The sequence below is a fragment of the Sphingomonas parva (ex Maeng et al. 2020) genome, from assembly GCF_004564275.1.
Taxonomy (GTDB): domain Bacteria; phylum Pseudomonadota; class Alphaproteobacteria; order Sphingomonadales; family Sphingomonadaceae; genus Allosphingosinicella; species Allosphingosinicella parva.
Genome location: NZ_SPDV01000009.1, coordinates 54,728 through 107,278, shown reverse-complemented (window position 1 = coordinate 107,278; position 52,551 = coordinate 54,728). Strand labels below are relative to the sequence as shown.

Below are 52,551 nucleotides of genomic sequence, written 5' to 3'. Positions count from 1 at the left end.
GCCCGATTGGCCCCTGTCCTGCCGGTGATCCGCGGTGCAACGCGCATGCAGCCGGTTTATGCGGCCGACGTAGGTCGTGCGGTCGCGGCCGCGGCGAACGTGCCGGGTGAGCATTCGGGCAAGACCTACGAGCTCGGCGGTCCGCAGGTGATGACCATGCGCGAGCTGATGGAGCTGGTCTGCAAGGCCACCGGCCACAACAGGAGCCTCGTCGAGATACCTGATGCGGCCGCAGCGGCGGCCGCACGGCTCACCGGGTGGCTTCCTGGTGCGCCGCTCACCTGGGAACAGTGGCTGATGCTGCAGAAGGACATCGTCGCCGAGGGTGGCGCTGGGCTCGAGGCCTTCGGTATCTCGGGAACGCCGCTGGCGGCGGTTTCCGAAGGCTGGCTTACCGCCTACCGCCGTCACGGCCGCTTCGCCGCCAAATCTCCTTACTGATCGCTGCGGCGCGATTCTGCCGCACCGCCCTTTCTCCACGCCGGCGAGAGCCGTTCACCGATAGCGGGTAATCATGGACGCATCCCTTCTGACCATCATCCTGCTCGGCATCGTCGAAGGCGTGACCGAATTCATTCCCGTCTCTTCGACGGGCCATCTGGTGCTCGCCGCCGAATTGCTCGGCTTCGAGAGCGAGGCCCAGGGCACGTTCGAGATCGTCATCCAGCTCGGCGCCATCCTCGCCGTGCTGGTTCTCTACTGGAGGCGATTCTTCGACGTTGCCATGGGGCTGTTCCGGCTCGATCCGGGCGCCCTCGCCTTCACGCGCAACATCCTGCTCGGCTTTCTGCCCTCGGCGGTCATCGGATTGATCGTCTACGACGGGGTAAAGGCGCTGCTCGACAGCCCCATGACGGTTGCCGTGGCGCTGGTTCTCGGCGGTATCGCCATCCTCGTCCTCGAGCGGCTGCTGAAGAACCCGCGGATCGACAGCGTCGAAGCCATGAGCTGGCGCGTCGCGCTTGGCATCGGCTTCATCCAGTGCCTCTCGATGATACCGGGCGTAAGCCGGTCGGGCGCGACGATCCTCGGCGCCCTTTCACTCGGCGTGGAGCGCAAGACGGCAGCGGAGTTCAGCTTCTTCCTCGCAGTCCCGACGATGCTCGCAGCTTCGGGCTATGACCTCTACAAGACCGGTGCGACGCTCGACAGCGGCGCCTGGGGAACGATCGCGCTCGGCTTCGTCGTCTCGTTCGTGGTCGCGCTGGTCGTCATCCGCTGGTTCATCAACATCGTGACCCGCTATGGCTTCGCGCCGTTCGCCTGGTATCGCATCGTTGCCGGCACGCTCGCGGCCGGGTGGCTGCTCGCCCGCTAGCGTCACCGCCTGGCTCGGCAGCGGCGCTGCCGGTCCTCATTCAGGCGCGGCTCATCGTTCTTCGGGCAGGACGAGCAACCGATTCGCACGAGGACGCGTTTTCCCCGTGCCGCCAAGGACTTGAGGAGGCCTGTCCGATGCGTAAACTGGTACTCGCCGCGAGCGCGCTCGCCTTCGCCGCTCCCCTCGCCGCTCAAACCTATCCGGATCCGCGTGACGAAGAGATCGTCCGCAGCCTGCCGGCGCCCGGCGAAGTCGAAGAACTGGGCGATCGGGTCGGCGCGGTCGCGGAAGCGATCCTCGACACGCCTGTTGGGCCGCTCCGTGAAGCCGTGGAAGGACGCCGGCTTGATCGGCGCGAGCGCGAAGAAACGCTCGGCGACGTGGCCAGTCGCGACGATCCCTATGCGCGCGAACGTGTCCGCGATGAGGTTGCGGCCGCCACGGCGGGTCTCGGTGCCGCCGTCGAGCAATTCGCCGTCGTCGCGCCCGTGCTGCGTCGTTCGATCGAGGACGCTGCGCGCCGAATGGAGGACGCGATCGAGCACCGCCGCGGCCGCCGCTACGACGATCGGTACGATCCGCGCGACTGAGCCTTTCGCGGGCCGCTGAATCCCGCTGATCGGCCGGATCGCACACGAGCTCCGAAAAGAGCGGAGCGGTCTCCCCGCCCGCTAGTCTTCCCGTGCGGCCGTCGCTAAGACGGCCGCCATGTGGCAGCTCTACCAATTTCCGCTTTGCCCGTTTTCGCGCAAGGTGCGGCTGATGCTCGGCGAAAAGGGCATTGCCCATGAGCTCGTGCGCGAAAATCCATGGGCCAATCGTGACGAGTTCCTCGACCTCAACCCGGCCGGGCAGACCCCGGTCCTGGTCGAGGAATCAAAAGGTCTCGTGCTGATCGATTCGAACGCGATCTGCGAATATTTCGAGGAGACGGTCGATCGGGCGCCCATGCTGGCGGGCGGCGCGGCGGCGCGCGCCGAGGTCCGCAGGCTGGTCGCCTGGTTCGACGAGCGGCTGTATGGCGACGTCGTCAAGCCGATGATGGACGAGCGGATGAAGAAGCGTCTCGTCAGTCGCGATGCGCCCGACACGCGCATCCTTCGCGAGGCGATGAAGACCGCCAACGCTCACCTCGACTATATCGATTACCTGCTCGACCATCGCCGCTGGCTCGGCGGGCCCGTGCTGAGCCTGGCCGATCTCACCGCAGCAGCGCATCTCTCCGTTGCCGATTATCTCGGCGGGATCGACTGGCGCGGCCACAAGCAGACGACCGACTGGTATTCAGTAATGAAATCCCGCCCCAGCTTCCGCACCCTGCTCGGCGAGCGGATGGAAGTGATCGTTCCGCCGACGCATTACGACAAGGTCGACTTCTTCTGATTGTCTGGGACGCAGCCCCGCCGCCGCGATTACCGACGGCGCAGCACCCTATCGGGCGCGCCTGGCGGTCACGAAATAATCGAGCGACTTGTTCTCGGAGATGTGGAATCCCCGTGCCGGTCCCCATGCCAGGCCGGAGCAGTCGACCGGCTCCAGGCCTGCATCGCGGACGAGCGCGAGCAACTCGTCCGGCGTCAGGAACTTGTTCCAGTCGTGCGTGCCGCGGGGAATCTGCCCCGTCCCTTCGGCGACGGTGATCAGCGCCAGCCGCGAAAGCCCCGTGCGGTTCGGCGTCGAGAGGATCAGGAGCCCCTCCGGGGCGAGCGCATCGGCCAGCCCCTGCAGATACGCCCGCACGTCGGCGACATGCTCGACAACTTCGAGGGACGTAATCAGGTCGTACGGCCCGGTGAGCGCCTCGACACTGCCGACCCGGTAATCGATCGTCAGTCCTTGACCGAGGGCGTGGTCGCGCGCGGCTGCGATGTTCTCGGGCGCCGGGTCTACCCCGGTGACCTCGGCACCAAGCCGGGCAAGCGGCTCCGCCAGCAGCCCGGCGCCGCAGCCGACGTCCGCAGCCTTGCGGCCGCTGAGAGGCCGCAGGTCGCATTCGTCAAGGCTCCAGTCCTGGTCCAGGCGGTCGCGAATATAGGCGAGCCGCACCGGATTGAGCTGATGAAGCATCGCCGAAGAGCCCTTGGGATCCCACCAATCGGCGGCCATCCGTCCGAAATGCGCCGCTTCGCGCGGGTCGATCGTGGTGGTGCCGGTGGGATCGCTTGCCATGCTCATGCCTGCTCCCTATCAGGACGCCGCCCGCTTTCCCAAGGCCAAACGGGCCCAGGCTGAAATCCGAGAGGCGCAGCCTCGTTCCCCTCCTCGCAGGCGAAGGCTCGATGGATCATTTTTCCCACCGCGACGGCGTCCTTCATTGCGAGGATCTGCCTCTGCCCGAGATCGCGGAGCGCGTCGGCACGCCCGTCTACGTCTATTCGAGCGCCACGATGGTGCGCCACGCTGAGGTGCTGAAGGACGCACTGGCGCCGCTCGGCAATCCGCTGATCGCTTATGCGGTAAAGGCCAATCCGAATGCGGCGGTTCTCGCCACACTCGCCGCGCAGGGTCTGGGAGCGGACGTCGTCTCGGGCGGCGAGTACCGCCGTGCGGTGGCGGCCGGAGTCTTGCCGGAGAAGATCGTATTCTCGGGCGTCGGGAAGACTGCGGAAGAGATGGCGCTGGCGCTCGAGGGTGGCCTGTTCCAGTTCAACCTGGAATCGGTCGAGGAAGCGGAAATGCTGTCCGAGGTTGCATCCCGCCTCGGCCGCACCGCGCCGATCGGCTTCCGCGTCAATCCCGACGTGGCCGCCGGCACGCATGCGAAGATCTCGACCGGATCCGCCGAGAACAAGTTCGGCGTGCCGGCAGGCGACGTGATGGCCGCTTACGCCCGCGCGGCCGAGCTTCCCGGCCTTCGTGTACAGGGCGTTGCCGTGCACATCGGCAGCCAGCTCACCAGCCTCGCGCCCCTGGAGAGCGCGTTCCGCAAGGTCGGTGCCCTGATCGGCGAGCTTCGCGCCGCCGGCCACGTGATCGAAGTGGCGGATCTCGGCGGTGGTCTTGGCATCACCTACGATCCCGCCCTGCCGCCGCCTCCCTCTCCCGAGGACTATGGCGACATGGTCTGCCGCGTCGCCAAGCACTGGGGAGTGCGCCTTGTGTTCGAACCGGGCCGGCTGATCGTCGGCAATGCCGGCGTGCTCCTGGCGCGCGTGATCCGCGTCAAGCCGGGCGTGGCGCACCCGTTCGTCGTCCTGGACGCGGCGATGAACGATCTGATGCGTCCCACCCTCTACGACGCCTGGCATGCAATCGAGGCGGTGGCGCCGCACGGCGGCCGCAGCACATTGAACGTGGTCGGGCCGGTGTGCGAGACCGGCGACACCTTCGCGACCGGCCGGGAAATGGACACTGTTCAAGCCGGAGACCTCGTCATCTTCCGCACCGCCGGTGCCTATGCCGCGGCGATGTCCAGCACCTACAATTCACGACCCCTGACGCCGGAGGTTCTCGTTCGTGGATCCGAAATGGCGGTGGTGCGCGAACGGATCGACATCGACCGGTTGATCGCCGCAGACAGAATCCCCAGCTGGCTCGCAGGCAGCGAGCGCAGCGCGTGAGCTCGCCTCCTTGCATGTGCGGCGGCAGCCGCTAAGAGCCGGCCCGATGGCGCGCATCGTGATGAAATTCGGCGGCACCTCGATGGCGGGCATCGAGCGCATCCGTCATGTCGCCAGCCTTGTGAAACGCGAAGTCGAGGCGGGCAACGAGCTCGCGGTCGTCGTCTCGGCGATGGCGGGCGAGACTGACCGCCTGGTCCAGCTCTGCCGCGAGGCCGCCTCGCTCTACGATCCGCGCGAATATGACGTCGTTGTCGCCTCCGGAGAGCAGGTGACGAGTGGACTCCTCGCGATCACTCTCCAGGGCATGGGACTGAACGCCCGCTCCTACATGGGCTGGCAGCTGCCGATCCTCACCAGCGGCCATACCGCCGGTTTGATCGAGGGCATCGACGCCGCCGTGCTCGACCGGGTCTTCTCGGAAGGCGGAATCGCGGTGATCCCGGGCTTCCAGGGCGTCACCGAGGCCGGTGACGTCTCGACCTTGGGGCGCGGTGGTTCGGACACCTCGGCGGTCGCGCTCGCCGCCGCCATGAAGGCCGACCGCTGCGACATCTATACCGATGTCGACGGTGTCTACACGACCGATCCGCGCATCGTGCCGCGCGCGCGCAAGCTGCCGGTTATCACCTACGAAGAGATGCTGGAGCTCGCGTCGGTCGGCGCCAAGGTGCTGCAGACCCGCTCGGTCGGTTTGGCGATGCGGGAGAACATGCCGTTGCGTGTCCTGTCCTCGTTCGACGATCGGCCCGGCACGATGGTGGTCGCCGACGAGGCTCTCGAGGAATACAATATGGAACGCCAACTGATCACCGGCATCGCCTACGACAAGAACGAGGCGATGGTCACGCTCACCGGCCTGCCCGACAAGCCCGGTACCGTCGCCGGCATCTTCGGGCCGCTCGCTGAGGCGAGCATCAACGTCGACATGATCGTGCAGAGCGTGCCTCAGCCCGGCTCGAAGAGCGATCTCACCTTCACCGTGCCGGCGGCCTCGCTGCCGCAGACCCGTGCGGTGCTGGAGCAGGTTCGCGAGAAGATCGGGTTCGACAATTTCGTCACCGACACCAATGTCGTGAAGGTGAGCGCGGTCGGCGTCGGCATGCGGTCGAATGCGGGCGTCGCCGCCCAGATGTTCGAGGCGCTGGCGCAGAGGAACATCAACATCCTCGCCATCACGACATCGGAGATCAAGGTGTCGGTCCTCATTGCGGAGGAATATACCGAATTGGCCGTGCGCGTCCTTCACAGCACCTACGGCCTCGATCAGGAGGCGGAAGCGTGAACCAGGCAGTCGATCTGTCCACAGCCGCCGACATCGGCCACGACCGCCTGCGCCGGCTGATGAAACGCGGCACCGACTTCCTCGGCTGCGAGGTTGCGGTGCTCGGCGGCGCGATGAGCTGGATTTCCGAGCGCAATCTCGTCTCCGCTCTGTCCAATGCGGGCGCCTTCGGGGTGATCGCCTGCGGAGCGATGACGCCCGCACTTCTCGACACCGAGATCGCCGAGACGAAGAAGCGAACCGACCGGCCCTTCGGCGTCAACCTCATCACCATGCACCCGCAGCTCTCGGAGCTGATCGACGTATGCGCGAAGCATGGAGTGAGCCATGTTGTGCTTGCCGGCGGGCTGCCGCCGCCCGGCTCGATCGAGCGGATCAAGGGCAATGGCGCGAAGCTGATCTGCTTCGCACCCGCCCTTGCGCTCGCGAAGAAGCTCGTCCGGTCCGGCGTCGATGCGCTCGTCATCGAGGGCATGGAGGCGGGCGGTCACATCGGCCCGGTCTCCACGTCGGTGCTTGCCCAGGAGATCCTGCCGCCGCTGGCTGCCGAGGTGCCGATCTTCGTCGCCGGCGGTATCGGCCATGGCGGGCTGATCGCGGGCTATCTCGAAATGGGCGCGGTCGGTGTCCAGCTCGGCACCCGCTTCGTCTGCGCGCACGAGTGCATCGCGCATCCGAATTTCAAGAAGGCGTTCATCCGCGCTTCGGCCCGCGATGCGGTGACTAGCGTCCAGATCGATCCGCGCCTGCCGGTGATTCCCGTCCGCGCCCTGAAGAACCGCGAGATGGAGAGCTTCGCCGCCAAGCAGCGCGAAGTTGCCGATCTCCTCGATAAAGGCGGGGTCGAGATGGCCGAGGCGCAGCTCCAGATCGAGCATTATTGGGCGGGCGCGCTCCGCCGCGCTGTGATCGACGGCGACGTCGAGAGCGGATCGGTAATGGCGGGCCAGTCGGTCGGGATGGTCCGGGAAGAAGCGCCGGCCGCGGAGATCCTCCGGCAGCTCGTCGATCAGGCAGCGCACGCTCTGGAGCGGCGTTCCGTCTGACGGCCCGGAACGAGCTCCGAAAGGGTCATATCTTCACCCTATCGGCCTTGGCTTCCGGCGACGCATTCTGTTAGCGCTGCTGCGACATGCCCGCTTCCGCCGCTTCCGCCCGCGAGATCCTGACCGGACTTCACGATGTCATGGCCTCGCGCTCCGGCGCGCAGGCGAAGCTCAACAAGGTCGTGAAGATCATCGCCGAGGCGATGGCGAGCGAGGTCTGCTCGATCTACCTGCTGCGCGACGGCGTGCTCGAGCTGTTCGCGACGGTCGGCCTCAACCAGAGCGCCGTACATGTCACCAAGCTCGGCCTGGGCGAGGGTCTGGTCGGCACGATCGCCAAGCAGGTCTCCGTCCTCAACCTGGCGGAAGCCGCCAGCCATCCAGAATTCGCCTATCGGCCCGAGACCGGGGAGGAACTGTTTCACAGCTTCGCCGGCGTGCCGATCGTCCGGCGCGAGCGCGCCATCGGCGTGCTCTGCGTTCAGCATGCGGATCCGCGCGCCTATGACGAGCTGGAAATCGAGGCGCTGCAGACCGTGGCGATGGTTCTCTCGGAACTGATCGCTAACGCGGGCCTTGCCGATCGCGCCTCCTCGGCCTCGGCAAACGCACGCGATCAGGGCTCGGTTCGACTCTCCGGGCTGCGGCTCGTCACCGGGATGGCCGTGGGCGTCGCCGTCTTCCACCAGCCGCGCGTCACGATCGAGCATACCGTTGCCGAGGACATCGAAGCGGAGCGCCACCGCGTCTATTCCGCGTTTCGCAAGATGCGCGAGCAGATCGACAGCATGACCAGCCTCGCCGAGTTCGGCACCGCGGGCGAGCATCACGACATCCTCGAGACGTACAAGATGTTCGCCTATGACGAGGGATGGTCGCGCCGGATCAACGAGGCGATCGACAGCGGCCTGACCGCGGAAGCGGCGATCGAGCGCGTCCGCCAACGCATGCAGACGCGGATGCGGGACATCGACGATCCTCTGCTTCAGGAGCGGATGCACGATCTCGATGACCTTTCGAACCGGCTGCTGCGCATCGTCTCCGGCCAGCTCGGCACGGCCGCGCAGATGGGGCTGCGCGGCGACGCGATCCTGGTCGCACGCAACCTCGGCCCCGCCGAGCTGCTGGAATACGATCGCCGCCGGTTGAAGGGCGTCATTCTCGAGGAAGGCTCGCTCACCGCCCATGTGACGATCGTCGCCCGGGCCATGGGCATTCCGATGCTCGGCCGCCTTCGCAATGTCCGCCAGGCGGTCTACGAGGGCGATCACATCCTCCTCGACGGGACTGAGGGCGCCGCGTTCGTGCGGCCGTCCGGCCCGGTCGAGGAAGCTTTCAAGGCCAAGCTTGCGGCGACCCAGAAGAAGCGCGCCGAGTTCGCCGCATTGCGCGACGTGCCGCCGGTGACCCGGGACGGCACCCGCGTCACGCTGATGGTCAATGCCGGGCTGCGCGACGACGCCGAAGCGATCCACATGGTGGGCGCCGACGGGATCGGCCTGTTCCGCACGGAATTTCAGTTCCTCGTCTCCGCCGCATTGCCGCGCCGCGAGAGCCAGCAGCGTCTGTATCGCTCGGTGTTGGAGGCCGCCGGGGACAAGCCCGTGATCTTTCGGACGCTCGACGTCGGCGGGGACAAGGCCCTTCCCTATCTCCAGACCGGTGACGGGGACGAACAGGAGGAAAACCCCGCGATGGGCTGGCGCGCGCTGCGCCTCGCCCTCGACCGCGACGGCCTGCTGAAGGCGCAGGCGCGAGCGCTGCTCGAAGCCGCCGCGGGCCGCGACCTCAACATCATGTTCCCGATGGTTTCGGAGCCATGGGAATTTGACGCCGCGCGCGACATCGTCGAGCAGCAGCGCAGCTGGCTGGCCGAGCGCCGGAAGCTGCTGCCGGCGAAGATCTCCTACGGGGCGATGCTGGAAGTCCCGGCGCTCGCCGAGACATTGGACATCCTTCTGCCGAAGATCGACTTTCTGTCTATCGGCACCAACGATCTCACCCAGTTCCTGTTCGCCGCCGATCGGGCCCATCCGAAACTCGCAGAACGCTACGACTGGCTGTCTCCTGCGATCCTGCGCTTCCTTCGCCGCATCGTGCGGGAGGCTTCCGCCGCCGGCGTCCCGGTCGGCGTGTGCGGTGAAATGGGGGGCCGGACTCTCGAGGCGATGGCGTTGATGGGGATCGGAGTGGAGCGCTTCTCTATCACGCCGGTCGCAGTCGGGCCGATCAAGGCGATGATCCGCTCCGTCGATCGCGGCGCGCTGATCCAAGCGTTGGAACAAATCCTCGCCCAGCCGCCTTCGGACATCCGTGGGGCGCTCAGCCGCTGGGCGGAGGAGAACGATGTCTTCGTCGGCTGAACGACTTGGGCGGTCGGCGTTGACATCAAACCTCCGCTCGGCTGTCATTGGCCGCGCCGGATGACTTGTAGCGAGGAGTAATGGCATTGGTGGCGGATACGCTCGAGGGAAAGACTCACGGCCGGACCGTCGGCGATCGCCTCCGCGTCGCACGCGAGGGCAAGGGCCTGACCCTGCAGGAGCTGGCGCTCCAGACGCGCATTCCGATCCGCCATCTCGAGCATATCGAACGAGGCGAGTGGGATTCGCTCCCGGCGGCGACCTATAGCGTCGGTTTCGCCCGCTCCTACGCCCAGGCCGTTGGACTTGACCCTTCTGACGTCGGCGGCGAGGTCCGTCAGCAGCTCGGCATGTCTCGGTCGGCGACCGGCCCGGTCACCGCTCAGTACGAGCCGGCCGATCCCGCCCGGGTGCCGCCTCGCTCGATCGCGCTGATCGCTGCCGGAATTGCGGTCGTGCTGATCATCGCCTTCATCATCTGGCGGAGCAACGCAGTGGACGATCCGACGCCGGAGCCTCAGATCTTGGAGGCACCCGCGCCCGCTCCGAAGGCGGCGGCTCCGCGCGCCCAGCAGCCTCAGGCGCCGATCGCGGCCAATGGCCCCGTTGTGCTCACCGCGACCGAGGACGTGTGGATGCGCATCGACAATGCGAATGGCGGTCCCGCGCTCTACCAGGGCACTCTCAAGGCGGGCGAGCGATACGAGGTTCCGGCGGCTGCGCCGGCACCGCAGATCCGTACCGGCCGTCCGCAATCCCTGCGGGTGACGGTCGGCCAGACGATCATACCGCCGCTTGGTGATCCCGATCGGACGATCTCCAGGGTCAGCCTCCGCGCCGCGGATCTCATCGCGCGCGCGCAGGGAAGCGCGCCGGCCGGTGGTGCCATGGCTCCGGCCGCCGGGCCGGTGGCGGCGGCGCCGGGACAGGTGCCGGCACGCTAGCCCGCGCTGCGCTTAATGCTGGCGACATCCTCGCCTGCTTAGTAAAAGCGGGAAGAGTGGAGTAGCGGGGAAAGATCATGCGTTTTCATCTTCTTGGGCTGGTCCTGCTGGCCTCCGTCGCCATGCCGGCCGGCGCGCAGCAGGCCGATCGCCTCGATCGTCGCGTCGATCGTCTCGAGCAGGAGATGCGCGCGGTACAGCGCAAGGTCTTCCCTGGCGCGAACGTTCCGATCGTCGGCGCCGAGATCCAGGAGACGAGGCCGACCATCGAGCAGCAGGGCGTCCCCGCGGGCAACGCGGTCGCTGACCTCACCGCGCGCGTCGATGCGGTGGAAGCACAGCTGAGGGCGCTGACCGGCCAGATCGAGCAGAACGGCAACCGGCTGCGGCAGCTCGAGTCGGCCTTCGCTACCCTTCGCGACAGCACGGGCACGCGGCTCGATGCCCTTGAGAAGCCCGCCGGCGCTGCGTCCTCCGCGCCGGCCGACGATGGAGCGGTGGAACCGCAGACGAGCAGCCGCGACGACAGCCCGGCGGCACAACCAGCCGCAGTTGCGGCGGCCAGCGATGCCGAGGCCGCCTACAATGCCGGCTATCGCCTGTGGGAACAGAAAAAATACGCCGAGGCGCAGCAGGCGCTCGAGGCCGTGTCGAAGAAATGGCCGAAGCATCGCTACGCGAGCTGGGCGGCGAACCTGGCCGGGCGGGCCTATCTGGACGACGGCAAGCCCGCGGCCGCGGCCAAGGTTCTCCTTGCCAACTACCAGGGCAATCCCAAAGGCGAGCGGGCCGCAGACAGCCTGTTCTTCCTTGGCCAGGCGCTGGTTGCACTCGGCAAGCCGACTCACGCGTGCAAGGCCTATGACGAGCTTCGCGAGGTCTATGGCGACTCGATCCGCGACTATCTGAAGCAGCGCCTGCCCCGCGCCCGCGCCGACGCCAAGTGCGCCTGATCGCCGTCGAGGCGCCAGAGGAGCATCGCTTCCGGCCGCGCCTCACGACCTGTTGACGGACGACGTTTTCGTCGCGCGTCCTGCTGCCTTCCTCGATCCCGGTTTGCCGCTCGGCGCCGATTCCCTTATTCTGCGCGGGAGGGGACCAACGGGGAAATTGCTATGAAGACGACGCGTTACCTGCTGCTCGCGGCCTGCACGGCGGCGGGCGCCCTGAGCTTCGGCACGGCGCACGGACAGCAGAAGGCCGGGACGACAGCGACCTACTGGATGAGCGCGGAAACCGCCTCTGGAATGGGCGCGATGAGCGCCGGCGGGACCAGGGGAATGGCGGCCGCCATGATGGGCGGCCGCGGACCGGGCTATGCCCACAATCTCACCCTTCAGCTCGGCACCGGTCAGCGTCCGCAGGGTGAGCCTAGCGCCGAACATCTCCCGCCGGCGGGCTTGAAGGCCGGCGCGAGCCTGCCCCTGGTGACGCCCCGCAGCCAGCCGGCGACCGGTTCGGTTCAGCCCTGGCAGAACATGGGCAAGCCCAAGGGCCGAATGCTGATCTATTGGGGCTGCGGCGAGCGCGCGCGGCCCGGCCAGCCTTTGATCGTCGATTTCGCCGCCATGGCGGCGGGCAAGGTTCCGCCGGCCTTCGCCAACACCGTGTTCAAGATGATGAACCCGCCGTCGGCATCGAGCAGCACGACCTATGGCGAGTGGCCGAACGACCGCTCCAGGACTCACGTGCCCGCCGGCGGCTCGCTGGTCGGTGCGCACGTCGTGAAAGGCAATTACACGCCGCAAATCGACTTCAGCCTTGCTCCGGGCCAGGATTTTCTGGCGCCGGTGCGCCTGACCAGCAACGCACCGGGAGCGTCGGGATCAGTGCCGCTCAGCTGGGCGGCCGTGCCGGGATCGCAGGCTTGGCTCGCCGCGACCATGGGCTCCGGCCAGAATAGCGATTTCGTGATGTGGAGCTCCAGCGAGACTCAGGCCATGGCGATGGCCAGCGACTATCTCGCTCCGGAGGAAATCCGACGCCTTACCGCAGCGAAGGTGCTGATGCCGGCGACCGCGACGAGCTGCACGGTTCCCGTCGAGGTCGCAAGGGCGGCGCCGCAGTCGATGCTGATGCTCACCGCGTTCGGGGGCGAGGCCAATTTCAGCCATCCGGCCCGTCCGGCGCGGGCGCCGGCCTCCTGGCGTCCCGACTGGACGGTCAAGCTTCGCACCAAGTCCACGCACAGCGGGCTGCTGGGCATGAGCATGGACGAGATGATGGGCCGCGACGGCGGCGAGCGGGAAGAGAACGCGGCGCCCGCGCGGCCGGAAAATACGAAATCGCGCCTCAAGCGCGGATTGGGCAAGATCCTCGGCAACTGAGGACGAGACCGGCAGCGGGAACGGTCACCGCGCGCGCTGCCGGGTTTTGCCCGCGCGCGCGGGAGGTTCGGCAAGGTGCATGGCAGGCGTGCGGCGCGAGACCATATCCGATGGACGTCGACGCTCCGCCGGCAGATGATCTCGCCGGCGCAGAAATGCGTGCGCCACCGATGCGCGCTTCTTCGTCCTACGCCCTTCTTCTAGAGAGGCGTGATGCCGCCTGCCCCGCCCGGTCCTGAGCTCGTCCAACGCTTTCGACGCGATCTTGCCGTGGTTGCGTCGGGACAGGGCCGTATCGGCATCGCCCTCTCCGGCGGACCCGACAGTCTGGCGCTTCTCCTGCTCGCGGTGGCCGCGTTTCCGGGAGACGTGGCGGCCGCGACGGTGGACCATCGGCTTCGCCCGGAGAGCGCCGCCGAAGCGGCCGCCGCCGCTGCCGCCTGCCACCGGCTGGGCGTCCCCCACCAGATTCTGGCCGTCACATTGCCGCGCGGAGGCAGTGTCCAGGCTCGAGCGCGTGCGGCACGCTATGCGGCGCTCACCAGCTGGGCCACGGCGGAAGGCATCGCAATGCTCCTCACAGGCCACCATGCAGACGATCAGGCGGAGACGCTGATGATGCGGCTGCTCCGCGGATCGGGCGTGGCCGGGCTCGCCGGGATCCGGCCGCACATCGCACTTTCCGAGTCTCTGATGCTCTGCCGGCCGCTGCTCGGCTGGCGCCGCGCCGAGCTTGCCGCGATCGTCGCCGCGGCCGGCCTGCAGCCGGTCGCCGATCCCAGCAACAGCGACGAGCGCTTCGATCGGGCACGGATGCGGCGCCAGCTGGCCGATACGGCGTGGATCGATCCCGTCGCGCTCGCCCGAAGCGCCGCTGCCCTGGCCGAAGCCGACGACGCGCTCGAGATATTGGCGCACGATCTCGCCGCCGAGCGCCTCGCCACCGGCGATGGCTGGGCGCAGCTTCGTCCCGACGGCGTCCCGCCTGCCCTGCTCCGCCGGCTGGTGGCGCGCGGCCTGCGCCATGTCGCGCCGGACGCCGCCCCGCGCGGCGATCAGCTGGGCAGTCTGATCGAGCAGCTGCGCACGGGCGCTACGGTCACTCTCGCCGGGGTGCTGTGCAGCGGCGGCGAGAGCTGGCGCTTCCAGCCGGAGCCGCCGCGTCGGGGCTGAGCCTCGTCCCGCTCAGAGTCGGTCGGTGAGACGGCAGATCTCCTCACGCAGGCGGCTGCCCTGAATGGCTCCGGTCGGCTCGAAGGCCAGATGCCGGCGGGTGTCGACGGTGTAGCGCGGCCACGCCGGCAGGCCCGTCCCGTTGGGATCCCCGGCGACGACGAACCGGGTCCAATAGTCGGACAGCGACAGCGTCCCGGCGAACCGCAGGTCGCCGAACACGTAGCCGAGTTCCGCCGCGTGGCTTGTCCGATCGCCTTCGGGGGAGAGATCGAAATCGTACCGCCATGTCGGCGCGCCTTTGCGCGCCATGATCATCGCCATCTCTTCCGCAGGGCAGCGGAAGGTCACGTCGGTGGCGATCTGCTGGTCCAATGTGCCGAGCCGCGGATCCGCCGCGGGCTCCGGCTGGTCCAGCCGGTAAAAGGCGCGTGCCTCGGCCTCGCGGGCCCCGAACGCGCGCGCGAGGAAGGCATCCCGATGCGGCCGTCCTCCAGGGAGATCCAGCTCCAGCCGGTTGCTGCCGACGATCACCGGCTTGGCGGGCCCCTCCTCGAGATGTTCGCGCGGGCTTCGGGAGAGGACCGCACCATCGATCGTCGTCCGCAGCCACATGTAATCGTCGGCCTCGAGCGCTTCGTCGTGCAGGCGGAGATCCGCCTGGAGCAGGGCCGGCACGGAAGCGGCACGCAGCTTTGCGACCTCGCCGCCGGTATCCAGCAGGGCATCGGCCTGATCACCGATGCGTTCCGCCTGCTCGCGGCTGCGCCACGGCAGGCCGAACCCGGGAGTCCCGCTCTCCAGCACCGCTTGCGCGAAAAGCGACCGCGCGGCCGGTGCGGCGAGGAGCAGCCCGACGTCCTGGGCACCCGCGGATTCCCCGGCAATGGTGACCCTCCGGGGATCGCCGCCGAGGCGCGCGATGTTGCGCTGAACCCAGGCGAGCGCCGCGATCTGGTCCATCAGCCCGTAATTGCCGGAGGCGCCTCCCGCTTCCCGCGCAAGGCCGCGGTGCGAGAGGAAGCCGAAGATGCCGAGCCGGTAGCGGATGGCGACGAGCACCACCTCGCCACCGCCGAAGCGCGAGCGGATCATGTCGCCCGGCGAACCGGCGCGATTGCTGCCGCCGTGGATCCACACCAGCACCGGGCGCTTCCCGGCGAGCGCCGGTGTGCGGATGTCGAGCGTGAGGCAATCCTCGCGCCCGGAAATGAAGTCCTCGCGATTCCAGCCCTGGTCGTTCTGGACGCATGCGGCCGCGGGCTTCGTGGCGTCGCGAACACCCGTCCAGGGGATCACGGCAGCAGGCGCTTTCCAGCGCCGAACCTCGGTTGGAGGAGCCGCGAACGGGATGCCGCGGAAGATCAGCGCCCCATTGTCCTCGCCGCCCTGCAGCCACCCTCCCTCGACGGCGACCGGCGGAGCAGCCGCCATCAGCATCGCACAGGCGACTACCGCCGCGAACATTCGTCCGGTCACGCGCATCTCCTTCTGGTGCGCTGCATCTATGTCAGTCCGCAGGCGGCGGGCAACGCAGGCGATGACCGATCCCAGGCTCTCGGCGCAGCTCGTTCAGAGAGCCTGGGCGGCCGCCCATCCGCTCGCCCAGGCCCATTGGAAATTATAACCGCCCAGCCACCCGGTGACGTCCACAGCCTCGCCGATGGCGTAGAGGCCCGGAACGCTCCGCGCCTCCATCGTCTGCGACGAGAGTCCGGCGGTCGCGATCCCGCCAACGGTTACCTCCGCTTTGGCGAAGCCTTCGGTGCCGTTGGGAGAGAAGCGCCAGTCGGCGAGCCGGCGCCCTGCCTCGAGCAGGGCGCGGTCGGGAAGGTTGGCGAGTTCGCTGCCGAGGCCGATCCGCTCCGCCAGCGCCTCGGCCAGCCGTTCCGGAATCACGCGGGCAAGCGTCGCCCTCAAGGTCGCGCGCGGCCGCGCCCGTTTCGCCTCGATCAACCAGTCCGGAGCCGCATCCGGAAAGAAGTTCACCCCGATTTGCTCTCCGTGCCGCCAATAGGAGGAGATCTGAAGGATCGCCGGTCCGGACAGCCCCTTGTGCGTGAACAAGGCGGCCTCGCGGAAATGGGTCTTGCCGGCGCGGGCAACAACTTCCGCCGAGACTCCCGAGAGCGAGCGGAACAAGGCCTCCTCGCCGCTCAGCGTCAGCGGAACCAGCGCCGGCCGCGGCTCGACCACCTTGAGCCCGAACCGCCGCGCCAGCTCATAGGCGAAACCGGTCGCCCCCAGCTTGGGAATGGACGGTCCGCCGGTGGCGATGACCAGCGACGGTGCCGTCGCCTCGCTGTCGCCCCAGGCGACCCGGAACAGCCCGTCGCCGTGCTCGACGCCCCGCACCGGCTCCCCCAGGCGCAGTGTCACCTCGCCTTTGTCGCACTCGTCGAGGAGCATGGCGACGATCTGGCGCGACGATCCGTCGCAGAACAATTGGCCGAGCGTCTTCTCGTGCCAGGCAATGCCATGGCGGTCGACCAAGGCGATAAAATCCTCTGCACGATATCGGCCGAGCGCCGATTTCGCGAAATGTGGATTGGCCGAGAGGTAGCGGTCCGCCCCGGCGTTGAGATTGGTGAAATTGCAGCGCCCGCCGCCGGAGATGAGGATCTTCTTGCCCGGCGCATCGGCGTGATCGAGGACCAGCAACCGCCGGCCGCGCTGCCCCGCCACCGCCGCGCACATCAGGCCGGCCCCGCCCGCGCCCAGGACGATCGCGTCGAACCGCTCAATCTTGCTCATCGCGGCGTCCGCACCGGCTGCACATAAAAAAACAGCGTCCGCCCCGGTCGAACCGGAGCGGACGCGATGATCGTTCCGAAGCTCGGGATCAGGCTTCCGAGGCGCCCTTGCGCGGCCGACCCCGGCCACGGCCGCCCTTGCTGCCGCTTTCGCCGCCGGCGCCGCCTTCGTCGCCGCCCTTCTTGCGGCCGAGGCCGATCGAATGGGCGAGCGCGCGGCGCTGCTCCGAATAGTTCGGTGCCACCATCGGATAATCGCGCGGCAGGCCGTAATCGGAGCGATACTGTTCCGGCGTCATGTGGTGCGCGGTCATCAGGTGGCGCTTCAGCATGCGCTGCTTGGCCCCGCATTCCATGCACACGATGAAGTCGGGCTTGATCGATGCGCGGACGGAAACGACCGGGGTCTTTTCCTCCTGCTGCGCTTCCGCCGAGGGCTTTTCCAGCGCCGACAGCGCTTCGTAGACGCGCTGCACGAGATTACCGACGTCGCCGACCGCGACATTGTTGTTCGCCACGTGCGCAGCGACGATGTCCGCAGTTAGCTGGACGAGCTGTTCATTTTCCATTGCACCCTCCGTGGTGACCCGAGCGGTTCAAATGCCGGCGCACCGAAGCGCGCTCAGTGGGTTTGATTCGCTTTGCGCCGCTACTCGTCCACTTCGCGTCAATAGCCAAGCCCAATTGTGCGCATACGTATTCGCGCGAGGTAATTGTTTGACGCAAGAAAGAGGGTACGCCCATCCTCGCCGAATGCGCAATTGGCGATTGCAGTGCCCGTATCGATTCGGCCAAGCCTTTGTCCTTCCGGAGTAAAGACGTGGACTCCGCCGGGGCCCGTCGCGAAAAGATTTCCGTTTCGGTCGATCGCCATGCCGTCCGGCAGCCCTGGCATTCCAGATTGCGCCAGATCGGTCATGTCGGCAAAAACTCGCCCTTCGCCGAGCGATCCGTCCTCGCGCCGCGGAAAGGCCATCACCACCGCCCGCGCCGGATCCGAATTCGATACGTAGAGGGTCCGCTCGTCGGGCGAGAGAATGACACCGTTCGGAAAGCTCAGCCCGCGCTCGACCAGCGCCACCCTGCCATCCGGGTCGAGCCGGTACACGCCGTTCCACGCCTGCTCCTTCAGCGGCGATTCGTTCAGGCCTTCGAGGCCGTAGGGCGGATCGGTGAAGTAGATCGCGCCGTTCGAGGCCCGGACGAGATCGTTCGGCGAATTGAACCGCTTGCCCTCGAACCGGGTCGCCAGGAACGTCTTCGTCTTGGTCGCGAGATCGAGCCGGGCCACGGCGCGGTTGCCGTGATCCGCCATCAGGATGGTGTTGCCCGGCCCGGGGATCAGGCCGTTTGAGCCGGGCTCCCGAAAGGCCGCCGGATCCTGGCCGTCATAGCCGGACGGATCGAGAAACACGGAGAGACCGTCCTCCTCGGACCAGCGGTACATCTTGTTGCCGGGCACGTCGCTGAGCAGCAGGTAGGCGCCGTCCCGGATCCACACCGGCCCCTCGCTCCAGCGGAAGCCCTCCGCGAGCTTTTCGATGGGCGCATCGGGCGCGATCAGCGCGGCGAGCGCAGGCGTCGCGCCGTCGATTCGCCCCACCGTTTCGTATCGGATCGGATCGACGCTCATGCACCCTCCCGCCGCAAGCGCGGCTCCCATCAGACCGCACGCGGCGGCGATCCGCAGCCTCTTCATTCCGAACGCTCCTTCACCGCCACGGGCGCGCTGAGTGACGCGAAACCGGCGTGAAGATCAAGCGCCCTGCGTCCCGGCAAAGGCGTTCGGGCCGCTGCGCCGCGCAGCTGAAAGAGAATCTGGAGCTGCCGCGCCATCTCTGCGCACCGCACCGGACGGGTCTTTGCCCGCAAGCCATCCAGAGATCGGCGCGTGGCGCAGGCGATCGGCGCCGTGGCAACCGGCCCTCCCCTTGCTCGTTTCGTTCGCGCGCCGGAAGGGAAGGAGCTGTTCGTGGGAAGAGTGATCGTCTGCCTCGCCATCGTCCTTTTCGCGTCCGGCTGCGGAGAAGAGGAGGAAGGGGCACGCGCGTCCAACCTCACGGCCGACGAGCTCTACAACCGTATCGAGGCGGCGCGCGAGCTGAAGCCTGCGGAGGACGCGGCCCCCGCCCGCATCGGCTTCCTGGCGCTCGGCGACGTGCCACCCGATCTCCGCGAGGGGCGCACTTGCACCCTCTCCCGAGACGGCAAGCGCCTGCTGCACGTCGCCGCGGGCGGCGCCGTCGCTCGCATCGATGGCCGCCTGCTCCGCCTGGCGATCGCCGGTCCGGTCGGCCCGACGGGGGGCTTCTTCGAGGCGCCCGGAGTCACGATCAGCGTTGGACGCCAGATTGCGCCGCGCGCCCAGACCGGCGAGCCGCCGGCGCCGGCCACCGCCAGCATCGGCAACGGCAAGGACGCCACCGTTCAGCGCGTAGAGGCGATCTGGCAATGCGTCTCCTCCCGGACTGGGCCTGCCCCTGCGCAACCCGCCCCGCCGAGCTGATCCGCCGTTGGTTTCCCCTCCGGAACGCGCCTGAGATCTGCTGATGGCCAGGCCGCACGCGCACGACAGCGCGGTGGCGCGCAGCACCGGCGCCGATGTCCGCCATGTTGCAGCGCAAGATTGATCGGAACCGGAAGGCGGCCACTCCCGTTGCCTCCCCGTCCCTTTTCCAGCGAGACCGGAGTAATCAGATGTCGCACATTCCGAATTCGGCCATGCCCCACGCCGCGCCCAAGCACAGCAACGAAGAGCAGCAGACCAGCCGCAAGAGCGGCCTCGGCGCTCAGGCCGGCAAGGTTGCGGAGCTCGCGCGCGGCAACCCGAAGACGGCGATTGCCGCGGGCGCAGCCGTCGTCGCCGGCCTCGCCGCTGCCGCCGCCATACCGCTGGTCCGCGGGCGCAAGGCCTCCGGCGAGACGGCCAATGCCGGCAAGTCGAAGAAGTCGAAGCAGCCGGCCTGACCGGACCCGCCCGGCGACGCCTCGGCGTCGCCGGCACCCGCGGCTCCGACCCCTCGCGCACCGCTGCGCAATGTTCTTGGTGAGCCTCGCCGAACCGCCTGCGCCCTCCATCGGGGGCTGTGATGGCTGACGCGGATCGTGACGCCATGCTCCGTGACATGGCGGCCAACCGCGGCTGCCGCCTCGTCAAGTCGCGCCGTCGCACGCCGGGCGTCGGCGATTACGGCCGTTACGGCCTGCGCGACGCAGCGTCCGGCGCGGATGTATTCGGCATCTCCGGCGACGGCCTCACCGCGACTCCCGAAGAGGTCGAGGCGTTCCTGCGCAAGGGCCTGGTGTCGGACTGGAAGAGCTCGCTCGACGTCGCCGCCCCCGCCCGACCGTCGCGCCGCTCCCGCGGCCCCGAAAGGTCCGAGCCGGAGCAAGCCGCCCCGGCGGCCCGGTCGCGAGGCAGGACGAACTCGCCCGCGCCTCCGCCGCGCAACAGGCCGGCGCTGCGCATCGTCGGCCGTGAAGCCGAGCCCCTGTCGCCTACACCTCCGCCTCCTCCTCCCGCTCCCGCACCGGCGCGTCCGATCCTCAAGATCCGCGAGGCGCGTCCGGCGGATGCGGCCGGTCTCGCCGCCCTCGTCGGCGAGGACGGCGTCGCCGGCCGGCTCGCCGCTCTGCGCAAGGCGGGGGAGCCGCCGCTGGTCGCGGACGAAGGCGGCGTCATCGTCGGCTGCGCTGCTTTCCACGTCGTGCCGCTCCTCCAGCACGCGGCGCCGCTCGGCCGCATCACGTTCCTGATGGTGGCGCCCGCGGCGCGGCGGCGCGGTATCGGCCGCGCCCTGGTCGAGGAGGCGGAGGCTCGCCTCATCGAAACCGGCTGCGGCCGTCTCGAGGCGCCGGCCGAGATCGAGCTCGGCGCAGCGCCGGACTTCTTTCGGCGGCTCGGCTGGTCCCGATCGGCCTATCTTTACGATCGCGCGGCGGAAGGCGGACAGTCCGCCGACTGATTCAGATCAACGCCCCATCCCCGGCGCAGCACGAGACGTCGCGCGCTGCTGAACGCCGTGTGAAGCGGCCGAAACGGGCGGGCGCGGCGGGACGTTGGCACCGCGCATTCTCCCCGAAAGGACATTCGAGATGCCGGTCTTGGCGTATCTTCTGCTGTTCCTGCTGCTCAGCGCAGCCTTCACCTGGTTGCGCATCAGCGGCTTTCGCCGCCGCTATCGCCGCCGCTGAAGGCGAAATCTTCGCCTCTCGCCCGCCGATGCTTGACCGCGGCGCCCCCTGCCTTCACCTTTGCTGCGTCGCAGCATGGGAGTCCGACCATGGCACCAGATTTCGCGCATGTCCGGGAGGCGCTTTGATGGCTACCCTCGCTGCGGCCCCCGCCGCGCTGCGGCCCGTCACCTGCTCGCCGCGCACGCCGTGGGGCATCCATTCCGCTCTGGTGCGCGAGACCTGCCCACGCTGCGGCTGGGCGCGCGCGGAGGTCGAGCGCGCCCGCTGAGCCTCAGCGCTCCACCACCACCTCGGTCCTGAGCGAATTGGCGATGAAGCAGCGCGCATGCGCCGCCTCGTGCAGCGCGGCGAGGCGCGCCGCGTCCGGCGCCGGCCCGGAGAATTCTATCTCCGGCCTCAGCGTGATCCGCAGCATCGCGGTCCGCCCCTCGGCGTCGCGTCCCATCGTTCCCTGCGCCGCATCGCGATAGCGCTCCACCGCGAATCCGGCCTGGCGGGCGAGATCGAGGAACCAGAGCATGTGGCACGACGAGGCCGAGGCGACGAGCGCTTCCTCCGGGTCGACGCCCGCCGGGTCGGACAGCGGCGGCGCCACGATGTGCGGCGAGGACGAGGCGCGAACCTCCGCGCCGCCGTCGAAACGCCAGGCATGGCCGCGGCCGTAACGATTGGCCGCGAAGTCCCCGTCGCGGACCCACACGATCGTGGCGAGGTGCTCGCTCATCCTCCTCCCGACCTCTCGACCTCAGGCGGCGGTGCGCTCGAGGAACGCGCGTTCACGCGCGATCCAGCCGGCGAAGCTCGGGCGCGCCAGGATCGCGTCGACATAGGCCTTGGTGCGCGGGTGGCGCGTCGGATCGAGCGGCACGCCGACATGCTCGAGGTTCACGAACGGCGCGGCGACGGCGAGATCGGCCAGGGTCAGCCGGTCCTCGACCAGAAAGCCGCTCTCCGGGATCACCGTCTCGAGATAGTCGAGGATCGGCGGCAACTGCTCGGTCTCGGCACGGTCGGCGGCGGCGAGGTCGCCGGGCCTGCCGAGGAAGCGGGGCGCGACCAGGCGGTTGAAGAACATCGTCCGCCCGCAGTCCATCAGGATCGTGTCGGCGAACTCGTCGTACCAGATCGTTCGCGCCCGCGCCCGCGGCTCGGCGGGGATCAGCGCCGGCTCCGGCTGGAGCGCCTCCAGATAGGTGACGATCGCGCTGGAATCGGAGATGCAGAAGTCGCCATCGCGAAAGCCGGGCATCTTGCGGAACGGGCTCGTCTCCACGAATTCCGGGTCCTGGGAGCCGAGGCCGGACGGCTTCAGCTCGACCTCGAGGCCCTTCTCGGCAGCGAACGCCAGCACCTTGCGCACGAACGGCGAAAGCGACGATCCATAGACGATCATGACCCCTCTCCCTGCTGATCGCCCCGAGGGTAGGCCCGGCCGCCCGCCCGTACAAGCCGGACGCGCGGGGTCAGCGGCGGGCGCGGGCCATTATCTCGGCCAGCCCCGCCGGGCGCCAGCTCCAGGGATCGACTCCGACGTCGATTTGCCGGGGGATCGGCTTCAGCTTGCCGTGGCTGTGGCCGTGAAGGTTGATCGCGCCTCTCCCCATCCCGTTCCAGCTCCTGAACGGATAATGGCACAGGATCAGCTTCGCCCCGTCCGCCTCGATCTCGGCATAGTCGTGGACGCTCGCCCAGCCCTGCGCAGCGGCCGTGCCGGGCGGGTCGTTGTTGCCGCGCACCAGATGCTTGGTCCCGTTCAGCCGCGCCAGCAGCGCGGGCACGTCGGCCGCCCGGCGGGCGAAATCGCCGAGGTGCCAGACCTCGTCGTCCGGCCCCACCGCCGCGTTCCACGCCGCCTCGAGCGTCGCATCCATCTCGCCGACGCTCGCGAACGGCCGCTTGTGGATGTTGATCGTCCGATGGTCGCCGAAATGGCTGTCGGAGGTGAAGAACAGCATCGCACGCCAACGCGCAATGCCGGATGCAGTGCCGCCGCCAAGGGTGCACGGTCGCCGCAAGGGGAAGCCCGGGTGACAGGTCACCTCCAGGTGACACAGGAGTTTTTCTCCTCGGCGCGCCGGGTTGCGCGCCCTGCCCGCTTCTCTTGCCGGAACGGCACTATTCCGGCACTGTCACGAACCCTGCAGGTTCGGAGCGCCGCTTATGATCACCCGCATCCGTGAGGTTCGCCGCGCCCGCAGGCTGACGCTCGAGGACGTCGCCAGCCGCTGCGATCCGCCCACGACCCCCCAGACGATCGGGCGGCTGGAGACCGGGACGCGCACCGTCTCGGTAGGCTGGCTGAATCGGATCGCCGCCGCACTCGATGTCGCGCCGGGCGATCTCGTCCGCCTCGCAGGCGCCGAGGACGTGCCGGTCGCGGCTCTGCTCGATGCCGCCGGCGTGGTCGCGCCGCGCGCCGACCGCGTGTCGCTGCCCCCGCGCGCCGCCGCCGGTGCGATGGCGATCGTCGTTTCCGCCGGGATCGGCGACTATCGCGCCGGCGACGAGATATGGCTGACCCCGGTGGCCCCCGAAGCGCTCGGCAACGCGCTGAACCGCGACGTCCTGGTGCCGCGACCCGGCGGACGGCTGCTCTTCGGGCGGCTGATCGGCCGCGACCGGGATCGGCTCCACATCCTCCCGCTCGGCGCCGGCCAGCGCCAGCTGGTCGTGGCCAACCCGGACTGGGCCGCCGTCGCCGTCACCCTGATCCGCGCGCTCTGATCATCTCGGCGCGCAGCGGAATGCGGTCTCGTCGGTTTGCTCCCTCACGTCCAGCGGGAGAGTGCCTTGTTCTTCTTCTTTTCCAATCGGCTCGGCTGCGGCACCTCGCTCCTCGTCACCGCCATCGGCAGCCTCGTCCTGCTCTGGCTGCTCGGCTGGCTGCAGGTCTGAGCCCCGGCCGCACAACGATCCGTCGCTGCCACGCCCCGGCTCGCCGCCAGTCGCTTGGCCTCGCCGCAGGGCCCGCTCCAGCCTGTACCGACCTGCTGCCGCCCGGTCCGGCGCGGTGGGCAAACAGGGTCCTTCGGGCGGCGCCGGCGGCGCGGCCTCTCTTTGGAGATTGATGAGTGAACAAATCCACGCTTCCGCTGCTCGTGCTCGGCCTCGTCGCGGCCGCCCCTGTTGCCGCGCAGCAGCCGGCCCAGCCGGCCCAGCCGGCCCAGCCGGCCCAGCCGGCCCAGCCGGGCGCTGCGATCGCAGCCGGCACGGTCGTCAAGCACGACAAGGGCAGCGAGGTCGGGACGGTCGTCCGCGTTGAGGGCGACATCCTGATCGTCAAGACCGACAAATACGAGGTGCCGATCCCGCGCACCTCGGTCACGCCGTATCAGGGTGCGTTGCTGTTCGCGCTGACGCGCGAGGAGCTGAATGCCGCGGTCGAGAAGCAGAACGCCGATCGCGACGCCGCGATCAAGCCGGGTGCGGCCGTGCTCGGCGCGGCCGGCCAGACGGCCGGCACGATCGAGGCCGCCGATGCCGAGACCGTGACGTTGAAGCTGGCGTCGGGCAAGTCGGTGCGCCTGCCGCGCACCGCGGTCGGCCTCGGTCAGGCGGGCCTCGTCACCAGCCTGACGGCCGCCCAGCTCGAGGCCGCAGCCGCGGCCCCTGCCGCGCAATGATGTCGTGCCGGGGGCGGTTCGCCGCTCCCGGCCGATCCGGAGTTTGCGGCGTCCGGCTCGACCGGGCAGGACGCGCGGATCCGGTCTGAACGATCTGGGAGCGCACTTCACGCTCGGGGAATTGGTGGGCGCTGACGGGCTCGAACCGCCGACCCTCTCGGTGTAAACGAGATGCTCTACCAACTGAGCTAAGCGCCCGCGCGGTCCCGCCTCTGCGGGAAGTCGCATCCTGGGTCAAGCCGATCCGCCGTGCCTGACGCCGCTGGCTGCCTGCCCGCTTCCGCGCTCGGCTTCAGAGCGAGCCGCTACCGCCGCTCCCAGCGGACGTCGCTGAACCGCGCATCCCGCGCCATCGCCGCGAACAGGTCCTCGGTGAAGGCGACATAGTCGGCACGGCGCCCGCCCAAGGGAATGCAGCCGGGCAGATTGTCCATCGACACGTAGAATTCGTCATCCATGTGGAAGACATTGGTGTGGATGTAGGCCGCGTCTTTCCGCGCGGCGAACGTCCAGCTGTTGTGCTCGGTGTCGGCCTCGATCTGCTCCGTCTCGAAGCCAAGGCCTCGGGCCAGCTCCGCCACCGCTTCGGCTCCGGCGCGGCCGCCCGGCTGCAGGACGGTCTCCTCGTCCTCGTCCATGATCCACTCGCCCTCGGGCAGATGGCAGGTGGCGGCAATGCTCCTGAACATGACGTTTCCCCCACGGCAGACGTTCCTCTTGTGTTCCTGCCATATTTCCCCCGAGGAGTCGACTCTTCGCCCACAGACGGTTGCTCCGGAGGGATACACGCCGCAGTCGTGGCAGCCGCGGGGCTCCTCAGGATCCGAAGTTGGTCGGTCCGTTCGTCCGATATCTTGGAACGCCATAGCCCTCGAGCTCCGGGCTGAACGGGGGCGCAAAGCCAAGGCCGTGGGTCGCGGTGGACTGCGCCACGGCCTCGGTGCCCGTCGGCGCCTGGGCGGCGCTACCAGCCAGCACCTTCTGCAACTTCCATTGGGAGTAGAGGGCCGGGTACGTCTCGAAGATCGGCCGCAGCCGCGCGTCCACCTCCGTGTCCGTCCGCATCATGTCGAGCAAGTGGCTCTCTCTCCTCGCCTGCTCGCGGCGCTCGCGCCCCGCCGCCTGCACCTGCAGGGCGGAGGCATAGTCGCCGTTCAGCGCCGCCTGCGCCGCGGCCAGGCCTTCGCCGATCCGCCCGTCCTTCAGGCGCTTCCTGAAACCGCCGAACAGTCCCATTTCTCCTCCTTCGCCCGGCCGGGCCGGGTCTGCCGTCGCTCTGGATCAGGGTTGGAGCTCGCGCCGCAGCGCGCCGCGCGCCGGCGGCGCCTCGTTCGTCGGAGCGCGAGTCATCCTCGGTATCGAAGCCGGTGCGGCCGGCGGCGCGCGGAAGGGTTCGACCAGCGCGAGCGCCCGCTCCACCTCCGCCAGGACGTGCGCTCTCATCGCCCTGGCTCCCGCTCCGGCGCCGCCGCCCATTGGCGCTGCTCGATCCGGTCGAGCCGCCCGGCGAGCGCCTCGAGCTGGCGCTCGCGCACCGCGGCGAGGGCGTCGGCGCGGACCTGGTCGGCGCGCAGGCTGCCGAAGGCGAGTACCGCGCTGGCGATCGCCAGGACCGCGGCGAGCAGCATCGGCACGACCACGTACCAGGCCGGGCGGGCGCTCGAAAGCGTCGCCTTGATCTCGCCGAGCACGCCGCCGAAGCTCGCCAGCGTCGCCTTCACCGAGGCGAAGTCGGCGCGCAGTTCGCCGACGTCGCGCTCGAGCCGATCGACCCGCCCGCTGAAATGGCCGTCGTCCATGGACTTCTCCAATGATCGGTCGCCCCCGCGGGGGTCCGGGATCGCTCCGGCAGCTACGAAGCTGTTCCGGCAGCGTTTCATGTGCGGACTCGCCCCTTCGGCGGCGTCATACTCTCGAAAGCGACTCGGGAGAGACCCATGACGGCGGACCGGCTTCGTTACCTCGGCACCTGCGCGGCAGGCGTTTTCGTCGCACTGCTCCTCGCCGCCACCGCCTACGACTGGCCGGGACTCTCCTGAGCGGAGACGAAGGGCCTGGCCTGAACGGCGCCGAAGGGCCTGTGCTGAGCGGCGTCGAAGCGGCGAGGCGCCGCGCGCACCGGCGCAGGGGCACGAAACGTGCCGCCATAGTAGTTTTCCGAAATGGCCGGTTCAGCCTCGCCGCCCCAGATTGCCCGGTCTGCGGCCGGCCCTTCACGCACCGGCCGCACCGGAGCGAGAAGAAGTGGCCGTCCACCAGATCGATACCCTGCTGTTCCTCGTCGAATATCCCGGCCTGCCGCGCGCGGCCGGCGCGGCGCAGGCCGTCTCCGACGGCGCCTTCGGCGCCGACCAGCGCCGCCGCCTGTTCGAGTCGATGGAAAGCACGCCCGCCGCGCAATGGGTGCGCGAGCGCCGCCTCGGCGTCCGCTTCTCGCCCACCGAGCCGCACCAGGGCCGCTACGTCTTCCGCATGACCTTCGCGCTGGAGGAGGAAGCGGCGCTGTTCGCCGCTGCCTGGCTGCCGGCCGAACCCGGCGCCGCCCGGGTCGCGGCCTGACCTGCTCCGCGGCGCGCCTGCGCCCCGTGACTTCGCCGGGTCCGGTCGCAAGACCGGGTTAAGCCTTTGCCGCCAAACGGCGGCGCATGAACAAGCATCCGCGGGTTGGGCACCCGCTTCCCCGCGTCGCGCTCGCCCGTGCAAGCGCCGACGCCATCGAGCCCCTGCGGCTCGACGCTCTCGTCGCCAGACGCCGCGCGCTCGTCTTCGGCGTCCCCGGCGCCTTCACGCCGGTCTGCACCCACGAGCATGTGCCCGATTTCGTCGCCAATGCCGCGGCCCTGCGCCGCTCTGGCTACGAGCTTCTGGTCTGCGTAGCGCCGAACGATCCATTCACGCTGCACGCCTGGAGCCGCCAGGTCGATCCCGAGGGCGAGCTGGTTTTCCTCTCGGACGGCAATGGCGAGCTGGCGCGGGCGCTCGGGCTCGCCGCGCGCCATCCGGACTATTACCTCGGGCACAGCAACGATCGTTACCTGATGACGGTCGCCGACGGGCGCATCGCCCACCTCGCCGTTGAGCCGTCGCTCACCGTCATCACCTGCACCCGCCCGCGCGACCTGCCGCCGCATGTCGACGGCCCTGGTCGCGGCAGCGTCGAGGCCGAGGTCTAGGCCGATACGTCCGATCGGGCGCCGGCGGCGTAGCTCACCACCTCGAACTCGATGCCGTCGCCGTCGAGGAAGTAGAAGCGGCGGCCGGGCGCGTAATCGCCGTGGTTGAACGGCGTCAGCCCGGCCTCGGCAACCCGCGCCTCCGTCTCGTCGAGATCGTCGACCAGCACGGCAACATGGTTGAGCGGCGTGCCCTTGGGCCAGCGCGTGCCGCCGCCGTTCGGCGGGGTGTAGAGCGCCAGATATTGGTCGTCGCTGCCGACATGGACGCTGCGTCCGCCCGCCATCGCGCAGCCGGACCAGCGCACCCGCCAGCCGAACAACCGGCCGAGCAGCGCCGCCGTCCGCTCCGCGTCGCTCACCGTCACGTTCACATGCTCCAGTCGTGCCGCCATTCGATCCTCCTGTCTCAACCGATTGCCGAGTCGTGCAACCTCGACTTAGGTTGAGGTCAAGCGGGAGGACGGGCATGGCGCGTTTGCTGACGATCGGGGACATGGCGCGGCGAACGGGAGTCTCGGTCTCGGCGATCCGCTTCTACGAGGCGCGCGGCCTGCTCAGTCCGATCCGCACCGGCGGCAACCAGCGCCGCTTCCTGCCCTCGGACATCCGCCGCCTGTCGTTCGCCCTGATTGCCCAGAAGCTCGGTCTCAGCGTGCGGGATATCGAGGCCGAGCTCGCCCGCCTTCCGCTCGGCCGCGCGCCGACCCGCGAAGACTGGCAGGCCCTCAGCGCCCGCATCCGCGACCGCCTCGACGCGCGCATCACCCTCCTCCAGCGCACCCGCGACCGGCTCGACGGCTGCATCGGCTGCGGCTGCCTCTCGCTCGATCGCTGCGCCCTCTACAATCCGGACGATCGCGCCGCCGCCAACGGCCCGGGCCCGCGCTACCTGCTGGGCGACGAACCGGAGGCGCCGGCGCCCTGAACGTCCGGACCGCGCGGGATGCGACGCTCTCGGCGATGGTCCCGCACCGCGAGACGCCAGTTCTTCCTCGTGCCCGCCGCATCGGACGTGCCTTTGGCAGTCAGCCGGAAATCGCCGTCGACGCGGTCGAACCACCAGCCGTCGCCGAACGCGGCGTAGAATTCGTCGAACCTTGCATCCACGAACGGCGCCGGATCGAGCGCGATCCCGCATCGGTCCGCGAACGCGCGCAGGTCGCCGGTCATGGCGGTCCTGAGCAGGTCGATCTGCTCGGGCACCGGCCTCTCGAAGAAATCAGCCGGCTGGCAGAAACGGCCGAAGCGTCCGACCGCCGGGCAGCGATCGGAGCTGATCGTGAAGCTGAGAGACGGGTCGGGAAAGGCCTCGAAGCTCGCTTCGACGCGGTCGATGCAGAGCTCGCCATACCGGGCCCAGCGGTTCCCGTGGGTCGCAAAACGCCCCTCTTCCTCTGGGCTACAGGCAGGATCGGGCGGTGATCGATCCGCCTGCGCCTCGGGCACCTGCGACGCTGCGACAATGTTCATCTCTGCCGGAGGATCCCCGTCTCGCTCGCACGCAGCTGGGCAGAGCAACAACAAATACGCTGCTGCCCGGCCGCGCCTCACGAGCAGGCAGGTGCTAGCGCCACGGCACCAGCTCGACCGCGGGCCTCGCTCGCCGGCCGGTGCCGCGAACGCCGTTCGCGTCCCAGACGATGGTCAGTAGCCTTTGCCACATCCGCCCCTCCTGCTCGACCAGCGTCCCACCGACCGAGACGACGATTTGGCCGCCGCTGCCGTTGCACGCCACCTCGATCCTGCCGAGAGCGCCGAGCTCTTGCACCGCGGCTTCGATGGCGGCGCGATCGGCGGCGGACAGCGCCCGGGAGGGTGCCTGCAACGTCACGAGGTGGACGCCGTCGCGATCGTCCGAAAACTCGGCGATGACCGTCCTGCCGTCCCGGCAGACAATCGTCTGCCGCTCCGACCTCGAGACAGGATCCAGGTCGGGGACCGATCCGAAGGCCGGGGCCGAGAGGAGGCACAAGGCAAGCGGCAGAGTGAGCAATCGCATCGTCTGAGCTTTGCTCGACGCCGCCCGGCGCGCAAGTCGCCGCTTACTTGAGCAGCGCGTTCACCGCGTCGCGGAATCGGGCGATCTTCTCGGCGTCGAGCGCCGGCTCGGCGGTGCGCAGGTCCGGCGGCAGGTGCGCCATCGGATCGCCCTCGCTCCCGAACACCCAGAAATCGAACAGCGGCTTCCACGCGCGTCGGTGCGCATCGGGCATGACGCGGAAGAGCTCGAACGCGGCCCGCAGCACCGCGCCGTTGGGATGCTCGGCCGCGACCGGGTCGCTGTACCACCAGTAATTGACCAGCATGTTGAACCGGTCGAGCGACTGCACGCCGTGCCACCAGAGATAGGGCACGTAGACGGCGTCGCCTGGCGCGAGGTCGGCGACGAACGCCGCCGCCAGCGCCTCCGCGAAGCGCGGGACGCGCGCGAGGTCCGGCGCGTCGTGCGCCGGCATGGCGATCGGCACGCCGGCCGGCGTCAGGTCGAAGGGGCCGGGATAGAGGTTCGCGACCTGGTCGGGCGGGAAGAGGGTGAAGCGCCGCCGGCCCGCGACGACGAAGGCGAGGTTCTCGGCCGCGTCGAAATGCGGCGAGACGGTCACCTTGTTGCCGATCCACAGCCGCGGCGGCGTTCCCGCCGGCACCAGCACGGTGCCGTTCTCCGCCTCCAGCCCGGGGAACTGGTCCCGCGCCGACAGGCCCTGCAGCGAGATCGCGATCGGCTCGGGCGCGTCGATCTGGCGCAGCAGGCCCTTCAGCACGTTCGGCAGCTTCTCGGGCGAGTGGCGGTGGTTGAGCGCCTTTCGCCCCTCCTCGTAGACCAGCCGCCCCTCGGCGGCCGGCGGCGCCACCACGGTGGTCGCCAGCGCGCCGCTGTCGAAGCCGATCAGATAGTCGACCAGCGCGGCGGGCGAGCGCCGCGCCTGCGCGACCAGCGGCCAGTCGGCGGCGGCGCCGCGCAACACCGCGGGCACACCGCGCGCAACGATCTCGGCGAAACCCGCGGGATCGACGTCGTGATATTCGGCGGCAGGCGTGGGCTGGGGAACGGATTGGTTCATCGGCTCGGCGGCAGCAAGGCTAGGGGGATAGGACGAAGCGCACCCTTGCACGCCGCGGGCGAGCGCCGCAACGCCCCTGCCCTGGATGCCCGGCGGCATGCGCTCGACGCTGGCCGGCGGCTCCGCGACCGAGCCTCCGCCCGGGCGACGAGGTGCACGTCCGACGAGGATGGAAACGCCACGGTGTTTGATTTACCCTTCAGCAGATGAGGAACGACGTTCGGCGAGCGTTATTGATCCTCGCGCCGCTCCTTTCCACGACCGCCTGCAACTTGGCCCCTGAAACCCCGCCGCTGCTCTAAGGTGTGACGGCAGAGGGTGGCCGGTGGAGCGGCGGGTGCCCGGAGAAGGAGGCTGCTCCCGTCGGCGCGCCAGAAGCTTTATCTCCGGAGCTGATGCATAGGCTCAGGGAGAGCTTCCCTCCGGGCACTCGCGCGGACACACTGCACGCGGCGCTTCGCCATCAAGGCTTTTCCGCAGCGACTGAATGCCCGGGAGCCCCAGGTGTCTGGGCCTCCACCTTTCGGCAGACAGGCGACGGCTTTTTCGGCCCATATCCACTGTTCACGGTGGTGGCGTGGAAGCAGGATGAGGGCGGGCGTCTCCTCTGGACGAAGGATTCGTCGCGTTCACCGGGCCTTGAACACAGAACAGCGAACTCCGCTCAGGGTCGGAGGGGGCGGCGACAGCTGCGGCCCCGCCTCCTTCCCAGCTTCGGGGGGTGCGGCTTTGCCGATGCATTGGTCCGGCTCAGCGCTGCGCGCGCGCCGCGCGCCGGAACAGCGCGGCGGCGATCAGCCATAGGCCGCAGAAGACGAGGGTCAGCAGGGCGATCTCGCGCGGCCAGCCCGGCTCGGCCGGCGCCCACCCGGCCGCTGCCGCGGCGCCGGCGGCCAGCGCCTGCGCGAGCGCGGTCGCCAGCATCGCCAGGGCCATGCCGCGCGCGCGGAAGCGGGCGAGGACGGCGCCGGCGATCGCCACGCCAACCACCCCGAAGATCAGCAGATTGGCGGGATTGTCCTCGCTTCCGATGAAACCGACCGCGAGGTTGCTCCACACCAGCAGGAAGCCGGTGCCGAGCGCCACCGCCGCCGCAACCCGATAGGCGCCGTTCGCCGTCATCCGCACCGCCAGCTCGAGCGGTACGCCGACGGCCAGGATCAGCGCCGCCGCCACCGCGAAATCCTCAAGGCCCCAGCGCACCTCGTCGGTCATCTGCATCGCCAGCGCCGGCGCCAGCAGCAGCGCCGCCGCCGCGCTCCAGGCCCCGATCCGCCAGCCTCTCCCCCGCGTCGCGACGCTCGTATCCATTCCCATGACCGTTCCTCACCTTGCGAGCCTGCGTTCTAGCAGCCCCGCTTGCAGCGGTGACGCGGCCGAAAAGGAGAAACGGTGCAGACGGCCTTGCGCCGCGGCGGCCGCGCACGGAGCGATCCGGTCCCGCAGCCGCCGGCGGTGCGCGTCCGTCACTGGGCGTTGGTGGTCGCCTCGTCGCCGCGGTTGCGCTTCACGTCGACGTCGACGTCGATGTCGCCGACCTCGTTCTTGATCGCCCGCCCGGTGCTGCTCGCGACGTTGCCGAGCCCGGAGGCGACCTCCTTGGTCGTCCGCGCCGCGTCCGACGCCGCTTTCTCGATCCTCTGCTGATTGTATTCGACCTTGACCTGGTCGTTGGCGGCGTCGTTGTCGACGCTGCACGCGCCGAGCGCCAGAAGCGGAAGCACAAGCAGGATACGCACGGATGAATCTCCTTCCCTCTGCACCCTGAACGCCCGGAGATCGTTTCGGGTCCAATGCGATCGGCTTGCTGGACGCAGGAAGCCCCGCCGGGCTCAGCCGGGCCAGCCGACCCGCACCAGGGTGCCGTCCGGATCGGACACGGCGAACTCGCGCACGCCCCAAGGCTTGCGCTCCGCCTCGAGACCGAACGCCGCCGCCAGGGCCTCGACCTCCGCCGAGTAGAGATAGACGCCATGGGCGTTGCGCGCCGCGTCGACCGATCCGTCGTCGACCCGCGTCAGGTGCACGCTCGCCCCGGCGGCGTCGTGGAGGATGCGATAGCCGTGCACGCCATAGTCCGAGGTCGTCCCGAAGCCGAGCTTGGCCCAGAAGGCGGCGCTCGCGTCGAGGTCTCGACACGGCAGGATCGCGGCGGCGGAAGGCTTGATGTCCATGGCGATGCTCTCCCGCTCGATCGGCTAGCACGCCGCGAGCGGGTTGTCAGGCAAGCTCGAGACCCAGAGAGCTTGTCCGACGCAAGTCCGGTGGGTGGCGGCGATCGTCATACCCGCGATCGCTGGCCTTGACCCGAGCGAGGTCGGCCCTGCTTGTCCGCCTCGCCTCCGCCATGCCGCTCGGGCAGTCTCAAGTCCGGCGCGGCGCTTTCCGATAGTCGCCGTAGAAGGTCAGCGGAGCGTTGCAGGCGTGCTGGGCGCCGCCCTCCGAGCGAAGCGCCGCGATCCGGATCGCCTCCCGCCCGTTGCGGCGAAGCAGGAAGCGCGTGGGCGCCGACTGCCCTGCGCCCACGACGCCCATTTCCGCGGTGCCGTCGGGCCGCAGCCGCCCCGATGCCATCACCGCGCAGGTCGCGCCGTTGCGCGTCTCCATCGCCCAGATATCGACCAGGATGAGGTTCTTCTCGACGGGGAGCACCCGCATCTCGCCCGCCACGGCCCCGCCGCGTCCACCGGCCGCCGGAATGGCCACAAGATACCTCTGCTCGCCGGCCCGCAGCCGCCGCAGTTGATCGCGCAGTCTCGTTTCCCGGCAGCGGTCGTCGCTGCAGCGGGCGACCTGACTGGCCCAGGTCCGGCGAACCTGGCGAACGACGGCGGATCGGTCGTCGGCCGCGGCATAAGCGCGCTCCAGCCCTCTCTCCACCCGCCGCTGAAGCGCGTCCGGCCGCGCCGCCCCACGCTCCCGTCCCGGCCGCCGCGCCGAACCCTCCGAGTTCGTTTCGCGCGTGCGGCGGCGCTCTGCCCTGCGCTCCGGCGCACGGCTTCGGTCCCGCTCCGCATATCGCCGCGGCTCAGCCGAGTCCCGCCGGTCGGCCGAGGCTCTCGGCCGCTCCTTCGCAACATCGCCGACAAGCGGCTCCTCGCCGCCGGAGCAGGAGACCGCCAACAGGGCGGCGACGGAGCTTGCAAGAACGAACGGGAAGCGCATGGCAGACCTCCATCACAGAGTCGTCGAGCACGCACGCAACAGCTGCCATGTTCTTACTTTGTTCCGGCTCGCCGGTCAAGTGTCGCCGCGTTCTTGTCCTCTTTGGCGGCTGCCGGGGCACGCGCTCCTTGATGCGCTCCCGCTTCAACTCGGCTCGGAACAGTGACTTTCGGATCAGGGCCGCGGATCCTCGTCGTCGCCGCTGACTGCATACAGCCCCGCCGCCGCGGCAGGAGGTGCCCCAACCACCACCTTCAGCGGCCGCGGGGCACCATGATAGAACCTGCCGATCGGGCCGGCGGTTTCGATCCCCATGTCCCGGGTGGCAAAGCCTCTCCGGCCGGTCGTCGCGGGCAGGCGCGCTCCATAGAAGCGCGGATCCGTGTATTTGTGGATGACATAGGTGTCGCCGTACGTCTTGCCGCGGGCGACGTTGAAGCGGCTGTCGCGAAAGGTGAGAAGAACCTTGTTCCAAAGCCTATCGATGGCCCCCTGTGGATCATCTATGAGCAGCTTATTTATCGATGATCTGGAGAAGTAGTGTGAGCCCATCCGATCGTCCGAATAGATGCGCCTCATCGCCTTCGCGACCGGTTTTGGGTAGCGCTGTTCCCACCACGCACGCCGTCCCATTTCAGTGCGAAGGAAGTACGGAAGGTCCACCTTGGCGAGGATCTTCTTTTCGAGCCTGAATTGCTTCCGTGCCAGGGCGCGCACCGCGGCTCGCGACTGGCTCCGCAGCTTCTGGCCAGCTTGAACAATCGTATTGGGGCCATTTCGAGTTTGCCTCACCTCCGAGGTTTTTCCTTGCCGGCCCGAACTGCGGGCTATGAACCGGGAAGGGTCGACGCCAAGGTCCGGCGCCGCCCGCCCAGCTGCGACCTGCTCTGGGTGAGAAGCACCACCGCCGAGCGGAACACGCCGGCGGCTACCAGGAAGGAGGCGAGATGCCTGCCCAAGTCCAAAACCTGCCGCTCCGCCGACCGCCGCGGAGGCGCCCCCGTTGATGACGCGGTGCCCGAAGTCACCTCCAGCCGAGCCAAAGCCGTACGCTCCCCCGTACGCGGCCCCTTCCACGGCCGCCCGCCGCGCGCCCGCGATACGGGCCAGCGCCAGCGCCTGCGCGCGTGAAAGGCCCTGCCGCGCCGCGCCAAGCGCCGTGCTCCTCACAATATTGGGTGCTCTTGTCGGCAGGAAGAGAACGCCGCCGACCTGCCCAGCGAGACGCGGACCGAACTGGTTCTGCTCATCAAACTCGTCGATGGCGCGCTCGCGGGCGAGGTTCTCTCGAAAAGTGCCGCCGTTGAAGAGCGTGTTGCCGAACGCGGCGATCTCGTCGGCCATGCCGAAGCTGAGCGCGTCGGCGGCGCCGCGCACGACCGCATCGACCATCTGGCCGCTATTGTCGGATCCGCCCTTCTTTCGTGCGCCGGAAATGTCGATCTTGAAGGTTGGCGTGGCGGCCGATGCCGGGATGCCCTTGCGCACTCCGTCGATCACCTTCTGCAACGTCGCGTCGTCCTGCTGGACGGTGAAGCCCGTGGCGTTGCCGAGCGCCCTGCCGCGAGCGAGGGCGAAGGCCCGTAACTCGCCCGGCGTAGCGAACTGACCGGCGTTGATCCGATCCTGAAACTCGCGCTGGAACTGCTGCGCGCCGGGGGGAAGATGGTCGCCGGGCTGGTTGAAGCCGATGTCGCCAATACCCTCAGGGTCGAGCGGGCCCTCGGGAAGGTCGAACCCGATCCTTCTTTTGTCGTCCTCGAGCATCTCGCGACCATTAAGGGGCGAACGCCGCGGATCGGAGGCTTCCACGTCCTGGAAGAGCTCGCTGACGTTGCCTGCGGAAAGCAATTCTGGATCGAGGTTGGCCACCCTTCTGTCGCGTCGCTTTCCCGTCAGGAAGGCTCCCTCAGCCGCTCCGTTCGGGTCATTGACCTCGACAACAGCGATCAGGCCGTTTGCAAGCTCTCCATCCGAGGCATCAAATCTTCCCGGCAGTTCTCCGCCAGGATTTCGCAACGCTGACCACTGCGCGTCGTGCGGGATCTGAGTATCGGAATGAAGCGGGCGTAGCTGGGCCAGGGCGGTTGCGACTTGTTCCTCGCCAAACCCTGCGTGTGTGTCACCTGCGGATGCCTGTGGCGCTCCGCCGCGTAGCGCCCGCAGCAACTCCGCGAGCTCAAACTCTGCGAGCAGCCGCGCCCTCTCACGCGGATCTTCGACCGCTGCGACCCTGATCCCATAGGCAAGCGCGTCACCAGAGACATCGGCAGGCAACCAGCGCTGCCTGGGCGGCCTGGATGATCCAGCGAACATGGACATGAGCCCTCCTTCTGCGGCGGTGCCGCGCTTTGTTGTTCGTGTTGAGATGGATCACCGGGCCCATCGAGATCTGTCCGCGTGTCAGTTTCGCAGCGTCGCTGCAGCGGCTGCAGCGGCCGCGTAATGATGTGAATGCCGAGGGACGCGAAGAGCCGGTGCGACTCCGGCTGAAGCAACGCGCCGCCGCCGACGCTGGCAAGCTCAGCACGTCGTCCCGCGCCGCTTTCTTACCAATTCGAAAATCTTCGCCAAGTACTCGCCCAATGCATTTTCGGGCTTGCCAAAGCGCTCGTATGGTTGATCTTTCACGGCCTCGAAAAGAGGGGGCACATCATGAACATTCTGAAGACGGCGCTGCTCGTCAGCGTCTTTGCGTCTGCATCCGTTCACGCGCAGGGCGTGCAGCCCGCGCCGGCTGCCGAGCCGGCGCCGGCGGTCGAAAGCGCGCCGGCGGTGCAGCCGGCCGTGATCGCGGTGGCGCCCGCCGCCGTCGAGGCGGTTCTGCCGGCCAACACCGAGGTCGTTCTCGTCGCCAATTCGATCATCAGCAGCGACAGCCATCGCAAGGGCGAGAAGTTCTCGATGAGCGTCGCCCAGGACGTGAAGGTCGAGGGCCGCGTCGTCATTCCGCAGGGCACGCGGGCGGTCGGCCTGATCACCCAGCGCACCGGCAAGGGCGGCTTCGGCAAGTCCGGCAAGATCGATCTCGGCTTCCGCTACATCGATCTCGGCGGCGTCCGCATTCCGGTCGACGGCAGGCACCACCAGGAAGGCAACGGCAAGGGCGCCGCCGCCGTCGGCGCCACGCTGGCCGTCGGCGTGATCGGCGGCCTGATGGTCAAGGGGAAGAACGCCCGTATCGAGGAAGGCCGGGAGTTCACCGTCCGCACCGTCGATGCCGTGCCGGTCACCCTCGCGGCGGATTCCGCGCCGGCGGTGATCGTCGCCAGCTACGTTCCGAGCAAGATCGAGATGACGGTCGAGACCGACAAGCAGCGCAAGGCGCGTGAAAAGGCGGAGCGCGCGCAGGGCAAGAAAGCGAAGAAATGACGTCTCGGATCGGCCGCTGCGGGTCGTCCCGCCGCGGCCGATCCGGCCTGCAAACCGAATGCTGCCGCCCGGTCCCCGCGACCGGGCGGCATTTTCATGAGGCCGTCGGCCGCCGCCCTGGAGCGCTCCTCCGTCAGGCAAAACCCGACGCCAGCTGCCCCGCGGCGAGCAGCTGGTTGAACAGGCTGGGGCTGCTCTTGGTGACGTTGGTCCCGCTTTCCGTGCCGGTGGTGTTGACCTGCTGCCCGTTGAACAGGCTGAACGGCGTGCCGCCGAGCAGCTTGCCGCCCATCTCGAGCTGCGCGAGCGGCGACATCCGATAGGCCTGCTCGATCTGGCGCTGCTGGTCGCCCATGCCGCCGAGGAGCGAGAGGTCCTCGCGGATCCCGGCGCCATATTGCTGCGCCAGCGTGCCGAGCAGCCCCGCACCCTGCAGCGCGCGCGCGTTCGCCGCCTCCTGTTGTCCGGCATTGAACCGCGCGGCGTCGTTCAGCGCCGCCATGTTGGTCAGCGCGAACTGGTTGCGCGCCGCCAGATTGTCGGCGCCGGCGGCGTTGCGCGCATCCGCCGCGTAGCGGGCGGCATCGGCCTGCAGCCCGGCGCCGGTCAGCGCGAACTGGTTCTGCTGCCCGGCATTGTACTGGCTCGCCTGGTTCTGCGCATCGGCGAGAAGCTCTCGGCTGCGGTTGATGGCACCGATGTTGAACTGGGCTGCGGCATCGTTGGCGCGCGCCTGCTCGATCGCGCGCGCATTGACCTGCCCGGCGTTGAACTGGCTCGTCGCGGTGGATCGGTCGGCGTTCGCCATGTCCATCTGGCCGGCCAGCCCGGCGTTGAACTGGCTGGCGTCGTTCTGCGCCGCCGCCAGCATCTCGCGGGCGCGGTTGATCGCGCCGACGTTGAACTGCGCCGCCGCGTCGTTGAGCCGTGCCTGCTCGAGCGCGCGCTGGTTGACCTGGTCCGCGTTGAACTGGCTGGTCTGCGTGCCCAAGCCGGCGTTGAACTGGCTGGTCTGGGAGAAGCGGTCGGCGTCCGCCGCGCCCAATGCCGCGGCGGTGTTGAAGCCTTGGGCGCGAAGATTGGCGGCGGTGGCGGCGCGGCCGCGAGCGAGCTCGCCTTCGGTCTGCGCTTCGCGGAGGCCGTAGCGCGAGCCGCCGAACGCGCCGGCCGCCGCCGCCTGCGCGGCCTGTGCCGCCCGCGTGCGCCCCGCCTCCGCATCGAAGTCGGCAAGCGTCGCGTCCACCACCTGCGACATATAAGGGTTGGCATAGCGCGCCATATGGTCCGCCGCAGCGCTTGACGCGGCGAGCGACGCCTGGGCCTCTCGCGTCGGGTCGATGGTGGTCCGGCCGTAGAAATGCGGGTCGAAGCTCGTCGCCGTCGCCTGCCGCGCCGGCCCGGTCATTGCCGCTTGTGCTTCGCGGGTCGGATCGATCGTGGTCCGGGCGTAATAGCCCGGCGTGTAGCCCGCCGCCGCGGCCTGGGCGGCGGGTCCGAGCGTCGGCGCCGCGTAGGTCGAGGCCTCCCGCTGCGCCGCCTGCGCCTGCGCCGGGGCGCCGATGAGACTCGCGCCGCGGTTGGCGGCCGTGAAGCCGAGATCGGATGCGCTCTGCACCTGGCCCTTCCACGCGTTCAGCTGGCCGCTGTTGTTCCAGGCCTGCTGCTGCAGCGGCGAGGCGGGCGCGACGAAGCCGTTCGGGTCGGCGTCCATCGCCGCGCCGATCCGACCGACCCAATCCTGGATCGAGTCGGTCACCCACGCCGGGTTCTGCGGGATCGTCGTGCCGGTCTGGTTGCTGGTCGCGTTCGATCGGCTGGTCTGCTTGGAGCTCGAAAGGCCCATCGTGATGCTCCCTAGAAGCCGCGGCCGTAGACGGCGCCGAGCAGGTCGGCGCCGCCGGTCATGCGGGCGAACAGATTGCCGATGTCGGCGGCCTGCGGGGCTGTGAACGGCACCCCGCTGCGCGCCTGGGCGTAGCCGGGCACGATCGGCGCCGGCGTATAGTCCTGCGCCAGGATCAACCCGCCCGAGGGTGCCGCGACGAAGGGTGGCGACGGCGGCGCGAACCCGACCGGCGAGACGGCAGGATCCTGGAACGTCGGCAGCGGCGAGGCCGCGGCGGGCGGGCTGAACGATGGCAGCGAGGAAACGCTTGTTCCTCCGCCGAGCGCCGGCGCCGCCTGCGGAGCCGGCGGGTCGAACGACGGCAGCGACGGAGGGGCCAGCGGGCGCGACGGCGGCGGCGCGGCCGCCGCGGCCGGTGCCGGCGCGGTGATCGGCGACGGCCGGTTCGCCGGATCGATCTGCTCTCCGGTCGAGGGGTCGAAGAACCTCCCGTTCTCGTAGACGAGGCCGGCCGTGGGGCCGAACTCGATCACGGGCCGCTTGGAAGGCGTCCAGCTCGTCATAGCTCTTTCCTCAATGCAATCTGGTGGACCCGGTAGCCGTGCGGCGCGAGCACCCGCGCCCAGCCTTCCCGGCTCTCGATGATCGCGCCGACGCAGCCGATCGACCGGCCCCAGGCCTCGCCGGCCGGGATCAGATCCCGCACGATCTCCTCGAGGTCGCCGGCGGCGATCAGACCCTCGACGTCCATCGCGCCGGTCGGATAGCGCCTGATCTGCGCGACGATCGCCGCCTCGCGTCCGACCCACAGCAGCAAATTGCCGCTCAGGATCTCCCCATCCAGCCAGCCGATCGTGTAGAGCCGTGGATCGAGCACGGCGGCGAAAGCGTCGCGGAACCGGAGGTACCCGGCCCAGTCGGGAACCATCACCGCTCGCCGAGAGGAACGACGTCGAAGAGGGGTTTGCCGAGGCGGACAAATCCATCAGTGCCGGCCGCGCTGAACTTCACCGATACGATCTTCCCAGAGCAGCGGCAGCCCTTCTTCTCCGTCTGATAGTTGAGACCTAACGGCCCCTTTTCAAGCGGGGTTTCGTGCGGACGCCCCCGCACATAGAGGTGCATAGTAGCGGCAGGGCCATTCCCTTCGAGGTCCGGAAGCACCGATCGGATGAGAACTCGCTTTTGACTTTCGTCGAAATATTGGTCGGCAGTCGTGATGTGCCAGAAAGGCTGCGCACCTTGTCCGCCCGCACCTGCGCAATCGAAACGGAAGAGGCCATAGGGACCGCCCGTGCTTTGCAACGTGACGAGGGACGTCTCACTGGCCGAAAATGGCGTGGCGAGCAGCGGGTCCTCCGCGATGGCGTCTATGCCCAACAGCCCCTTGAACCACACCGGGCGCTGCGCCGCCGCCGTCTCAGAGACGGCGAACGCGATATAGCTGGTGGGGAAAGAGTTGCCGTTGCCCGCGTAGAAGAACCATACTTCGCCGAACTTGCTGTTATGAAAGGCGAAAATGTTGCTTCGCTGCTCCGGGCCGCAGTCCTGCATGAACTCGCGGCTGATCGGGCATGGAATTTGCGCCGGCTCCTGCCCGATCGAATAGGCGTACACTCTTAGATCCGGTGCCATGAAATAGGCGGTAGCGCCACGCACGGCGAATGCATCGAGCGCGACCAAGCCGACATCGGCGACCTTGCCAAATCGCCACGGCTGCGAAGGATCGCCGGTGAACGAGCCGAGATAAAGCGCACCTGACGTCCAAACGACGACGTGCTCACCAAGGAGCGTCGCCCCGACGATCGGCTCTTGGCCCTCTAAGATGACCTCGTCCGAAAGGTTTGACGACGAGGGTGTCCAGTCGGTCAGGCTCTCGGTGTGCGAAATCCGGATGCACCGGCTGTTGAAGGTCCCCGAGACCACCTCGTTACAGCCCAGCGCCATGACCTGCCGCGTACCGGTGACGAGCAGTGTGGTGATGTTTGCCGGCGCCTGCGTAACGTGTGTCGCTCTCGCCCCCGCGATAGACTGGAACAGCTTGCCGCCGCTATTGCTAGCGAGGAGAACATCGCCCCACATCACGAGCGAGTGCCTACCCCCGCCGGTCCAAGCGGCGGGAGTGATGTCCGTTGACGAGACGTCGAGGACGTTGCGCGTGAGTGTCTGGCCCGCGCACGCTATGTTGGTCGTCCCCGAAACGGTGTAGACTAGGAGCTTCGTTACATCGGCGAAGGTTGCGATGACGGACGTCGCGTTCACGTTGCCGCCGATCGTCTGCGGCAGACCCTGATAGAAGCGAACATTGTTCCCATCAGCCCACCGCCCCTTGGAGGCGAACGTGGTGTCGTCGGACACGATGCCGGGTGGCGCGGCCAGCGCGAAATAGCTCATGCAGGGAACTCCTGAAGGGGTTAGCGGCTCTGAAAGCCGAAACCGTGCTCGCCGATGTGACTGGAGGCCCATGAAAGGGCGTGGTCAATGTAGAGCGGGACGCCTGCCGCTCTCAGCTTGTTGCACAAGTACACGTCTTCGTAGTCGCCGCCGAAATACGGTGCCTCGATCTTCCTCAGCGCGTCAGCGACCATGAAGCAGACGCCCATGCCCACTAGGTGGACCTCTTCGCAGGCGCCTGCCTCGGCTTTCTCCTTCGTCGTCCAAACGGGTTCCCCGTTCTTCTCGGCGGTCGGCGCCCCGCCTTCCTGCCGCCGGACATAATTCGCGGCCATGATCGGCTTGTCGTGCCGCAACAATCTCGCCAGCGCATCAGCCGGGAATACGTGATCGTCGTCCAGCCATAGCAGTCCGTCAGCGCCCCACTTGAGAGCCTGGTCGGCGAGGTAGTTGCGACTGTAGGCGATCAGTGCGCCCGAGGCAGTAAACACCTCGATTTCCGGCGGGCCCGCAACTCCTCTGAAGTTGATCGAGAGCCGGGATGAGAAAACCAGCATCTTTGCCAGCGAATCCACGAACTGCCATCGCGCCGAACGATAGATCGGAAGCAGGACAGCGATTTTCATCCCGTCACAATAGCAGAGTCAGACAGAGTAAGCGAACGCGAGCATGACGAGCGAGGTCGCGTTGAAGTCGGTGTCGTTCAGCACTGCAAGCGTGCTGCCGGTGAAGTCGTAGAGGCTGATCGTCGTCGAGCTCGGCGTGACGACATAGACAGGCATCGCCACCGTGTTCATCGTCTGGGCAACGCAGGCGCCGCCGGGATTGGGAACCGCAGGCGTCGTGAACGGCAGGCCGGCGATTGTCGCGGAGCCGGTCGAACTTCCCTTGGCGCTGAGGCGGATGCGGATCTCGACGAAGACCAGGCGCCCGATCTTGGTGTAGCGGCCGAGCTGGTCGGTGTAGGTCATTCCGGTGTTGGCGCCGCCGAACAGCAGGTTCGGCGTGAACGTGCCTTCCTCATAATCGTCCAGCGCGTTCGCATCGGCCGATGGGACCTGGATGGCCGGGAACTGGATCGCGCCGCCCGAAAGACCGAGCTTTTGCCAGAAGTCGCTCGCGCCGGAATGAATGTTGTTGCCGTTGAGGAGCGGCACCGTCGCGCCGGAGGTGCCCGTGGCCTGCGTCGCCGCGGTGCCGAGCCCGAGGTTCGACCGCGCGTTCGACTGCTGCGTTCCGGTCAGGCCCTGGGCATTGGTGTCGACGCGCAGGCGATTGCCCAGAGCGGCCGCCGTCGCCGTCGCGAAGTTCGGATCGTCGCCGAGCGCCGCGGCGAGCTCGTCGAGCGTATCGAGCGCCGCCGGCGAACTGGCGACCAGATCGGTGATCGCGCTGCGCACATATTGCGTCGTCGCGATCTGGGTCGTGTTCGTCCCCGCTGCCGCCGTCGGCGCCGTGGGCGTACCGCTCAGCGCCGGCGAGGCGAGCGGCGCCTTGAGGCCCAGCGCGGCCTGCAGTCCGGTGACGTCGGCGATCGCGTGCCCGTGGGCGGTCGCCGCCTTCTCCGAATCGAGCTCGGCCAGCGCCGCCTGGACATTGGTCGCCGCGATCGTCCCGGCCGGCGAGAAGGTCACCGCCGCGGCGGCATGACCATGGGTCGAGAGCGACGGCGAGACCCAGTCCGATCCGTCGGCCCAGATCGGCCGGTGCGTGGCCTCGTCCCAGGCCAAGGCGCCCATATGGTCCGCCGCCTCGGGAAGATCGGCCGTCGTCGAGCGCCACAGTCGCAGCGGTGCCGGGAGGATCTCGCGCCAGAGGCGTTCGATCGAGCCGAGCACCGCCTCCAGCCAGAGCGGCACGTCGCTGCCCGAAGGACGGAAGATCCGCATCTCAGGCCCTGAGGTTCGGCAGGTTGGGAACGTCGATGGCCGCGGTCAGCGGGCCGCTGCTGGCAGCCCTGCGCCGTCCTGCCGCCTGGATCTCCCCCACCTTGGCGTCGAGCCGGCTGCTCCAGAAGCGCATCCGGCCCTCGTCCATGTGGAAGGCGAAGGCCTCGACCAGAGCGGCGGCGAGATAGACGTCGGGATGCGCGGCGAGCAGCCAGTTGCTCTCCTGGTCGGGACCGAGCGGCGCAATCGTCCGCCAATAGGCGCCCGAGATCGCGGTCGGTGCCGCCGGCGCCGGGCCCAGCAAGAGCGTCGCGCCCTCGATCGCGAAATGTGCCGGGCGGCCGCGCGCCGCGTCGGGATAGGCTGCGCGCAGATCGCCGGGGGTGAGCCGGCTCAGCACGGTTCGGGGCGCACCGTCGATCCAGGGCGCGGAGCGGAAGCCCCAGAAATCTTGCGGAAGCGCCTCCGCCGCAGCACTCGCGACGATCGCCAGCGGCGCCTCGCGCTCGGGCGTGAACACGCTGCGGTTGAGAAAGCGCTCGCCCAGCGCGATGAACTGCTCGATCTGGGCGGCGGTGAAGTCCTCGTTGGTCCAGTCGCCGACGGCGGTCCGGAGCGCGCTCCAGGTCTGCGGGTCCGAAGCCATGTCATACCCTCCCGAGGATGATGTTGCGGGTCTTGAGGTAGCGCCACTCGGGGTCGTCGAGCAGCGTCGCGACCGCCTGGCGGTGGTCCGGATTGAGGATGTCGACGCCCTTTTCGACCAGCCATTTCATCTGCACCGAGGCCGGGATCGAAGCGACGTGCGCCATTTCGCCGAGCCGGCCCGAAGCCGCGTTCGCCGCCGCCTTGTTGCGGGCGATCAGCGGCTCCGCGTCGCCCTCGTAATGGATCAAGGTCCGCCCGCTCTCCGCGTCATGCTCGTGCCAGGTTCTGAGGCCGGTCAGCGGGTCCGCGTCGAGGAGACGCCTGGCCATCAGCGTACGCCCTCCGCCTCGCGCCACGCCCGGGCGCAGCGCTGCGCCGTGACGATGTCGTCCGGTCGCATCACGCCGGCAATCTCCGCGCGCGCGGCCGCGGCCCGGCGGCTCGCCTCGCCGCCGCTGCCCGCAGCGATGTTGAACCATTTATGCGCTTCGACGAGGTCGAGCGGCACGCCGGCCGTGCCGGTCGAATAGCTGACGCCGAGCGCGTAATAAGCGGCGGCCAGGTCGCGGCGCATGGCGGATCCCTTCGCGAAAGTCCGGCCCGGGTGGGCCGGAATGTAAATGAGGAATTGTCGCTGCGACACGGCGAGCTGAGTCTGCGGCGCGACCGGGCGCGAGATGGTAAATCTCGTTTAAACTATTGTAAGCCAAAAATTAATTCTGGAACCGGGCAGCATATTCGCGGTTGCAGCCCTCCGTACACAGTATGCTTTTGCGGAGGTCCGGTTGGACGAGCGCGTGTATATCATCGATGGTGCAGGAAGATCGGGCGTCGCCCTCTCCTTCACTCTTTCCGCGGCCGGCTTCGACCCGCTCTTCTATCCCAGGCTTTCGCTGTTCCTCGCCCATGCCACGGAAACGCCGCCGGCCTGCATCCTCGTCGACGTCGATGGGCCGGGCGACGGAGGGCTGGAGACTCTCTACGGGCTTCGCGCCGGCGGTATTTCCTGGCCGGTGATCGCGGTCAGCGCCACCGACGATCCCGGCGTTGCCGCCCGGGCGCTCTCGGCCGGCGCCGACGATTTCGTCGCCGCGCCGTTCGCGGCCGGAGACCTGGTTCAGGTCATTCGCTCCGCGGCCTCGCTGCTCGAGAGCGCGCGGTGAGCAAGGCTGCCGCCTGGTCGGCAAGCGCCCGTCAGTCGGTGTCGGCGAGCGCCTGCATCAATTGACGCAGCTGCCGGATTCCGTCCGGGTCGGCCTCGTCGAACAGCGGCCTGATGTGCTTGTCGATATAATGGGAGACGCCCGAATAGGACAGCGACCAGCCGGTGAAGCGGCGGCGGCCGGTCTTGCGCACGTCGACCACCGTCACCCGGGCATGGCGGCGGTCGCGGACGATCTTCTCCATCAGGTGGTCGACGGCCTCCGCCGGCCCCTCGATGATCTGCGCGAAGCGGCCCTTGGTGAAGATCAAGGTTCCGGTGATGCCGAGGCGCGCATTCTGGGCGCGCGACACCTCGACGATGCGCCCGATCTCCGCTTCCTCCTCGTCAGCCGCAAGGGTGCTGACGCTTGCATAGAGCAGCGACTTCAAACGTGATGCCTTCCCACGAGCCCGGTCCGGCGGCAGGCGCCCCAGACCCGCCGTAGAACAACAACGATCGCGGGAGGTTGCACAGAATTGCGCAAGTGTCGCGCAAAAATTGGGACACTGTGTCTTCGCGGTCGCGTGTAGCCCGAAAGACCTCGACAGCAGAGGCCGGGGGAGACGCGGGGCTGCGCTCCGGCACGGCGCAGGGCTCTCGCGCACTGTTCGAAGCCTTTGCTTCGCTTGTGGCGCGGCGCGGTAAGCGGTTTCCCCGGCTTCGCACTCTCACGGTGTTCAACGCTGCCCCGGATGATGCGACGAGCCTTCCGGTCCCTCAGCAAAGCTCAGGGAGCCGGCTGGGCGGCGATTGGGCGGAGGAGCGCTCTGATCGCGACCCTCTTGAAAACCGGCGGCGCATTGTGGCTTTGGCGCAGGGCAGCGCGGGAGAAAGCGATGACGAGAACGGGCAGCGGCCGCACGGTTGGTCGGTCGCGGAGGCTTGGCCGGTGAACCGGCGCATCGAATGGGCACTCGCCGTGCTGTCGCTCGCCGCGGCGATCCTGGTTCTGCTCGCCGGCGCCTGGCTGATGCCGTTCGATGTGCGCCCGCAGATGCTCACTGCGGCGCTGATGGCGCTCTCCCTGTGGCTCGTCATCGGGCTTCATCCCGACCGCTGACACCGCCATTACTCACCGCCGACACGGCTGGAACCGGCGGCAGACGTCCCGACGACCGCCGCGCGGACCAGCCCGGGCTCAGGTGCCGAGCAGGCGCAGCCGGAGCGAATTCGGGACCGCGCGTCCGGCCGAATCGGGGCGGTCGCCCGCACCGGCCGTGACCGTCGCCACCAGCCGCTCTTCGCACCACAAGGCGGCGTGCCCGGTCTCGACGTGACGCTGCGCTTCGCGCAGCGCCGCCGCATCGTCGACCGCCGGAAACTCGTCGAAGCAGCCGGCCCGGCCGTCGCTCGAGAAGCACAATCTGTAATATGGCACGCCCCGTTCCCCCGAATCGCCAAGGTCGATCCGAGTATCGGTGAGCGCCGCCCCCCACACCTTCATCCATGTTTATGAAAACACACAAAAAACATCCGCGTTGGAGGTTTCAGCGGGGCACCGGCCGGGCCTGGCCGGACCTGCGCAGCGTGGCAGCGAGCGGCCGCGCGACCGCGGCGATCTCGCCGAAGCCGATCCGGCGCCCGTCGCCGAGGTGGAGAATGGTGCCGGGTCGGACATTCCGCACCGGCACCATCGCATCCGGCATCGGCGCCCCTGTCCGGCGCCCCTTGCCCCGGCTCTTCTCTTTCGGTGCGCTCTTGCCGGCCATAGTGTCTCTCCTCGCTCGTTTCGGCGTCAGGCGACGTTGAGATCGGCGACGACGCCGCTCGATTTCTCGTTGCACGCCTCCAGCGTGAACTCGACGCTCAGCATCTTGCGCTCGCTGTGGCCGGTCTTGGCGAGATCCTCGGTCCGGAACCGCTGATAATAACAGAGCTTCCACATCCCCGGGTCGACGACCAACGCGGAACGCGGCCGCGAGAAGCGGCTCGCCACGATGTTCACCGTGCCGAAATCGGTGACGTAGACGTCGGCCGCAGCGACGATCGTCGCCTTCTTCTGTCCGCTGTTCTCACGATACTGGGTCGCGATGCCGCTGAACGTCGAGGCGGCGCGCTTGTTGAAGCCGCCGACCAGCACGAGCCTCGGCTCCCCACCCTCGTTCCAGCACGACTGCATCACGTCGAGCAGCAGTTGCTCGGTGAACGGCCGCGCCGCGCCGTCGGTCGCCGCCGCCTGCAGTCCGCCGGCGAAGGCGGTCGAGGCGCCGCCGACGCCGCGGCTGTCGTTGCTCTGGATCCACGCCTCGAACCCGGCGCACTTGCGCGCCGCTCCGGCATTGCCCGCCACCGACGGATAATTGCCGGTGAGCCGCGTCTCCATGTCCCGCTTCAGCTCCTTCGAGCGCTTCATCAGCTGGTAGGAGAGCTCGTCGCCGCGGCCGGCATTGTCGGCGGCGCGCTGCGAGGAGGAGACCTGGATCACCTTGTCCATCAGCTGGGTGTAATTGCCCAGCCGCACGGTCGCGGCGGCGGCGTCGTTGGCGGCGTCGTCGCCTTCGAGCACGGCATTGTCGCCGTCCGCCGGCGCAAGCGCGTCGGTTTGCCATTCGTGATTCGTGTGGCTGGCGCTGCCCTTGCCGATCGCCGTCATGAACGGCGTGTCGGTGGGCGAGACGTCGTGGATGACATCGGTCAGATCCTCGCGGCGCCCGGCGACGTCATAGGTCTTGGTGGTGTTGATCGGTACGGCCATGATCTTTCTCCCGCCGGCGTGCCGGCGCTGCGCCGCCGCGCTCCTGGCGAGGAGCGGCGGCCTTGATCGAGGGGGATGCGCGGGGCCGTCGCGGCCCCGCGCGCTGAGGTCAGAGGAAGCGGGCGAAGGTCCGCACCGCGGCGTCCTTGTCTCCGTCGCGCATCTTCTGACGGTCCTGGGCGTATCGCTGGCTGTCCGCGGCGCCGCGGCCGGCGGTGCCGGGGCGCGACACCCTCGGCATGCCGCGCGCGGCGCGCACCGTCTCCATCCTGTTCGCCATCAGCGCACGGTATTTGAGGGCGTCCTGCCTCCATTCATTGGCCTTGCGCATCGCGAGGATGTCGACATGGTCGACCTGGGCGAGCTGCTCCGTCGAATAGCCGAGCTCGAGCGCCGTGGAGCCGAGTTCCTGCCTCAGCTTCGGTCCGCTCGTCGCATCGAGATATTCGGGAAACGCGGCGGCGAGCACCGCGCGCGTCTCTTCCTGCTCTCGGGCCGTCATCTCCTGCTGGGCGAAGACGGCCTGCTGCCGCGCCTCCGCCAGCAGCTGCTGCGCATGGGCGCGCTGGGCAGCATAATGGCGGTGGAGCTCGAGCTGGCCAGCGTAGAGCTCGGGATCCTCGGCGATCAGCCGCGGATCGGGTTCGGGAACGGCGAGCTGCGCCTCGAAATGCTCGAGATGGTCGGCATAGCGCCCCTGCAGTTCCCGGATCGTCGCCAGCGCTTCGCGCTCCACGGCGCTGCGCGCGGTCTGCGCCTCGTGCGATTTCGCCTGCACGAAACGCTCGCGCTCGGCCTCGCGCCGGCTCAGCGTCTCCTGGACGGCACGCGGCAGCCGCGCGAATTCCGCTTTCTCCGCCGAGGTCCAGGAGACCGGCGGAACGATCGATCCGTCGTCCGCAGCGGCGGCGCCCTCCCCGTCCGCCTCCGGCGCGCTGCTTTCGCTCTCGCCCGCGGGGGACGTGCCGTCGGGCTCTTCCCCCGCGCGTCGTGCACCCGAATCCGGCCGCTCCGCGACGGCGTCGTCGGTCTCCTCCCCAAAGGCAGCGAAGCGGTCCTCGAGAGTGCGCGCGACAGTGTCGCCGCCCATGTCCGGCTCGATCATGATCATCCTTTCTCGGTGGTCGGAAAGCAGCGCCGCGGCGTCATTGGCTTGGAAGGCCGTCGTGCTCGGCCGCGAATGTCCGGGCCTCGTTGGCGCCATGTCTGCGGATCCCGCACTCGGCGCCATTCTGGCATTTGCGAAAATCGCACAGAACGACACCAATGTCAAGCGAAAATCGCATGAAGCAGCCGGAAATCCGCGGCTCTATCCCGCGCATACGGAATCCTACGGAACGCCGCAGTTACCGGGCCGTGACCTCCGTCGCGCGATCAGCACAGTCATGGAACGCGCATATCTTCTCGGATCGATCGTCGCCGCCGGCGGAACCGGCTCGATGGACCTGCTCGTCGAAAATCCGTTCTGGCCGGCGTTGGGCGCCGCTTTGATCGCCATCCTGCTGATGCGCCGGGCGCTGCGCAACGTTCCCCTGCTGGTGCCGGCCGACGCCGAGTCGCGCGCCCGGCGCTGAGCCTCATTCCGCGCCGCGGCGCGCGGCCAGCTGGTACAGGCTGTGATCGGTTGAGGCGCGCAGCAGCGCGAGCAGCGCCACAACGCCGGCATCGACGACCATCAGGACCCAGAAAATCGGCTGCGGCTGCCCGAACGCGCCATAGCCGATCGCGTAATGCACGATCATCGCCGGGAGAAAGCCGGCGAGCAGCAGGCCGAAGCGTGCGGAAGCCTTCCGCGCGTGCCGTTTACCGATCGGCGCAACGTCATGCTTGGATCCTCGCTGAGCAGACCGACGAACCAGGGATAGAGCATCGTCGCGAAGGACAGACGTCGGCGCGGCAAGCGGCCGCCTCCGCACCGCGCGGCTAACCTTCGCTTAATCTCGACCGCCGCACCGTCTCGCGATGCTCCCCGTCCTCGCCATGCTCGTCGTCGTCAACGTCTGGACGATCCTGCTCTTCGCGCACGACAAGGCGCGGGCCCGCGCCGGCGGCCGGCGCGTGCCCGAAGCCCATCTCCTCCGTCTTGCGCTCGTCGGCGGCACGCCCGGCGCGCTGCTCGCCCGCCGATGGCTTCGACACAAGAGCCGCAAGCAACCCTTTTCGAGCCGCCTCCGGGTGATCGCGATCGGCCAGGCGGCGCTGCTCGTCCTCGGGCTGCTTCTCGCCGCCCGGGGCTGACGGTCCCGCTGCCGCAGGTTCGGCGCACCTCCGGCCCGGCCGGGCGCGCAACCGTTTGCGTGAGGTGAGGACATTGGTAGAGCAGACCGATGGACCGCGCCGCCGCGATTTCCGCCCTGATCGCCTTCGATCGCCCGCTCGGGGAGCTCCGCGCGGTGCTGGACGGGCTTTCCGGCGAAAGCGCCGGTGCGGTCGCGGTCGTGCGCCGCGACGACATCGCCGCCGTGCTTCGCCGCTTCCTCGCCGGCAAGATCGCTGCGGGCGAGGTCGAGGCCTGGGCCTGCCTGGTCGAATGCCGCGACGATCTCGAGTTCGAGCCCCGGCACGAGGAGGACGTCGCCGACGCCCTTTACGATCTCTCGGATCCCGAAGGCGGGCTCGATCGGCTGGCGCCGGAGCTGCTCGCGCGGCTGGGCTGAGAAGGCCGGGTCCTCACTCGATCCGCCAGGTGATGCGGGAGCTCACCGCGCTTCGCACCGGTCTTCCGGGGGCGTCCAGCGCCGGCGAGAATTTGGCTCGCTTGACCAGGGCGCCTCAACTCATCGCGTCGGGCGAGGCGATGCCGCTAAAGAGCAAGGGCGTCGGGTACATCGCATCCAGCATGCCTATTCTGTGCCAAGCGGTTTGGCGGGTCGCAACGGCCGCTCTTGCTCGGCCGGGCCGCTGCGTGGCAGCCTGTCGCATCTCGACGAGTGGGGTTAGGCGCGTGAGGAAGGATCCGGTCTGTGCGAAGTGCGGCGGTGCCATGTCGCCGGGCTTCGTCGTCGATCAGGGGTATGGCTCGGTGAGCGTCAGCACCTGGCAGGAAGGCGAGCCGCGCAAGAGCTTCTGGACCGGCGTCAAGCAGCGCAAGGACGCCCAGCGGGAAATCGTCACCTGGTGCTGCGATCGGTGCGGCTATCTCGAAAGCTACGCGGCGGAGGGCTGATCTGCGCCGCGGCTCCCCGCGCGGGTGATCGGACGGGCGTGCCGGAAAATCGGCGGGCGCCGTCCGGCGGCCATTGCAAATGCCGGTCGGCTGCGCATGATTGCACCTCCACGAGGGGCAGGAGCAGATGCGGGGACAGGTACTTGGCGTCGATACGCGAACCGGCGACGGGATCGTCGCGGGCGAGGACGGTCGCCGCTACGGCTTCCGGCCGGCGGACTGGGCGGCGCGCGGCGAGCCGGCCGTCGGCATGGAGGTCGATTTCGAGATCGAGAACAACCGCGCCCTCAGCATCTTCCCGGTCCCCGGGACGGTCCCGGCGAGGCCGCACGGCTATGGGACGGAGCCCCTTCACAACGATCGCAACAAGCTCGTCGCCGCGCTGCTCGCCTTTTTCATCGGTGTGTTCGGCGTTCATCGTTTCTACCTGGGCCGGATCGGAACCGGCGTCCTGATGCTGGTGCTGACCTGCACATTGGTCGGTGTTCTCGTCACCGGGCCTTGGGCATTGATCGACATGATCCGCTATCTGATCATGTCGGACCGCGAGTTCGCCGCCCGCTACGCCCGCGACTGATTTCCGCGTCTTCCAGAACCATCGTTTCGGCGGAGACCGGCGCCCGGGGAGAGCTCGCCCGGGCTGCAAGCCAGATGCGGAGCGGCAATGCGCTGTCAGAATGGCCCGATGCCCAGCAGGCGGCGGCGCGCCGGTGTCAGCCTCTCATATTTCTCGGCGCGCAGCAGCGCCTGGGCGGCGGCATCGCCGTCGTGGATCGCTGCCTCGAGGTCCTTGCCGAGCTCCTCCAGGATGCGGATCGCGTTCGCCAGCGCCGCGATCCGATCGGCGGCCCAGGGCTCGCGCGCGCAGATGTCTTTCAGCCGGGCTGAAAATGTCTCGTGCGCCCGGCCGAGCGCGGGAGCGAGGAATTCCTCGATCGCGCGGCGCGCGCGGGCGGCGCGCTCCACGCGCTGCGCGTCGGACAGCTCGTTCATCTCGCACTCCCTGCTTTGCTTGACCTGAGCGATGGCGGCTGGTGCCCGCCTGCGGGCTCTGGAATAAGAGCGGTTCCGGATCAGGAGAGCGCGATGGCCGCTGCCAACATTGCCCCCGTCATCGCCGCCGCTGCGGCCCGCGCACGACGTGCGCTTCTCGCCGCCTTCGACGAGGCCGATGCTTACGCCCCGGAGCGGGCGATCGCCTACGCGCCCAAGCGCAGGCTGGAACGGCGTTACGCGGAGTCTCTGCGCGCCTTCGGCGCCCTGCACACGGGCGACGACGGCCGCGCCTGGCTCGAGCGGGATTGCCTTCGCGAGCACACCGCCCGCCGGCGGCGAAGGGCGT

67 protein-coding genes and 1 tRNA gene (2 of these 68 only partly in view) are annotated in these 52,551 nt (G+C 68.7%); 30 read left to right on the top strand and 38 right to left on the bottom strand.

Annotated elements, in window-relative coordinates:
* From E2493_RS06455 to E2493_RS06440, 4 genes are all read left to right on the top strand, one after another.
* Positions 1 to 441 carry the 3' portion of a complex I NDUFA9 subunit family protein gene (locus tag E2493_RS06455; protein ID WP_135084913.1) on the top strand. Its footprint begins 492 nt before the window's first position, so the window shows 441 of its 933 coding nt (coding positions 493-933); the start codon falls outside the window, past its left edge; the stop codon is at positions 439 to 441.
* A gap of 73 nt (positions 442 to 514) precedes the next feature.
* On the top strand, positions 515 to 1,318 hold the full coding sequence (locus E2493_RS06450; protein WP_135084911.1) for an undecaprenyl-diphosphate phosphatase: 804 nt from the start codon (positions 515 to 517) through the stop codon (positions 1,316 to 1,318).
* Positions 1,319 to 1,455: 137 nt separating this feature from the next.
* Positions 1,456 to 1,911, top strand: a complete 456-nt coding sequence (locus E2493_RS06445) for a hypothetical protein (RefSeq protein WP_135084909.1) — start codon at positions 1,456 to 1,458, stop codon at positions 1,909 to 1,911.
* Between the two features lie 118 nt (positions 1,912 to 2,029).
* Complete coding sequence (locus E2493_RS06440; protein ID WP_135084907.1) at positions 2,030 to 2,704, top strand: glutathione S-transferase family protein; 675 nt, start codon at positions 2,030 to 2,032, stop codon at positions 2,702 to 2,704.
* A 48-nt stretch (positions 2,705 to 2,752) separates the two neighbouring features.
* On the opposite strand, the gene ubiG is transcribed toward E2493_RS06440, so the two are convergent.
* Entirely contained in the window at positions 2,753 to 3,490 is a 738-nt protein-coding gene (gene ubiG, locus E2493_RS06435; RefSeq protein ID WP_135085011.1) for a bifunctional 2-polyprenyl-6-hydroxyphenol methylase/3-demethylubiquinol 3-O-methyltransferase UbiG, read from the bottom strand.
* A gap of 110 nt (positions 3,491 to 3,600) precedes the next feature.
* On the opposite strand from ubiG, the gene lysA reads away from it, so the two are divergent.
* From lysA to tilS, 8 genes are all read left to right on the top strand, one after another.
* Complete coding sequence (gene lysA, locus E2493_RS06430; protein WP_135084905.1) at positions 3,601 to 4,881, top strand: diaminopimelate decarboxylase; 1,281 nt, start codon at positions 3,601 to 3,603, stop codon at positions 4,879 to 4,881.
* Positions 4,882 to 4,927: 46 nt separating this feature from the next.
* A complete protein-coding gene (locus E2493_RS06425) occupies positions 4,928 to 6,166 on the top strand; it encodes an aspartate kinase (protein ID WP_135084903.1) in 1,239 nt (412 codons plus the stop codon).
* A gap of 59 nt (positions 6,167 to 6,225) precedes the next feature.
* Positions 6,226 to 7,212 (top strand): NAD(P)H-dependent flavin oxidoreductase, encoded by a 987-nt coding sequence (locus E2493_RS06420; RefSeq protein WP_135085009.1) that lies wholly within the window; start codon positions 6,226 to 6,228, stop codon positions 7,210 to 7,212.
* A gap of 86 nt (positions 7,213 to 7,298) precedes the next feature.
* Positions 7,299 to 9,575 carry a phosphoenolpyruvate--protein phosphotransferase gene (ptsP, locus tag E2493_RS06415; RefSeq protein ID WP_135084901.1) on the top strand — a complete coding sequence of 759 codons (2,277 nt, stop codon included), beginning with the start codon at positions 7,299 to 7,301 and terminating at the stop codon, positions 9,573 to 9,575.
* An 80-nt stretch (positions 9,576 to 9,655) separates the two neighbouring features.
* Positions 9,656 to 10,519, top strand: a complete 864-nt coding sequence (locus E2493_RS06410) for a helix-turn-helix domain-containing protein (RefSeq protein WP_135084899.1) — start codon at positions 9,656 to 9,658, stop codon at positions 10,517 to 10,519.
* Positions 10,520 to 10,596: 77 nt separating this feature from the next.
* Positions 10,597 to 11,472, top strand: coding sequence for a tetratricopeptide repeat protein (locus E2493_RS06405; RefSeq protein ID WP_135084897.1), 876 nt, complete (start codon positions 10,597 to 10,599; stop codon positions 11,470 to 11,472).
* Between the two features lie 162 nt (positions 11,473 to 11,634).
* Positions 11,635 to 12,846, top strand: a complete 1,212-nt coding sequence (locus E2493_RS06400; RefSeq protein ID WP_135084895.1) for a hypothetical protein — start codon at positions 11,635 to 11,637, stop codon at positions 12,844 to 12,846.
* A gap of 270 nt (positions 12,847 to 13,116) precedes the next feature.
* Positions 13,117 to 14,019, top strand: coding sequence for a tRNA lysidine(34) synthetase TilS (gene tilS, locus E2493_RS06395; protein WP_225421177.1), 903 nt, complete (start codon positions 13,117 to 13,119; stop codon positions 14,017 to 14,019).
* Between the two features lie 12 nt (positions 14,020 to 14,031).
* Here tilS and E2493_RS06390 read toward each other — a convergent pair whose 3' ends face one another.
* The 4 genes from E2493_RS06390 to E2493_RS06375 all read right to left on the bottom strand — a co-directional run bounded on the left by E2493_RS06390 (position 14,032) and on the right by E2493_RS06375 (position 18,471).
* Positions 14,032 to 15,498 carry a carboxylesterase/lipase family protein gene (locus E2493_RS06390; protein ID WP_167737420.1) on the bottom strand — a complete coding sequence of 489 codons (1,467 nt, stop codon included), beginning with the start codon at positions 15,496 to 15,498 and terminating at the stop codon, positions 14,032 to 14,034.
* 93 nt (positions 15,499 to 15,591) lie between these two features.
* Positions 15,592 to 16,773, bottom strand: a complete 1,182-nt coding sequence (locus E2493_RS06385; protein WP_135084890.1) for a BaiN/RdsA family NAD(P)/FAD-dependent oxidoreductase — start codon at positions 16,771 to 16,773, stop codon at positions 15,592 to 15,594.
* Between the two features lie 88 nt (positions 16,774 to 16,861).
* A complete protein-coding gene (locus E2493_RS06380) occupies positions 16,862 to 17,341 on the bottom strand; it encodes a MucR family transcriptional regulator (protein ID WP_135084888.1) in 480 nt (159 codons plus the stop codon).
* Between the two features lie 98 nt (positions 17,342 to 17,439).
* Entirely contained in the window at positions 17,440 to 18,471 is a 1,032-nt protein-coding gene (locus tag E2493_RS06375) for an SMP-30/gluconolactonase/LRE family protein (protein ID WP_135084886.1), read from the bottom strand.
* Between the two features lie 273 nt (positions 18,472 to 18,744).
* On the opposite strand from E2493_RS06375, the gene E2493_RS06370 reads away from it, so the two are divergent.
* The 4 genes from E2493_RS06370 to E2493_RS21125 all read left to right on the top strand — a co-directional run bounded on the left by E2493_RS06370 (position 18,745) and on the right by E2493_RS21125 (position 21,237).
* Positions 18,745 to 19,278 (top strand): hypothetical protein, encoded by a 534-nt coding sequence (locus E2493_RS06370; protein WP_135084884.1) that lies wholly within the window; start codon positions 18,745 to 18,747, stop codon positions 19,276 to 19,278.
* Positions 19,279 to 19,469: 191 nt separating this feature from the next.
* Entirely contained in the window at positions 19,470 to 19,739 is a 270-nt protein-coding gene (locus E2493_RS06365; RefSeq protein ID WP_135084882.1) for a hypothetical protein, read from the top strand.
* A 122-nt stretch (positions 19,740 to 19,861) separates the two neighbouring features.
* Positions 19,862 to 20,737, top strand: a complete 876-nt coding sequence (locus E2493_RS06360) for a GNAT family N-acetyltransferase (RefSeq protein WP_135084880.1) — start codon at positions 19,862 to 19,864, stop codon at positions 20,735 to 20,737.
* A gap of 356 nt (positions 20,738 to 21,093) precedes the next feature.
* Positions 21,094 to 21,237: a hypothetical protein gene (locus E2493_RS21125; protein WP_167737419.1), complete on the top strand. Its 144-nt coding sequence runs from the start codon at positions 21,094 to 21,096 to the stop codon at positions 21,235 to 21,237.
* Between the two features lie 3 nt (positions 21,238 to 21,240).
* Here the strand turns inward: E2493_RS21125 and E2493_RS06355 are convergent, their stop codons facing one another.
* From E2493_RS06355 to E2493_RS06345, 3 genes are all read right to left on the bottom strand, one after another.
* On the bottom strand, positions 21,241 to 21,693 hold the full coding sequence (locus E2493_RS06355; protein WP_135084878.1) for an OsmC family protein: 453 nt from the start codon (positions 21,691 to 21,693) through the stop codon (positions 21,241 to 21,243).
* A 21-nt stretch (positions 21,694 to 21,714) separates the two neighbouring features.
* On the bottom strand, positions 21,715 to 22,362 hold the full coding sequence (locus E2493_RS06350) for a glutathione S-transferase family protein (RefSeq protein WP_135084876.1): 648 nt from the start codon (positions 22,360 to 22,362) through the stop codon (positions 21,715 to 21,717).
* Positions 22,363 to 22,432: 70 nt separating this feature from the next.
* On the bottom strand, positions 22,433 to 22,924 hold the full coding sequence (locus tag E2493_RS06345) for a metallophosphoesterase family protein (protein WP_135084874.1): 492 nt from the start codon (positions 22,922 to 22,924) through the stop codon (positions 22,433 to 22,435).
* Between the two features lie 205 nt (positions 22,925 to 23,129).
* Between E2493_RS06345 and E2493_RS06340 the strand changes: the two genes are divergently transcribed.
* On the top strand, positions 23,130 to 23,693 hold the full coding sequence (locus E2493_RS06340; RefSeq protein WP_135084872.1) for a helix-turn-helix domain-containing protein: 564 nt from the start codon (positions 23,130 to 23,132) through the stop codon (positions 23,691 to 23,693).
* 347 nt (positions 23,694 to 24,040) lie between these two features.
* Positions 24,041 to 24,592, top strand: coding sequence for a hypothetical protein (locus E2493_RS06335; protein WP_135084870.1), 552 nt, complete (start codon positions 24,041 to 24,043; stop codon positions 24,590 to 24,592).
* Between the two features lie 122 nt (positions 24,593 to 24,714).
* Here the strand turns inward: E2493_RS06335 and E2493_RS06330 are convergent.
* The 5 genes from E2493_RS06330 to E2493_RS06315 all read right to left on the bottom strand — a co-directional run bounded on the left by E2493_RS06330 (position 24,715) and on the right by E2493_RS06315 (position 26,391).
* Positions 24,715 to 24,790: transfer RNA gene (locus E2493_RS06330), tRNA-Val, on the bottom strand.
* Between the two features lie 107 nt (positions 24,791 to 24,897).
* Entirely contained in the window at positions 24,898 to 25,281 is a 384-nt protein-coding gene (locus E2493_RS06325; protein ID WP_135084868.1) for a hypothetical protein, read from the bottom strand.
* A 127-nt stretch (positions 25,282 to 25,408) separates the two neighbouring features.
* Entirely contained in the window at positions 25,409 to 25,828 is a 420-nt protein-coding gene (locus E2493_RS06320) for a hypothetical protein (RefSeq protein WP_135084866.1), read from the bottom strand.
* A gap of 45 nt (positions 25,829 to 25,873) precedes the next feature.
* Positions 25,874 to 26,035, bottom strand: a complete 162-nt coding sequence (locus E2493_RS21120; RefSeq protein WP_167737418.1) for a hypothetical protein — start codon at positions 26,033 to 26,035, stop codon at positions 25,874 to 25,876.
* Positions 26,032 to 26,391 (bottom strand): hypothetical protein, encoded by a 360-nt coding sequence (locus tag E2493_RS06315; protein ID WP_135084864.1) that lies wholly within the window; start codon positions 26,389 to 26,391, stop codon positions 26,032 to 26,034. Before E2493_RS06315 ends, E2493_RS21120 begins: the two co-directional genes overlap by 4 nt.
* A gap of 445 nt (positions 26,392 to 26,836) precedes the next feature.
* Here E2493_RS06315 and E2493_RS06310 point away from each other — a divergent pair, with 445 nt between their 5' ends.
* Positions 26,837 to 27,151: a hypothetical protein gene (locus tag E2493_RS06310; RefSeq protein ID WP_135084862.1), complete on the top strand. Its 315-nt coding sequence runs from the start codon at positions 26,837 to 26,839 to the stop codon at positions 27,149 to 27,151.
* A gap of 86 nt (positions 27,152 to 27,237) precedes the next feature.
* A complete protein-coding gene (locus tag E2493_RS06305; RefSeq protein WP_135084860.1) occupies positions 27,238 to 27,765 on the top strand; it encodes a redoxin family protein in 528 nt (175 codons plus the stop codon).
* Here the strand turns inward: E2493_RS06305 and E2493_RS06300 are convergent.
* A complete protein-coding gene (locus E2493_RS06300; protein WP_135084858.1) occupies positions 27,762 to 28,160 on the bottom strand; it encodes a VOC family protein in 399 nt (132 codons plus the stop codon). The two genes, E2493_RS06305 and E2493_RS06300, sit on opposite strands and share 4 nt — an antisense overlap.
* Before the next feature lie 74 nt (positions 28,161 to 28,234).
* Between E2493_RS06300 and soxR the strand changes: the two genes are divergently transcribed.
* Positions 28,235 to 28,693: a redox-sensitive transcriptional activator SoxR gene (soxR, locus tag E2493_RS06295; protein ID WP_135084856.1), complete on the top strand. Its 459-nt coding sequence runs from the start codon at positions 28,235 to 28,237 to the stop codon at positions 28,691 to 28,693.
* Here soxR and E2493_RS06290 read toward each other — a convergent pair.
* From E2493_RS06290 to E2493_RS06255, 8 genes are all read right to left on the bottom strand, one after another.
* Complete coding sequence (locus E2493_RS06290; RefSeq protein WP_135084854.1) at positions 28,654 to 29,238, bottom strand: hypothetical protein; 585 nt, start codon at positions 29,236 to 29,238, stop codon at positions 28,654 to 28,656. The two genes, soxR and E2493_RS06290, sit on opposite strands and share 40 nt — an antisense overlap.
* A gap of 94 nt (positions 29,239 to 29,332) precedes the next feature.
* Positions 29,333 to 29,767 (bottom strand): hypothetical protein, encoded by a 435-nt coding sequence (locus tag E2493_RS06285; protein ID WP_135084852.1) that lies wholly within the window; start codon positions 29,765 to 29,767, stop codon positions 29,333 to 29,335.
* A gap of 43 nt (positions 29,768 to 29,810) precedes the next feature.
* On the bottom strand, positions 29,811 to 30,830 hold the full coding sequence (locus tag E2493_RS06280) for a cupin-like domain-containing protein (RefSeq protein WP_167737417.1): 1,020 nt from the start codon (positions 30,828 to 30,830) through the stop codon (positions 29,811 to 29,813).
* A 750-nt stretch (positions 30,831 to 31,580) separates the two neighbouring features.
* Positions 31,581 to 32,147 (bottom strand): hypothetical protein, encoded by a 567-nt coding sequence (locus tag E2493_RS06275; protein ID WP_135084848.1) that lies wholly within the window; start codon positions 32,145 to 32,147, stop codon positions 31,581 to 31,583.
* Positions 32,148 to 32,296: 149 nt separating this feature from the next.
* A complete protein-coding gene (locus E2493_RS06270; protein WP_135084846.1) occupies positions 32,297 to 32,569 on the bottom strand; it encodes a hypothetical protein in 273 nt (90 codons plus the stop codon).
* 93 nt (positions 32,570 to 32,662) lie between these two features.
* The gene (locus E2493_RS06265; protein ID WP_135084844.1) at positions 32,663 to 33,004 is read right to left on the bottom strand and encodes a VOC family protein; all 342 of its coding nucleotides are present in this window, start codon (positions 33,002 to 33,004) and stop codon (positions 32,663 to 32,665) included.
* A 190-nt stretch (positions 33,005 to 33,194) separates the two neighbouring features.
* On the bottom strand, positions 33,195 to 33,710 hold the full coding sequence (locus tag E2493_RS06260; protein ID WP_135084842.1) for a hypothetical protein: 516 nt from the start codon (positions 33,708 to 33,710) through the stop codon (positions 33,195 to 33,197).
* A 459-nt stretch (positions 33,711 to 34,169) separates the two neighbouring features.
* Complete coding sequence (locus E2493_RS06255) at positions 34,170 to 36,317, bottom strand: hypothetical protein (RefSeq protein ID WP_135084840.1); 2,148 nt, start codon at positions 36,315 to 36,317, stop codon at positions 34,170 to 34,172.
* A gap of 333 nt (positions 36,318 to 36,650) precedes the next feature.
* On the opposite strand from E2493_RS06255, the gene E2493_RS06250 reads away from it, so the two are divergent.
* The gene (locus E2493_RS06250) at positions 36,651 to 37,367 is read left to right on the top strand and encodes a hypothetical protein (protein ID WP_135084838.1); all 717 of its coding nucleotides are present in this window, start codon (positions 36,651 to 36,653) and stop codon (positions 37,365 to 37,367) included.
* A 133-nt stretch (positions 37,368 to 37,500) separates the two neighbouring features.
* On the opposite strand, the gene E2493_RS06245 is transcribed toward E2493_RS06250, so the two are convergent.
* From E2493_RS06245 to E2493_RS06205, 9 genes are read right to left on the bottom strand one after another with little or no spacing between them, the layout of a single operon-like run.
* Positions 37,501 to 39,210 (bottom strand): hypothetical protein, encoded by a 1,710-nt coding sequence (locus E2493_RS06245; protein WP_135084836.1) that lies wholly within the window; start codon positions 39,208 to 39,210, stop codon positions 37,501 to 37,503.
* Between the two features lie 11 nt (positions 39,211 to 39,221).
* On the bottom strand, positions 39,222 to 39,776 hold the full coding sequence (locus tag E2493_RS06240; RefSeq protein WP_135084835.1) for a hypothetical protein: 555 nt from the start codon (positions 39,774 to 39,776) through the stop codon (positions 39,222 to 39,224).
* A complete protein-coding gene (locus tag E2493_RS06235; protein ID WP_135084833.1) occupies positions 39,773 to 40,141 on the bottom strand; it encodes a hypothetical protein in 369 nt (122 codons plus the stop codon). The genes E2493_RS06240 and E2493_RS06235 overlap by 4 nt, the downstream gene beginning before the upstream one ends.
* Complete coding sequence (locus E2493_RS06230; protein ID WP_135084831.1) at positions 40,141 to 41,607, bottom strand: hypothetical protein; 1,467 nt, start codon at positions 41,605 to 41,607, stop codon at positions 40,141 to 40,143. Before E2493_RS06230 ends, E2493_RS06235 begins: the two co-directional genes overlap by 1 nt.
* Before the next feature lie 20 nt (positions 41,608 to 41,627).
* A complete protein-coding gene (locus tag E2493_RS06225) occupies positions 41,628 to 42,233 on the bottom strand; it encodes a glycosyltransferase family 2 protein (protein WP_135084829.1) in 606 nt (201 codons plus the stop codon).
* 18 nt (positions 42,234 to 42,251) lie between these two features.
* Entirely contained in the window at positions 42,252 to 43,496 is a 1,245-nt protein-coding gene (locus E2493_RS21725; RefSeq protein WP_225421176.1) for a hypothetical protein, read from the bottom strand.
* Position 43,497: 1 nt separating this feature from the next.
* A complete protein-coding gene (locus tag E2493_RS06215; RefSeq protein WP_135084827.1) occupies positions 43,498 to 44,142 on the bottom strand; it encodes a phage adaptor protein in 645 nt (214 codons plus the stop codon).
* Between the two features lies 1 nt (position 44,143).
* On the bottom strand, positions 44,144 to 44,473 hold the full coding sequence (locus E2493_RS06210; RefSeq protein WP_135084825.1) for a hypothetical protein: 330 nt from the start codon (positions 44,471 to 44,473) through the stop codon (positions 44,144 to 44,146).
* On the bottom strand, positions 44,473 to 44,718 hold the full coding sequence (locus tag E2493_RS06205; protein WP_135084823.1) for an SEL1-like repeat protein: 246 nt from the start codon (positions 44,716 to 44,718) through the stop codon (positions 44,473 to 44,475). Before E2493_RS06205 ends, E2493_RS06210 begins: the two co-directional genes overlap by 1 nt.
* Before the next feature lie 211 nt (positions 44,719 to 44,929).
* On the opposite strand from E2493_RS06205, the gene E2493_RS06200 reads away from it, so the two are divergent.
* The gene (locus tag E2493_RS06200) at positions 44,930 to 45,307 is read left to right on the top strand and encodes a response regulator (RefSeq protein WP_167737416.1); all 378 of its coding nucleotides are present in this window, start codon (positions 44,930 to 44,932) and stop codon (positions 45,305 to 45,307) included.
* Positions 45,308 to 45,338: 31 nt separating this feature from the next.
* On the opposite strand, the gene E2493_RS21115 is transcribed toward E2493_RS06200, so the two are convergent.
* On the bottom strand, positions 45,339 to 45,737 hold the full coding sequence (locus E2493_RS21115) for a BLUF domain-containing protein (RefSeq protein ID WP_167737415.1): 399 nt from the start codon (positions 45,735 to 45,737) through the stop codon (positions 45,339 to 45,341).
* Between the two features lie 284 nt (positions 45,738 to 46,021).
* On the opposite strand from E2493_RS21115, the gene E2493_RS21720 reads away from it, so the two are divergent.
* The gene (locus E2493_RS21720) at positions 46,022 to 46,408 is read left to right on the top strand and encodes a hypothetical protein (RefSeq protein WP_135084818.1); all 387 of its coding nucleotides are present in this window, start codon (positions 46,022 to 46,024) and stop codon (positions 46,406 to 46,408) included.
* A gap of 78 nt (positions 46,409 to 46,486) precedes the next feature.
* Here E2493_RS21720 and E2493_RS06185 read toward each other — a convergent pair whose 3' ends face one another.
* From E2493_RS06185 to E2493_RS06170, 4 genes are all read right to left on the bottom strand, one after another.
* Positions 46,487 to 46,792: a hypothetical protein gene (locus tag E2493_RS06185; RefSeq protein ID WP_135084816.1), complete on the bottom strand. Its 306-nt coding sequence runs from the start codon at positions 46,790 to 46,792 to the stop codon at positions 46,487 to 46,489.
* 43 nt (positions 46,793 to 46,835) lie between these two features.
* A complete protein-coding gene (locus E2493_RS06180; protein WP_135084814.1) occupies positions 46,836 to 47,057 on the bottom strand; it encodes a hypothetical protein in 222 nt (73 codons plus the stop codon).
* A gap of 26 nt (positions 47,058 to 47,083) precedes the next feature.
* The gene (locus tag E2493_RS06175) at positions 47,084 to 48,043 is read right to left on the bottom strand and encodes a DUF5309 domain-containing protein (protein WP_135084812.1); all 960 of its coding nucleotides are present in this window, start codon (positions 48,041 to 48,043) and stop codon (positions 47,084 to 47,086) included.
* A 109-nt stretch (positions 48,044 to 48,152) separates the two neighbouring features.
* Positions 48,153 to 49,154, bottom strand: coding sequence for a hypothetical protein (locus tag E2493_RS06170; protein ID WP_135084810.1), 1,002 nt, complete (start codon positions 49,152 to 49,154; stop codon positions 48,153 to 48,155).
* Between E2493_RS06170 and E2493_RS06165 the strand changes: the two genes are divergently transcribed.
* A complete protein-coding gene (locus E2493_RS06165) occupies positions 49,132 to 49,617 on the top strand; it encodes a hypothetical protein (RefSeq protein ID WP_167737412.1) in 486 nt (161 codons plus the stop codon). The two genes, E2493_RS06170 and E2493_RS06165, sit on opposite strands and share 23 nt — an antisense overlap.
* A 3-nt stretch (positions 49,618 to 49,620) precedes the next feature.
* Here E2493_RS06165 and E2493_RS21105 read toward each other — a convergent pair whose 3' ends face one another.
* Positions 49,621 to 49,785, bottom strand: coding sequence for a hypothetical protein (locus E2493_RS21105; RefSeq protein WP_167737411.1), 165 nt, complete (start codon positions 49,783 to 49,785; stop codon positions 49,621 to 49,623).
* Between the two features lie 220 nt (positions 49,786 to 50,005).
* On the opposite strand from E2493_RS21105, the gene E2493_RS06160 reads away from it, so the two are divergent.
* The 4 genes from E2493_RS06160 to E2493_RS06145 all read left to right on the top strand — a co-directional run bounded on the left by E2493_RS06160 (position 50,006) and on the right by E2493_RS06145 (position 51,786).
* Entirely contained in the window at positions 50,006 to 50,281 is a 276-nt protein-coding gene (locus E2493_RS06160; RefSeq protein ID WP_135084806.1) for a DUF1294 domain-containing protein, read from the top strand.
* 89 nt (positions 50,282 to 50,370) lie between these two features.
* A complete protein-coding gene (locus tag E2493_RS06155; protein WP_135084804.1) occupies positions 50,371 to 50,700 on the top strand; it encodes a hypothetical protein in 330 nt (109 codons plus the stop codon).
* Between the two features lie 287 nt (positions 50,701 to 50,987).
* Positions 50,988 to 51,209: a PF20097 family protein gene (locus E2493_RS06150; RefSeq protein WP_225421175.1), complete on the top strand. Its 222-nt coding sequence runs from the start codon at positions 50,988 to 50,990 to the stop codon at positions 51,207 to 51,209.
* Between the two features lie 127 nt (positions 51,210 to 51,336).
* A complete protein-coding gene (locus tag E2493_RS06145; protein ID WP_135084803.1) occupies positions 51,337 to 51,786 on the top strand; it encodes a TM2 domain-containing protein in 450 nt (149 codons plus the stop codon).
* Between the two features lie 95 nt (positions 51,787 to 51,881).
* Here E2493_RS06145 and E2493_RS06140 read toward each other — a convergent pair whose 3' ends face one another.
* Positions 51,882 to 52,202: a hypothetical protein gene (locus tag E2493_RS06140; RefSeq protein ID WP_135084801.1), complete on the bottom strand. Its 321-nt coding sequence runs from the start codon at positions 52,200 to 52,202 to the stop codon at positions 51,882 to 51,884.
* 93 nt (positions 52,203 to 52,295) lie between these two features.
* Here E2493_RS06140 and E2493_RS06135 point away from each other — a divergent pair, with 93 nt between their 5' ends.
* Positions 52,296 to 52,551, top strand: the 5' portion of a protein-coding gene (locus tag E2493_RS06135; protein ID WP_135084799.1) for a hypothetical protein. 62 nt of this gene lie beyond the right edge of the window; only the first 256 of its 318 coding nucleotides appear in the window; its start codon is at positions 52,296 to 52,298; its stop codon lies off the right edge, out of view.

Bases quoted from the DNA above. Each gene is read 5' to 3' on its own strand.
- soxR (WP_135084856.1), top strand. From the start codon at position 28,235: ATGGCGCGTTTGCTGACGATCGGGGACATGGCGCGGCGAACGGGAGTC.
- E2493_RS06380 (WP_135084888.1), bottom strand. From the start codon at position 17,341: ATGGAAAATGAACAGCTCGTCCAGCTAACTGCGGACATCGTCGCTGCG.
- E2493_RS06375 (WP_135084886.1), bottom strand. From the start codon at position 18,471: ATGAAGAGGCTGCGGATCGCCGCCGCGTGCGGTCTGATGGGAGCCGCG.
- E2493_RS06290 (WP_135084854.1), bottom strand. From the start codon at position 29,238: ATGAACATTGTCGCAGCGTCGCAGGTGCCCGAGGCGCAGGCGGATCGA.
- E2493_RS06175 (WP_135084812.1), bottom strand. From the start codon at position 48,043: ATGGCCGTACCGATCAACACCACCAAGACCTATGACGTCGCCGGGCGC.
- E2493_RS06205 (WP_135084823.1), bottom strand. From the start codon at position 44,718: ATGCGCCGCGACCTGGCCGCCGCTTATTACGCGCTCGGCGTCAGCTAT.
- E2493_RS06225 (WP_135084829.1), bottom strand. From the start codon at position 42,233: ATGAAAATCGCTGTCCTGCTTCCGATCTATCGTTCGGCGCGATGGCAG.
- E2493_RS06145 (WP_135084803.1), top strand. From the start codon at position 51,337: ATGCGGGGACAGGTACTTGGCGTCGATACGCGAACCGGCGACGGGATC.
- E2493_RS06340 (WP_135084872.1), top strand. From the start codon at position 23,130: ATGATCACCCGCATCCGTGAGGTTCGCCGCGCCCGCAGGCTGACGCTC.
- lysA (WP_135084905.1), top strand. From the start codon at position 3,601: ATGGATCATTTTTCCCACCGCGACGGCGTCCTTCATTGCGAGGATCTG.
- E2493_RS06235 (WP_135084833.1), bottom strand. From the start codon at position 40,141: ATGGTTCCCGACTGGGCCGGGTACCTCCGGTTCCGCGACGCTTTCGCC.
- E2493_RS06450 (WP_135084911.1), top strand. From the start codon at position 515: ATGGACGCATCCCTTCTGACCATCATCCTGCTCGGCATCGTCGAAGGC.
- E2493_RS06140 (WP_135084801.1), bottom strand. From the start codon at position 52,202: ATGAACGAGCTGTCCGACGCGCAGCGCGTGGAGCGCGCCGCCCGCGCG.
- E2493_RS06350 (WP_135084876.1), bottom strand. From the start codon at position 22,362: ATGATCGTCTATGGATCGTCGCTTTCGCCGTTCGTGCGCAAGGTGCTG.
- E2493_RS21105 (WP_167737411.1), bottom strand. From the start codon at position 49,785: ATGATCGTGCATTACGCGATCGGCTATGGCGCGTTCGGGCAGCCGCAG.
- E2493_RS06265 (WP_135084844.1), bottom strand. From the start codon at position 33,004: ATGGACATCAAGCCTTCCGCCGCCGCGATCCTGCCGTGTCGAGACCTC.
- E2493_RS06180 (WP_135084814.1), bottom strand. From the start codon at position 47,057: ATGGCCGGCAAGAGCGCACCGAAAGAGAAGAGCCGGGGCAAGGGGCGC.
- E2493_RS06215 (WP_135084827.1), bottom strand. From the start codon at position 44,142: ATGGCTTCGGACCCGCAGACCTGGAGCGCGCTCCGGACCGCCGTCGGC.
- E2493_RS06355 (WP_135084878.1), bottom strand. From the start codon at position 21,693: ATGAGCGAGCACCTCGCCACGATCGTGTGGGTCCGCGACGGGGACTTC.
- E2493_RS06160 (WP_135084806.1), top strand. From the start codon at position 50,006: ATGCTCCCCGTCCTCGCCATGCTCGTCGTCGTCAACGTCTGGACGATC.
- E2493_RS06230 (WP_135084831.1), bottom strand. From the start codon at position 41,607: ATGAGCTATTTCGCGCTGGCCGCGCCACCCGGCATCGTGTCCGACGAC.
- E2493_RS06210 (WP_135084825.1), bottom strand. From the start codon at position 44,473: ATGGCCAGGCGTCTCCTCGACGCGGACCCGCTGACCGGCCTCAGAACC.
- E2493_RS06385 (WP_135084890.1), bottom strand. From the start codon at position 16,773: ATGAGCAAGATTGAGCGGTTCGACGCGATCGTCCTGGGCGCGGGCGGG.
- E2493_RS06155 (WP_135084804.1), top strand. From the start codon at position 50,371: ATGGACCGCGCCGCCGCGATTTCCGCCCTGATCGCCTTCGATCGCCCG.
- E2493_RS06405 (WP_135084897.1), top strand. From the start codon at position 10,597: ATGCGTTTTCATCTTCTTGGGCTGGTCCTGCTGGCCTCCGTCGCCATG.
- E2493_RS06170 (WP_135084810.1), bottom strand. From the start codon at position 49,154: ATGATCATGATCGAGCCGGACATGGGCGGCGACACTGTCGCGCGCACT.
- E2493_RS06400 (WP_135084895.1), top strand. From the start codon at position 11,635: ATGAAGACGACGCGTTACCTGCTGCTCGCGGCCTGCACGGCGGCGGGC.
- ptsP (WP_135084901.1), top strand. From the start codon at position 7,299: ATGCCCGCTTCCGCCGCTTCCGCCCGCGAGATCCTGACCGGACTTCAC.
- E2493_RS06300 (WP_135084858.1), bottom strand. From the start codon at position 28,160: ATGGCGGCACGACTGGAGCATGTGAACGTGACGGTGAGCGACGCGGAG.
- E2493_RS06305 (WP_135084860.1), top strand. From the start codon at position 27,238: ATGAACAAGCATCCGCGGGTTGGGCACCCGCTTCCCCGCGTCGCGCTC.
- E2493_RS21120 (WP_167737418.1), bottom strand. From the start codon at position 26,035: ATGAGAGCGCACGTCCTGGCGGAGGTGGAGCGGGCGCTCGCGCTGGTC.
- E2493_RS06445 (WP_135084909.1), top strand. From the start codon at position 1,456: ATGCGTAAACTGGTACTCGCCGCGAGCGCGCTCGCCTTCGCCGCTCCC.
- E2493_RS06285 (WP_135084852.1), bottom strand. From the start codon at position 29,767: ATGCGATTGCTCACTCTGCCGCTTGCCTTGTGCCTCCTCTCGGCCCCG.
- E2493_RS06345 (WP_135084874.1), bottom strand. From the start codon at position 22,924: ATGCTGTTCTTCACCTCCGACAGCCATTTCGGCGACCATCGGACGATC.
- E2493_RS06280 (WP_167737417.1), bottom strand. From the start codon at position 30,830: ATGAACCAATCCGTTCCCCAGCCCACGCCTGCCGCCGAATATCACGAC.
- E2493_RS06325 (WP_135084868.1), bottom strand. From the start codon at position 25,281: ATGTTCAGGAGCATTGCCGCCACCTGCCATCTGCCCGAGGGCGAGTGG.
- E2493_RS06425 (WP_135084903.1), top strand. From the start codon at position 4,928: ATGGCGCGCATCGTGATGAAATTCGGCGGCACCTCGATGGCGGGCATC.
- E2493_RS06410 (WP_135084899.1), top strand. From the start codon at position 9,656: ATGGCATTGGTGGCGGATACGCTCGAGGGAAAGACTCACGGCCGGACC.
- E2493_RS06165 (WP_167737412.1), top strand. From the start codon at position 49,132: ATGTCCGGCTCGATCATGATCATCCTTTCTCGGTGGTCGGAAAGCAGC.
- E2493_RS06255 (WP_135084840.1), bottom strand. From the start codon at position 36,317: ATGTCCATGTTCGCTGGATCATCCAGGCCGCCCAGGCAGCGCTGGTTG.
- E2493_RS06275 (WP_135084848.1), bottom strand. From the start codon at position 32,147: ATGGGAATGGATACGAGCGTCGCGACGCGGGGGAGAGGCTGGCGGATC.
- E2493_RS21125 (WP_167737419.1), top strand. From the start codon at position 21,094: ATGGCTACCCTCGCTGCGGCCCCCGCCGCGCTGCGGCCCGTCACCTGC.
- E2493_RS06420 (WP_135085009.1), top strand. From the start codon at position 6,226: ATGAAACGCGGCACCGACTTCCTCGGCTGCGAGGTTGCGGTGCTCGGC.
- E2493_RS06315 (WP_135084864.1), bottom strand. From the start codon at position 26,391: ATGGACGACGGCCATTTCAGCGGGCGGGTCGATCGGCTCGAGCGCGAC.
- ubiG (WP_135085011.1), bottom strand. From the start codon at position 3,490: ATGGCAAGCGATCCCACCGGCACCACCACGATCGACCCGCGCGAAGCG.
- E2493_RS06360 (WP_135084880.1), top strand. From the start codon at position 19,862: ATGGCTGACGCGGATCGTGACGCCATGCTCCGTGACATGGCGGCCAAC.
- E2493_RS06250 (WP_135084838.1), top strand. From the start codon at position 36,651: ATGAACATTCTGAAGACGGCGCTGCTCGTCAGCGTCTTTGCGTCTGCA.
- E2493_RS06365 (WP_135084882.1), top strand. From the start codon at position 19,470: ATGTCGCACATTCCGAATTCGGCCATGCCCCACGCCGCGCCCAAGCAC.
- E2493_RS06440 (WP_135084907.1), top strand. From the start codon at position 2,030: ATGTGGCAGCTCTACCAATTTCCGCTTTGCCCGTTTTCGCGCAAGGTG.
- E2493_RS06245 (WP_135084836.1), bottom strand. From the start codon at position 39,210: ATGGGCCTTTCGAGCTCCAAGCAGACCAGCCGATCGAACGCGACCAGC.
- E2493_RS06240 (WP_135084835.1), bottom strand. From the start codon at position 39,776: ATGACGAGCTGGACGCCTTCCAAGCGGCCCGTGATCGAGTTCGGCCCC.
- E2493_RS21725 (WP_225421176.1), bottom strand. From the start codon at position 43,496: ATGCGGATCTTCCGTCCTTCGGGCAGCGACGTGCCGCTCTGGCTGGAG.
- E2493_RS06185 (WP_135084816.1), bottom strand. From the start codon at position 46,792: ATGAAGGTGTGGGGGGCGGCGCTCACCGATACTCGGATCGACCTTGGC.
- E2493_RS06320 (WP_135084866.1), bottom strand. From the start codon at position 25,828: ATGGGACTGTTCGGCGGTTTCAGGAAGCGCCTGAAGGACGGGCGGATC.